We start from the raw sequence: 54,493 nt of genomic DNA on the forward strand, positions 1-54,493 counted from the left end.
CGGACCAAGCCGCACGTGAACGTCGGCACGATCGGTCACGTTGACCACGGCAAGACCACGCTGACGGCAGCGATCACGACGGTGCTGACCAAGAAGTTTGGCGGCGAAGCGAAGGCATACGACCAGATCGACGCGGCGCCGGAAGAAAAGGCACGTGGTATCACGATCAACACGGCACACGTCGAGTACGAAACGGCTAACCGCCACTACGCACACGTCGACTGCCCGGGCCACGCTGACTATGTGAAGAACATGATCACGGGCGCAGCGCAGATGGACGGCGCGATCCTGGTGTGCTCGGCAGCAGACGGCCCGATGCCGCAAACGCGTGAGCACATCCTGCTGGCGCGTCAGGTTGGCGTTCCGTACATCATCGTGTTCCTGAACAAGTGCGACATGGTGGACGACGCTGAGCTGCTGGAGCTCGTGGAGATGGAAGTTCGCGAACTTCTGTCGAAGTACGACTTCCCGGGCGACGACACGCCGATCATCAAGGGTTCGGCCAAGCTGGCGCTGGAAGGCGACACGGGCGAGCTGGGCGAAGTGGCGATCATGAACCTGGCCGACGCGCTGGACACGTACATCCCGACGCCGGAGCGCGCAGTTGACGGTGCGTTCCTGATGCCGGTGGAAGACGTGTTCTCGATCTCGGGTCGCGGCACGGTGGTGACGGGTCGCGTTGAGCGCGGCGTGGTGAAGGTCGGCGAAGAAATCGAAATCGTCGGTATCAAGCCGACGGTGAAGACGACGTGCACGGGCGTGGAAATGTTCCGCAAGCTGCTCGACCAGGGTCAGGCCGGCGACAACGTGGGTATCCTGCTGCGCGGCACGAAGCGTGAAGACGTGGAGCGTGGCCAGGTTCTGGCGAAGCCGGGTTCGATCAACCCGCACACGCATTTCACGGCAGAAGTGTACGTGCTGAGCAAGGACGAAGGCGGCCGCCACACGCCGTTCTTCAACAACTATCGTCCGCAGTTCTACTTCCGTACGACGGACGTGACGGGCTCGATCGAGTTGCCGAAGGACAAGGAAATGGTCATGCCGGGCGACAACGTGTCGATCACGGTGAAGCTGATCAACCCGATCGCGATGGAAGAAGGTCTGCGCTTCGCAATCCGCGAAGGCGGCCGTACGGTCGGCGCAGGTGTGGTTGCTAAGATTCTCGAGTAAAATCGAGGGTTGAACTTGCAGTAAGTGGTGCCCGGAGCCGGGCGCCAACCCACAGTGGGTGCCCGGCTCTACGTTCTTTTACTATCTGGCGGCGCAATACCGCCTCGCTCTTTCCAAGGAATTGTCATGCAGAACCAGAAAATCCGCATTCGCCTGAAGGCTTTCGACTATCGCCTGATCGATCAATCGGCAGCTGAAATCGTCGACACGGCAAAGCGGACTGGCGCAATCGTTCGTGGTCCGGTGCCCCTGCCGACCCGCATTCAACGTTTCGACATCCTGCGTTCGCCGCACGTCAACAAGACGTCGCGCGATCAGCTCGAAATCCGTACGCACCAACGTCTGATGGACATCGTCGACCCGACGGACAAGACCGTTGACGCACTGATGAAGCTGGACCTGCCGGCTGGCGTGGACGTGGAAATCAAGCTCCAATAAGGCTCCCAGCGGTTGTCTGGCATGCCAGACAACGCTAAGTCATTGATTGCTTGCAGAAAACGAAAAGCCTCGCTATAATAGTGGGCTTTTCGCGCATTTGCGCAAAAAAGTCGGTGTCCAGCAGCGTGATTTCGCGCCTGAAACGGCACCGGCATTTTGTAAATTAGCCCCGACCAATCGCAGTCGGGAATGGAGAAAACGATGAGCCTTGGACTCGTAGGTCGCAAGGTTGGCATGACCCGTATCTTCACGGCAGAAGGGGATTCGATTCCCGTTACCGTGCTGGACGTGTCCGACAACCGCGTGACGCAGATCAAGACTGTTGAAACCGACGGCTATACCGCCGTGCAGGTTGCATTCGGTACGCGCCGTGCATCGCGTGTGACGAAGCCGTTGGCCGGTCATCTCGCCAAAGCCGGTGTTCAAGCCGGTGAAATCCTCAAAGAATTCCAGATCGATGCTGCCAAGGCTGCCGAGTTGTCGAACGGCACCGTGGTCGGTCCCGACCTGTTCGAAGTAGGCCAGAAGGTCGACGTGCAAGGCGTGTCGATCGGTAAGGGCTACGCCGGTACTATCAAGCGTTACAACTTCGCATCCGGCCGTGCATCGCACGGTAACTCGCGCTCGCACAACGTGCCGGGTTCGATCGGTATGGCGCAGGATCCGGGTCGTGTTTTCCCGGGTAAGCGCATGACCGGTCACATGGGTGACGATACGGTAACCGTGCAAAACCTCGAAATCGCTCGTATCGACGCTGACCGCAAGCTGTTGCTGGTCAAGGGCGCCGTTCCGGGTGCGAAGGGTGGCAAGGTATTCGTTACGCCGGCCGTGAAGACGCGTGCCGTGAAAGGAGCGAAATAATGGAACTTAAGCTCCTGAATGCCAATGGTCAGGAAGGTGCAGGCGTTAGCGCGTCGGACGTAGTGTTCGGTCGCGATTACAACGAAGCCCTGATTCACCAGGTCGTGGTGGCGTATCAAGCGAATGCCCGTAGCGGTAACCGCGCGCAGAAGGACCGTGAGCAAGTCAAGCACACGACCAAGAAGCCGTGGCGCCAGAAGGGTACGGGCCGCGCCCGTGCCGGTATGTCGTCGAGCCCGTTGTGGCGCGGCGGTGGCCGGATCTTCCCGAATTCGCCGGAAGAAAACTTTTCGCACAAGGTCAACAAGAAGATGCATCGCGCAGGTCTCTGCTCGATCTTCTCGCAGCTGGCCCGCGAAGGCCGCATCTCGGTGGTCGACGAGCTGACGCTCGAAGCGCCGAAGACGAAGCTGCTGGCCGAAAAATTCAAGGCGATGGGTCTCGACTCCGTGCTGGTGATTACCGACACGGTTGACGAAAACCTGTACCTCGCGTCGCGCAACCTCGCCCATGTGGCAGTTGTCGAGCCGCGTTACGCCGACCCGCTGTCGCTGATCTACTTCAAGAAGATCCTGATCACGAAGGCTGCGGTCGCCCAGATCGAGGAGTTGCTGTCATGAGCGAGATTCGCAAGAACGATCATCGTTTGATGCAGGTCCTGCTCGCGCCGGTGATCTCCGAAAAGGCGACGCTGGTGGCCGACAAGAACGAGCAAGTTGTGTTCGAAGTCGCGCCCGATGCCACGAAGCAGGAAGTGAAAGCTGCAGTCGAGCTGCTGTTCAAGGTGGAAGTCAATTCCGTCAACGTGCTGGTCTCGAAGGGCAAAGCCAAGCGCTTTGGCCGCTTCATGGGCAAGCGCAAGGACGTGAAGAAGGCGTACGTCTGCCTGAAGCCCGGCCAGGAAATCAACTTTGAAGCGGAGGCCAAGTAATCATGGCAATCGTTAAAGTTAAGCCGACTTCGCCGGGTCGCCGTGCGATGGTCAAAGTGGTCAACAAGGATCTGCATAAGGGCAAGCCGTTCGCACCGCTGCTCGATTCGCAATCCACGACCGCCGGCCGTAACAACAACGGCCACATCACCACGCGCCATAAGGGTGGTGGTCATAAGCATCACTACCGTGTCGTTGATTTCCGTCGCAACAAGGACGGCATTCCGGCAAAGGTCGAGCGTCTTGAGTACGATCCGAACCGTAGCGCGAACATCGCGCTGGTTCTGTACGCAGACGGCGAGCGCAAGTACATCATCGCTCCGAAGGGTTTGACGGTTGGTCAGCAACTGATGTCGGGTTCGGAAGCTCCGATCCGCTCGGGTAACACGCTGCCGATCCGCAATATCCCGGTCGGTACGACGATTCACTGCATCGAAATGTTGCCGGGCAAGGGCGCGCAAATGGCGCGTTCGGCTGGCACGTCGGCGATGTTGCTGGCTCGTGAAGGCATCTACGCACAGGTCCGCCTGCGCTCGGGTGAAATCCGCCGCGTTCACGTTGAATGCCGCGCGACGATTGGTGAAGTTGGCAACGAAGAGCATAGCCTCCGTCAAATCGGTAAGGCTGGCGCGAATCGCTGGCGCGGTATCCGCCCGACGGTGCGTGGCGTTGCAATGAACCCGGTCGATCACCCGCACGGCGGTGGTGAAGGCAAGACGGCTGCAGGTCGCGATCCGGTGAGCCCGTGGGGCACGCCTGCTAAGGGTTATCGCACCCGCAGCAACAAGCGCACGACGAGCATGATCGTCCAGCGCCGTCACAAGCGTTAAGGAGTAGGCAATGGCACGTTCTGTAAAAAAAGGTCCGTTCTGCGACGCCCATTTGCTGAAGAAAGTTGAGTCGGCAGCCGCTGCGCGTGACAAGAAGCCGATCAAAACTTGGTCGCGTCGTTCGACGATTCTGCCGGATTTCATCGGTTTGACGATTGCTGTGCACAACGGCCGTCAACACGTTCCGGTGTACATCTCGGAAAACATGGTCGGCCACAAGCTTGGCGAGTTTGCATTGACCCGGACGTTCAAGGGTCACGCAGCCGACAAGAAGGCTAAGAAATAAGGGGCTCATGATGGAAGTGAAAGCAATTCATCGCGGTGCCCGCATCTCGGCGCAGAAAACGCGCCTTGTGGCTGACCAGATCCGCGGTTTGCCGGTCGACAAGGCGCTGAACGTTCTGACGTTCTCGCCGAAGAAGGCTGCGGGAATCGTGAAAAAGGTCGTCCTGTCGGCGATCGCGAATGCGGAGCATAACGAAGGCGCCGATATCGACGAGCTCAAGGTAACGAGCATCATGGTCGACAAGGCTGCATCGCTCAAGCGTTTCACTGCGCGCGCTAAAGGCCGCGGTAACCGCATCGAGAAGCAATCCTGTCACATCACTGTGACGGTCGGGAATTAAGGGGTCATACGATGGGACAGAAAATTCATCCGACTGGCTTCCGTTTGGCCGTCAGCCGCAATTGGGCGTCGCGTTGGTACGCGAACAACAACAATTTCGCGGCGATGTTGCAGGAAGACATCGGTGTTCGTGAATACCTGAAGAAGAAGCTGAAAAACGCTTCGGTTGGTCGCGTCGTTATCGAGCGTCCGGCGAAAAACGCGCGCATCACGATTTATAGCTCGCGTCCGGGTGTCGTCATCGGTAAGAAGGGCGAGGATATCGAACTGTTGAAGTCGGAATTGCAACGCCGCATGGGCGTTCCGGTCCACGTCAACATCGAAGAAATCCGCAAGCCGGAAACCGATGCGCAACTGATCGCGGATTCGATCACGCAACAACTCGAGCGCCGGATTATGTTCCGCCGCGCGATGAAGCGTGCGATGCAAAACGCAATGCGTCTGGGTGCTCAAGGCATCAAGATCATGAGCGCTGGCCGCCTGAACGGTATCGAAATCGCTCGTACGGAATGGTATCGCGAAGGTCGCGTGCCCCTTCATACGCTGCGTGCTGATATCGACTACGCAACTTCGGAAGCGAAGACGACGTACGGCATCATTGGCGTGAAGGTGTGGGTCTACAAGGGCGATACGCTCGGCCGCAATGACGCACCGGTGGTTGAAGAAGTCGCCGAAGAAAAGCGTCCGCGCCGCAACGCACGTCCGGGTGGCGATCGCCGTCCGCGTCGTGATGGTGAGGGTGGTGGCCCGGCAGGTGCACGCCGTGGCGCTCCTCGTCGTGCTGGCGGTGCCGGCGGCGACGGGAAGACTGGAGAATAACGATGCTGCAACCGAAACGCAGAAAGTATCGCAAAGAGCAGAAGGGTCGTAACACCGGTATCGCTACCCGCGGCAACGCGGTGTCGTTCGGTGAATTCGGCCTGAAGGCTATCGGTCGTGGTCGCTTGACCGCGCGCCAGATTGAAGCGGCACGTCGTGCAATGACGCGTCACATCAAGCGTGGTGGCCGCATCTGGATCCGCATCTTCCCGGACAAGCCGATCTCGCACAAGCCGGCTGAAGTACGTATGGGTAACGGTAAAGGTAACCCTGAGTACTACGTCGCAGAGATTCAACCGGGCAAGATGCTGTACGAAATGGACGGCGTAACCGAAGAACTGGCACGCGAAGCGTTCCGTCTGGCTGCAGCTAAGCTGCCGCTTAAGACGACGTTTATCGTGCGTCAGCTCGGCGCCTAAGGAGCAAATGATGAAGGCTTCCGAACTTCACCAGAAAGATCAGGCCGCGCTCAACAAGGAGCTGTCGGACCTGTTGAAGGCGCAATTCGGCCTGCGCATGCAACTCGCGACCCAGCAGCTCACGAACACGAGCCAGCTGAAGAAGGTTCGTCGCGACATCGCACGTGTGCGGACCGTCCTGACTGAGAAGGCGAACCAGAAATGAACGATAGCGTAAAAACCTCGCTCAAGCGGACGCTGGTCGGCAAGGTCGTCAGCAACAAGATGGACAAGACGGTCACCGTGCTGGTTGAGCACCGCGTGAAGCACCCGATCTACGGCAAGTACGTTGTGCGTTCGAAGAAGTACCACGCGCACGACGATGCGAACACGTACAACGAGGGTGACCTCGTTGAAATCCAGGAAACGCGTCCGATTTCGAAGACGAAAGCTTGGGTTGTGGCTCGCCTGGTCGAGGCTGCTCGCGTCATCTGACGCCGCAAAGTTGTAGAAGTAATTGAAATCGCAGTAAGTTTCGCTTGCAAGACCGGGATTATATGATATGATCTCGGTCTTCCCTCTTTTATGGGAGCCCCGTCGCGGGCGAAGTTGGTGGGGGAAGCGGTTCGGGCGCCAGTCTGTACCGAAGGATTCACCGGATTGCGATGGCGGGTTTCGTTTGCCGTCGCTGCTGTTCATACCCAAGCAGCCGATTGGCTGACGGGACCAAGACTGACCGGGTACGCCATGGTGGTGTGACCGGATTAAGTTGGGAAAGATAAACCATGATCCAGACCGAAACTCGGCTTGAAGTGGCCGACAACACCGGTGCGCGTGAAGTCATGTGCATCAAGGTTCTCGGCGGCTCGAAGCGTCGTTATGCCAGCATTGGCGACATCATCAAGGTGACCGTCAAAGAAGCAACGCCGCGCGGGCGCGTGAAGAAAGGCGAAATTTACAACGCCGTGGTGGTTCGCACCGCCAAGGGCGTGCGCCGTCAGGACGGCTCGCTGATCAAGTTCGACGGCAATGCTGCAGTGCTGTTGAATGCCAAGCTCGAACCTATTGGCACCCGTATTTTCGGGCCTGTTACGCGCGAGTTGCGCAGCGAACGATTCATGAAGATCGTTTCGTTGGCACCTGAAGTGCTGTAAGGAGTCGCGATGAACAAGATTCGCAAAGGTGACGAAGTTATCGTCATCACCGGCAAAGACAAAGGCAAGCGCGGCGTCGTGCTGTCCGTTGGCGAAGGCAAAGTGATTGTCGAGGGTATCAACCTCGTCAAGAAGCACGTCAAGCCGAACCCGATGAAGGGTACGACGGGCGGTGTGGAAGCCAAGACGATGCCGCTGCAAATTTCGAACGTCGCATTGGTCGACGCGAATGGCAAGGCGTCGCGTGTAGGCATCAAGGTCGAAGGAGACAAGAAAGTCCGTTTCCTTAAGACGACCGGTGCTGAGCTGAGCGCCTGACGCTGCGGAGTAAAAAAATGGCTCGTTTGCAAGAGTTTTACAAAGAGAAGGTTGTACCCGGCCTCATCGAGAAGTTCGGTTACAAGTCCGTGATGGAAGTGCCGCGCATCACCAAGATCACCCTGAACATGGGCCTTGGCGAAGCGGTTGCTGACAAGAAGATCATCGAGAACGCCGTTGGCGACCTGACGAAGATCGCAGGCCAGAAGCCGGTGATCACGAAGGCACGCAAGGCAATCGCTGGCTTCAAGATCCGTCAGGGCTATCCGATCGGTGCCATGGTCACGTTGCGTGGTCAGGCAATGTACGAATTTCTGGACCGTTTCGTGACGGTTGCGCTCCCGCGTGTGCGCGACTTCCGTGGCGTGTCGGGTCGTGCGTTCGATGGTCGCGGCAACTACAACATCGGTGTGAAAGAGCAGATCATTTTCCCCGAAATCGACTACGACAAGATCGACGCACTGCGTGGGCTGAACATCAGCATCACGACAACTGCGAAGACCGACGACGAAGCAAAGGCTCTGCTCGCCAGCTTCAAGTTCCCGTTCAGAAACTGAGGTTACCGTGGCTAAACTGGCACTGATCGAACGTGAAAAGAAGCGTGCTCGCCTGGCCGCTAAGTACGCTCCCAAGCGTGCTGAGCTGAAAGCGATCATCGGCGATATGAGCAAGTCGGACGAAGAGCATTACGCAGCACGTCTGGAACTGCAACAACTGCCGCGCAACTCTAACCCGACCCGCAAGCGCAATCGTTGCGCAATTACCGGTCGCCCGCGTGGCACGTTCCGTAAATTCGGGCTGGCGCGTAACAAGATTCGCGAAATCGCGTTCCGCGGCGAGATCCCTGGCCTGACCAAGGCGAGCTGGTAATAGGAGAAACGTAAATGAGCATGAGTGATCCTATCGCCGATATGCTGACTCGCATCCGCAATGCGCAGATGGTTGAGAAAGTTTCGGTGACAATGCCCTCGTCGAAAGTCAAGGTTGCGATTGCGCAGGTCCTGAAGGACGAAGGCTATATCGATGATTTCGCAGTGAAGTCCGAAGGTGCGAAGTCTGAATTGAACATCGTGTTGAAGTACTACGCTGGCCGTCCGGTGATCGAGCGCATTGAACGCGTTTCGAAGCCTGGTCTGCGTGTGTACCGCGGCCGTAACGACATCCCCGTGGTCATGAATGGCCTCGGCGTGGCAATCGTGTCGACGCCGAAGGGCGTGATGACGGACCGCAAGGCGCGCGCTACGGGCGTTGGCGGCGAAGTCATCTGCTACGTCGCTTAAGGCCGAAAGGAGAGAAACATGTCTCGAGTAGGTAAAAGCCCGATCGCGCTGCAAGGCGCAGAAGTGGCCCTGAGCGACGAACGCATTACCGTCAAGGGCCCGCTGGGTACGATTTCGCAGGCTGCAAACAGCCTGGTGAAGGTGGTGAACGACAACGGTACGCTGAAGTTCGAGCCGGTGGACGAAAGCCGCGAAGCGAATGCGATGTCGGGCACGATGCGCGCACTGGTTGCGAACATGGTGAACGGCGTGACGAAGGGTTTCGAGCGCAAGCTGACGCTGGTTGGCGTCGGTTACCGCGCACAGGCGCAAGGCGACAAGCTGAACCTGTCGCTGGGTTTCTCGCACCCCGTGGTGCACCAGATGCCGGAAGGCGTCAAGGCTGAAACCCCGACGCAAACCGAAATCGTGATCAAGGGGATCAATAAGCAACAAGTTGGCCAGGTCGCTGCAGAAGTGCGCGGCTATCGCCCGCCGGAGCCCTATAAGGGCAAGGGTGTGCGTTACGCCAATGAGGTTGTGATCCTCAAAGAAACGAAGAAGAAGTAAGGGTGCGCAATCATGGATAAGACTCAATCTCGCCTGCGCCGCGCTCGTCAGACGCGTATCAAGATCGCTGAGCTGCAGGTCGCGCGTCTCGCCGTGCATCGCACGAACACGCACATCTATGCGCAAGTGTTCTCGCCGTGCGGCACTAAGGTGCTCGCCAGCGCGTCGACGCTCGAAGCCGAAGTGCGTGCGCAACTGGCTGATCAGACTGGCAAGGGCGGCAACGTCGCTGCTGCGACCCTGATCGGTAAGCGCATTGCAGAAAAGGCTAAGGCTGCCGGCATCGAATCCGTCGCCTTCGACCGTTCGGGTTTCCGTTACCACGGCCGCGTGAAAGCGCTGGCTGATGCGGCGCGCGAAGCCGGACTCAAGTTCTAAGGGAAGAATTCGTCATGGCAAAGATGCAAGCGAAAGTTCAGGCTGACGAACGCGACGACGGCCTGCGCGAAAAGATGATTTCGGTCAACCGTGTGACCAAGGTTGTGAAGGGCGGCCGGATTCTCGGTTTTGCCGCACTGACCGTGGTTGGCGACGGTGATGGCCGCGTCGGTATGGGCAAGGGCAAGGCGAAGGAAGTGCCGGTCGCTGTTCAGAAGGCGATGGAACAGGCTCGCCGCAACATGTTCAAGGTGCCGCTTAAGAACGGTACCCTGCAACACGAAGTGCACGGTAAGCACGGCGCATCGATGGTCCTCCTGGCTCCGGCCAAGGACGGTACCGGTGTGATCGCTGGCGGCCCGATGCGCGCAGTGTTCGACGTGATGGGCGTGCAGAACGTTGTGGCCAAGAGCCACGGTTCGACGAACCCGTACAACCTCGTTCGTGCAACGCTCGACGGTCTGCGCAAGCAGTCGACGCCGGGTGATATCGCGGCGAAGCGCGGCAAGTCCGTCGAAGATATTCTGGGCTAAGGTGGACACCATGTCTGATAAAACTGTCAAGGTCCAGCTCGTCAAGAGCCTGATCGGCACCCGTGAAACGCACCGTGCAACGGTGCGTGGCCTGGGTCTGCGCCGACTCAATTCGGTTAGCGAGTTGCAGGACACGCCGGCTGTGCGCGGCATGATCAACAAGGTTTCGTACCTCGTTAAGGTCATCGGCTAAGCGGCTGACCAGGACTCAAGGAGTTGATAATGGAATTGAATAACCTGAAGCCGGCTGAAGGCTCGAAGCACGCTAAGCGTCGCGTCGGCCGTGGTATCGGCTCCGGTCTGGGCAAGACTGCTGGCCGTGGTCACAAGGGTCAGAAGTCGCGTTCGGGCGGCTTTCACAAGGTTGGCTTCGAAGGCGGTCAAATGCCGCTGCAACGTCGCCTGCCGAAGCGTGGCTTCACCTCGCTGACGAAGGAATTCGTCGGTGAAGTGCGTCTCTCGGATCTGGAAAAGCTGCCGGTCGACGAAATCGATCTGTTGGCTCTGAAGCAAGCCGGCCTGCTCGGCGAGCTGATCACGAGCGCCAAGATCATCGCGACGGGCGAGCTTAAGCGCAAGATCGTTGTGAAGGGTCTGGGTGCGACGAAGGGTGCGCGCGCTGCTATTGAAGCAGCCGGCGGCTCTTTTGCCGAGTAACGCGCAAGTTATTTGCCGTCACTAGCATTTGCATCGGAGAAGGTACTTGGCTAACAGTCCGAGTCTCGCAAAACCCGGTCGCAGCGCGGCGAAGTTTGGCGATCTGCGTCGGCGTGCAGTGTTCCTGCTGCTGGCGTTGATCGTCTACCGTATCGGCGCGCACATTCCGGTGCCGGGTATTGACCCGGACCAACTGGCAAAGTTGTTCCAAAGCCAGTCGGGCGGCATCCTTGGCATGTTCAACATGTTCTCGGGTGGTGCACTTTCGCGGTTCACGATTTTTGCGCTGGGGATCATGCCGTACATTTCGGCGTCGATCATCATGCAGTTGCTGGCGATTGTCTCGCCGCAGCTGGAAGCGCTGAAAAAGGAAGGGCAGGCTGGACAACGGAAGATTACGCAGTACACGCGTGTCTTTACGGTTCTGCTGGCGACGTTCCAGGCGTTCGGCATCGCCGTCGCGCTGGAAAATCAGCCGGGCCTGGTGATCGATCCGGGGATGGTGTTTCGGTTGACGACGGTCGTGACGCTGGTGACCGGCACGATGTTCCTGATGTGGCTGGGTGAGCAGATCACGGAACGTGGGCTCGGTAACGGTATCTCGATCATCATTTTCGGCGGTATTGCGGCCGGCTTCCCGAACGCAATCGGTGGTCTTTTCGAACTGGTGCGAACCGGCTCGATGAGCATCATCTCGGCGATTATCGTGGTCGCGCTGATTGCTGCAGTGACGTATCTGGTTGTGTTCATCGAACGTGGCCAGCGCAAGATTCTTGTGAACTACGCCAAGCGGCAAGTCGGTAACAAGATTTACGGCGGCCAGTCTTCGCATCTGCCGCTGAAGTTGAATATGTCGGGTGTGATTCCGCCGATCTTTGCATCGTCGATCATTCTCTTCCCGGCAACCATCCTGAACTGGTTTAGTTCGGGGTCGCGTACCAGCTGGTTCGCAGACACGTTGCACAATGTGGCCGAAGCTCTCAAGCCCGGTCAACCCGTGTACGTGTTGCTGTACGCGTTGGCGATCGTTTTCTTCTGCTTCTTCTACACCGCACTGGTGTTCAACAGCAGGGAAACGGCCGACAACCTGAAAAAGAGTGGCGCTTTCGTCCCGGGCATCCGTCCGGGCGATCAAACCGCGCGATATATCGACCGTATCCTGACGCGTCTGACGCTGGCTGGTGCGATCTACATCGTGTTTGTTTGTCTGCTGCCTGAATTTTTGGTACTGCGCTGGAACGTGCCGTTTTATTTTGGTGGAACGTCGCTGCTGATCATTGTCGTCGTCACAATGGATTTCATGGCGCAGGTGCAGTCGTACGTTATGTCGCAACAGTATGAATCGCTGCTGAAGAAAGCTAACTTCAAAGGCGGCGGCGTCCCGATGCGTTGAAAGGACTTATGGCCAAAGACGATGTTATCCAGATGCAGGGTGAAGTCATCGAAAACCTGCCTAACGCTACCTTTAGGGTGAAGCTGGAAAACGGCCATGTCGTATTGGGACACATATCCGGCAAGATGAGGATGCATTACATCCGAATCCTGCCGGGCGACAAGGTGACGGTTGAATTGACGCCTTACGATCTGTCGCGTGCGCGGATCGTGTTCCGGGCGAAGTGATTTGAAAAAAGGGTAATATCATGAAAGTGATGGCATCGGTTAAGCGCATTTGCCGCAATTGCAAGATCATCAAGCGCAAAGGCGTTGTGCGCGTGATTTGCAGCTCTGATCCGCGCCACAAACAGCGTCAAGGCTGAACGCCGCGCTTTTTGCTGCGCTTTTTGTTTGAGGAAAAACAATGGCTCGTATCGCAGGGGTTAACATCCCGAATCACCAGCATACCGAAATCGGCCTGACGGCAATTTACGGTATCGGCCGCACGCGCTCGCGCGACATTTGCGTCGCTGCTGGTGTGGCATTTTCGAAGAAGGTCAAGGACCTGAACGACGCAGACCTCGAAAAGCTGCGTGAAGAAGTCGGCAAGTTCATCGTTGAAGGCGATCTTCGCCGTGAAACGACGATGAACATCAAGCGCCTGATGGATCTCGGCTGCTATCGTGGCGTGCGTCATCGTAAGGGCTTGCCCCTGCGTGGCCAACGCACGCGTACGAATGCCCGTACGCGCAAGGGTCCGCGTCGTGCAGCGCAATCGCTGAAGAAGTAAGCGGAACTGACAGTTACAGGAAAACGTAATGGCTAAGGCTTCGAACAACTCCGCGGCGCAACGCGTTCGCAAGAAGGTCAAGAAGAACGTCGCCGAGGGCGTGGTTCACGTTCACGCGTCGTTCAACAACACCATCATCACGATCACCGATCGTCAAGGCAATGCACTTGCCTGGGCAACGTCGGGTGGTCAGGGCTTCAAGGGTTCGCGTAAATCGACCCCGTTTGCAGCCCAGGTGGCAGCCGAATCGGCTGGCCGCGTGGCGATGGAATACGGCGTGAAGAACCTCGAAGTGCGGATCAAGGGCCCTGGCCCTGGCCGTGAGTCCGCGGTGCGCGCGTTGCATGGTCTTGGCATCAAGATCACCGCGATCTCCGACGTGACGCCGGTACCGCACAACGGCTGCCGTCCGCCGAAGCGTCGTCGTATCTAAGACGCTTGTTTCGCTAGCGCCTGTTGCCGCCGGGTTATGTGCCGGCGACGACGGGCTGCTTGCGTTATTGAATTGACTAAGCCCACCGTTCGACCCAAAGGGTTCGGACTAGCGTGAACGAGAGTTCGCGTGATTAATCATAGAAGGAATCAACGTGGCACGTTATATCGGCCCTAAGGCCAAGCTGTCCCGCCGTGAAGGCACTGACCTCTTCCTGAAGAGCGCCCGTCGTTCGCTCGCTGACAAGTGCAAACTTGACAGCAAGCCTGGCCAACATGGCCGCACGTCGGGTGCACGTACGTCCGACTACGGTACGCAGCTGCGCGAAAAGCAAAAAGTGAAGCGCATCTATGGTGTTCTCGAGCGCCAGTTCCGCCGTTACTTCGCTGAAGCCGACCGCCTGAAGGGCAACACGGGTGAAAACCTGCTGCAATTGCTCGAATCGCGTCTCGACAACGTCGTGTATCGCATGGGCTTCGGCTCGACGCGCGCTGAAGCGCGTCAGCTCGTGAGCCACAAGGCGATCACGGTGAATGGCGTTGTGTCGAACATCCCGTCGATGCAAGTGAAGGCAGGCGACGTCGTCGCAGTGCGCGAACAAAAGAAGAAGCAGGCGCGTATTCTCGAAGCGCTGTCGCTGGCTGAGCAAGGCGGTCTGCCGAGCTGGGTCGCTGTCGATTCGAAGAAGTTCGAAGGCACGTTCAAGAGCAAGCCGGAACGCAGCGACATCGCTGGCGATATCAACGAAAGCCTGATCGTCGAATTGTATTCGCGGTAATCGGATTAACGGCCGGGGCACCCCGATTGCGATACGCAAGGGGGCGTCTCGGCTGTTTATTTTCAGGTTGTTACCGGTCAGCCTTATCGGTGTAACGAGCCGAGGGTATTGAAAAGGAAAACCTATGCAAACCAGTTTGTTGAAGCCCAAGATCATCGCAGTTGAATCGCTTGGCGAAAGCCACGCGAAAGTGGTCATGGAACCGTTTGAACGCGGTTATGGCCACACCTTGGGTAACGCGCTTCGGCGCGTGCTGTTGTCGTCGATGGTGGGCTACGCGCCGACCGAAGTGACGATCGCAGGCGTCGTACATGAGTATTCGACGCTCGACGGTGTGCAAGAGGACGTGGTCAACCTGTTGTTGAACCTGAAGGGCGTGGTGTTCAAGCTGCATAACCGTGACGAAGTGACGGTTACGCTGCGCAAGGAAGGCGAAGGCGTTGTCACCGCTGGCGACATCGAACTCGCGCACGATTGCGAAGTGATCAATCCGGATCACGTGATTGCGCATCTGTCGAAGGGCGGCAAGCTCGACGTGCAGATCAAGGTCGAAAAGGGCCGTGGTTATGTGCCGGGCAATGTGCGTCGTTACGGCGAAGAATCGGCCAAGATCATCGGCCGTATCGTGCTCGACGCGTCGTTCTCGCCGGTTCGCCGCGTGAGCTACGCCGTTGAAAGCGCACGCGTCGAACAGCGTACCGACCTCGACAAGCTCGTGATGAACATCGAAACCAACGGTGTGATCTCGCCGGAAGAAGCGATCCGTCAATCGGCGCGTATTCTGGTTGATCAACTGTCGGTGTTCGCTGCACTGGAAGGCACCGAAGCAACGGCTGAAGCGCCGTCGCGTGCGCCGCAGATCGATCCGATCCTGCTGCGTCCGGTTGATGATCTCGAACTGACGGTTCGTTCCGCGAACTGCCTGAAGGCCGAGAACATTTACTACATCGGCGACCTGATCCAGCGCACGGAAAACGAGTTGCTCAAGACCCCGAATCTGGGTCGCAAGTCGTTGAACGAAATCAAGGAAGTATTGGCGTCGCGTGGTTTGACGCTCGGCATGAAGCTCGAAAACTGGCCGCCGGCAGGTTTGGACAAGTAAGTCGAGAAGTAATCCCGGGACAGAACCCGTCGCTGCACTGGCAAAGACGCGGATTTTCCTTTAAAATCCGCGTCTTGTCTTTTTTCACTACCGGCCCGTGCCCTCGCAAACCTTCCGGTTTCGCCGAGCGCGATAGAAGAGCTGGACCAAAACTTTGAATCAAAGGAATTAACATGCGTCACCGTCATGGTCTGCGGAAACTGAACCGCACGAGCAGCCACCGTCTGGCAATGCTCCGTAACATGTCCAACTCGTTGATCGAGCACGAAGTCATCAAGACGACGCTGCCGAAGGCGAAAGAACTCCGTAAAGTCGTCGAGCCGCTGATCACGCTCGGCAAGAAGCCGTCGCTGGCAAATCGTCGTCTGGCGTTCAACCGCCTGCGCGATCGTGACTCGGTCACGAAGCTGTTCGAAGTCCTCGGCCCGCGTTACGCTACCCGTCCGGGCGGCTACCTGCGCGTTCTGAAGTTCGGTTTCCGCGTCGGCGACAACGCACCGATGGCGCTGGTCGAATTGCTGGACCGTCCGGAAGTCGAAGAAGTTGAAGTGCAAGAAGCTGAGTAAGCTTTTTAGCATCGAGAAAAGCCAGGCACCAAGCCTGGCTTTTTTGTTTTTTGCGGCGAATTCCACGGTGGCTTGTCGGTTGCGGCGGCCAAATGCCGCATGCTGGCAGGAGCAGCGTCTGCGGCATCGCAAGGCTAGGTGATAGGATATCGGCACTTGAACCGTGCCTGTCCGGAGCCTTTGTGAGCGTGAATGTAACCTTGATTCTGACAACGGTACCGGATGCCACTGTTGCTCAGAAGCTCGCTGCTGATGCATTGGCCGCGCGGCTATGTGCGTGCGTCACGCAGTTGGGGACGGTGCAGTCCAGTTACCATTGGCAGGGCACGATCGAAGCGTCGCAGGAGATTCAGTTACTGTTCAAGACGAGCAACGCACGCGCGCTGGAACTCGAGCAGTACATTCAGGCGCACCATCCCTACGACACGCCGGAAATCCTCTCGTGGCAAGCTACAGCTTCTGCCGCGTATGGGCAGTGGCTCACAGCTGAAACCCAACGTCCTCTCCATGTTTAACGGTTCTACCCAAGTTGCGCGCAATGCGCTGCGCACGTTCATTTTTCTGCTTGGCTGTCTGGTTGCGGCGCAGTTCGGCACGCTTGCCCGTGCTGCGGACGACTTCCTCGATCCCGCCGTCGCCTTCAAATTCAGCGCGACCGAGAAGCCCGGCGAAGTCGACGTCACCTACAAGATCGCGGACGGGTACTACATGTACCGCGAACGTTTCTCCTTCGCGACCCGCAACGGTGTTACGACGATTGGCGAGCCGCAATTGCCGGCTGGCCACGTCAAGTTCGATCAGACCTTCAACAAGAACGTCGAAACCTACCGAAATGAACTGACGATCCGTATCCCGGTGAAGCAGGCGGCAGGGCCATTTGATCTCGCTGTTACGTCTCAGGGCTGTGCCGATGCCGGCATCTGCTACCCGCCGATGGAGCGCGTGTATCACGTGAGCGGTGAGGCGCTGCAGCCGGCCGGCAGCAACGCGGCAGCGGCCGCCACGCAGCAATCCGCAGCTGGCGCGTCGTGGTATGAGCGCGCCACCAGCGCCGACTATGCGCAATCGCTACTGCAAGGCGGCGGTTTCTTCGCCATCATCGGGCTCTATTTCGTGGCTGGCGTCGTGCTTAGTCTGCTGCCGTGCTCGTATCCGATGATTCCGATCCTGTCCGCGATCATCATCGGCGAAGGCGCGCGAGTGACGCGTGCCCGTGGTTTTGCGTTGTCGCTGGCATACGTGATCGGCATGGCGCTCGTGTACACGGCGCTTGGCATTGCTGCGGCGTTGGTTGGGCAGAGCCTCGGCGCGTGGCTACAGAACCCGTGGGTGCTCGGTACCTTCGGGGTATTGCTGACGGCTTTTGCGTTGACCCTGATCGCGGGCTTCGACATCGCGTTGCCGCAGCGCTGGCAGGACGGCGTCTCGCGAGCATCGAGCGGGCGTTCCGGCGGCAAGTTTGCCGCAGTGGCCGTCATGGGCGCGCTGTCCGCGCTAGTGGTCGGCGCCTGCATGACCGCGCCGCTATTTGCGGTGCTGGCGTTTATCGCGCATACGGGCGACGCATTGCTCGGCGGTGCGGCGCTGTTCTCGATGGGACTCGGACTCGGCGTGCCGCTCCTGATCATCGGCCTCGGCGCCGGCACATTGCTGCCGCGCGCCGGCGCATGGATGAATGGCGTCAAAGTGTTTTTCGGCGTGGTGCTGCTTGCCGCTGCTCTGTGGATCGTCTGGCCAGTGCTCGGTGCGTCCGCGGCAATGCTGCTAAGCGCGCTGTGGTTGTTGATTGCTGCCGCCGGACTCGGTCTTTTCTCAACCCAGGCAGCGGGCGTTAGCATCTGGCGCCGGCTTGGCCGAGGTATCGGCGCGGCGCTCGCAATCTGGGCTGCGGTGTTGCTGGTTGGTCTCGCTGCAGGCTCGTCCGATCCGCTGCGTCCACTAGCTGTGCTGGCCGCGCGTGGCGGTGGCGAGGGCAAGGTGTCAGGCGGCTCCAATGCGTCGAATAGCGCCTCACAGGACAATCTGACGTTCGCATCAGTGCGTTCCTCGGCCGAGCTGGACGAGGCCGTCAAAACGGCTGCGCAGCCCGCTATGCTCGATTTTTACGCAGACTGGTGCGTGAGTTGCAAGGAGATGGAGAAGTTTACGTTTAGCGATCCACGCGTCCAGGCGAAGTTGAAGCAGATGAACCTGCTGCGTGCCGACGTCACCGCGAATAACGCCGACGATCAGATGCTGCTCAAGCGTTTCAGCCTGTTTGGGCCGCCGGGCATCATCTTCTTCGATCAGGGCGGCAAGGAAGTGTTGCGCGTCGTCGGATACGAGTCCGCTGACAAGTTCTTGCGCAGCCTCGATCGTGTGAGTGCGCCCGGCGCCTAGGCGGCGCGGTTTGCCCGTGCGGGCCTGCATAAAAAACGGAGGCGTGACTGAAAAGTCCGCCTCCGTTTCTTTTTAAGCATTCAGACTGGCGCCGCCCAGCGGGGCGGCATACCGGATCAGATCACTTCTGCGCGCGCAAAATCCGCGCGGCATCCAGCGCGAAATAGGTCAGCACGCCATCCGCGCCGGCCCGCTTGAATGCCAGCAGCGATTCCATCATCGCTTTGTCGTGATCGAGCCAGCCGTTCTGCGCGGCGGCTTTCAACATCGCGTATTCGCCGCTGACCTGATACACGTAAGTCGGGAACTTGAACTCGTCCTTCACCCGCCGCACGATGTCCAGATACGGCATGCCCGGCTTGACCATCACCATGTCCGCGCCTTCCTCGATGTCCGCTTGCACTTCGCGCAGCGCTTCATTCGAATTGGCCGGGTCGATCTGGTAGGTCATCTTGTTGCCCTTGCCGAGGTTCGTCGCGGAACCGACGGCATCACGGAACGGGCCGTAAAACGCCGACGCGAACTTGGCCGCGTAAGCCATGATCCTCGTGTGGATATAGCCTTCGCTCTCGAGCATTTCGCGGATCGCGCCGATGCGGCCGTCCATCATGTCGGAGGGCGCGACGATATCGACGCCCGCTTCAGCTTGCGCGCGGGCCTGGTCCACGAGGATCTCGACGGTTTCGTCGTTGATCACATAACCGGCTTCGTCGAGCACGCCGTCCTGGCCGTGGCTCGTGTACGGATCAAGCGCGACGTCGGTCAGCACGCCCAGCTCGGGGAAATTCTTTTTCAGTTCGCGGACCGCGCGCGGGATCAAGCCGGCGGGATTAGTCGCTTCGCGGCCATCGGGCGTCTTCAAGGAAGGCTCGATAGCCGGGAAGAGCGACAGCACCGGCACGCCCAACTCGACGCATTGCTCGGCCACGCCCATCAGCAGATCCACCGACACACGCTCGACGCCCGGCATCGACGGCACGGCTTGCCGTACGTTGGTGCCTTCGACGACAAACACGGGATAGATCAGGTCGTTCGTGGTGAGGATGTTTTCTCGCATCAGACGGCGCGAGAAGTCGTCACGGCGCATGCGGCGCGGACGGTAGTGCGGGTAGAAGCTCATAAACGAATCGAAGAAACGTGGATGTGTGGAGTGGACAAGTAGCGCCTGCCTCCGCTCCCGGAAACTTTTCGAGACAATGGTATATCATACCGATCGAGCAAGGCGCCCTGCGCTGACCTCCCCGCTTCTCCTCCCTGAGCGGGTGCCTGTCGTTTTTTCGATTAGGCTGTTTGACCCGCCGTTAAAGCGGCGGGTTTTTTTATGGGCGGCCGGAAAGGCGCTTTTTCGCTGGCGGAACACGCCTCGCGGTTACTGCGGCGCGTCGGCTTCGCCTTTTGCGTTGGGGATCAGCCAGCTTTCGATCAGTTCGTGCGCTTCGTCGATGCCGACGCGTTTAAGCGCAGAGAAGAGCTGCGCAGTCAATTCGCCCTGGTAACCGGCGGTACGATATTCGGCCAAACCTTTCTGCGTCGCGCGCAAAGCGTTGACGCTTTCCTGGCGCGTCAATTTGTCGCACTTGGTCAGTAGCGTGTGGATCGGCTTGCCGGTTGGCGCGAACCACTCAATCATGCGCCGGTCCAGATCCGTCAACGGGCGGCGCGAATCCATCATCAGGATCATGCCGCGCAGTTGCGAACGCGATTGCAGGTAGGTGGAGAGCAGCGCTTCCCAGTGCGCCTTGGCGGCGCCCGGCACTTCCGCATAACCGTAACCCGGCAGGTCGACCAGGTGCGCGGTCGGCTCGTCGGCCTTGCCCACCGAGAAATAATTGATGTGCTGCGTGCGGCCAGGTGTCTTACTGGCGAAGGCGAGGCGCTTCTGATTGCACAGAATGTTGATGGCCGTGGACTTGCCCGCATTCGAGCGGCCCGCAAAGCAGATCTCGGGCTGCGCAGTGGCCGGCAGATCACGTAAGTGATTGACGGTCGTGAAAAAGCGGGATTGGTGGAGCAGGAAGGACATGATCAGGCCAGGATTCGAGACGCCGGGGAACCCGGTAGTGGGGACGGGTCAAGCCCGACTGGCGTCTTAGCGATTAGCGAGTTATTGTACAATACGATGGTTTACTGAAAACCTGAGGGGGCCAGCCAGCGTGCCTTGGCGGCTCTTAGCGGTCACTCAGTCGCTGTCGTATCTTGCAAAACCTCTAAAATCCCACAAGACGAGACAGGGTGTGCGAATGAATCGACTGTGCAAGAGTCTGATGGTGCTTCAAGTAGCAGCGGGTCTTTCAGGTTTGGCAATTCAGGCACGAGCAGCAGATCCGGCAAAGCCGGACGTCAATCGGGGGCAGGCAATCGCAGTGCAGGTTTGCGCGTCGTGTCACGGTGCAGACGGCAACAGTGCTGGTGGTGCCTATCCGAAGCTGGCGGGTCAACACCCCGAGTATCTCGTCAAGCAGTTGAAGGATTTCAAGACGCAGCCAGGCGCCAAGCAACCCGCGCGCAACAATGCGATCATGGCCGGCATGGCTGCGGCGTTGTCCGATCAGGACATGGTCAATGTGGCTGCCTATTTTTCGACGCAGACCCCGAAGCCAGGCTACGCGCATAACAAAGATACCGTTGCGCTCGGTCAGAAGATTTATCGCGGTGGGATTGCCGATAAGGGCGTGCCGGCCTGCGCGAGCTGCCACGGGCCGACCGGTCAGGGGATTCCGTCCCAGTATCCGCGGCTGTCGGGGCAGTGGGCCGAATACACGGTGGCGCAGTTGACCGCGTTCACACAAGGCCCGGGGGCACGTAACAACAATGAGGCGATGCATGCAGTCGCGTCGCGTCTGTCGGACAGCGAGATCAAGGCTGTAGCCGATTACATCGCGGGCTTGCACTAGGAAGTCCGCACGCAAGTGCAACCGGCCCGGCGAGGCCGGTACAAAACAAGAAAAGGGTGAGGGCGTCGTGTCTACGACAGCCCTTCACCCTTTTTTGCTGTTCAGTCGGAGTATGAATGAGCGTCACCACGTCGGGTTTGCAGTCGAAGTCGGGCAATCGCATCGCGCGCAGCATCATCGAGGTCTTGAGCTCGATGCGTTTCGCGATTGCGCTGCTCGTGATTCTGTCGATCGCCAGCATCATCGGCACCGTCCTCACGCAGGACGATCCTTATCCCAACTACGTCAATCAGTTCGGCCCGTTCTGGGCGGACATCTTCCGCTCGCTGAGCCTGTACACGGTGTACAGCTCGTGGTGGTTCATGCTGATTCTTGGTTTCCTGATGGTGTCGGTGTCGCTGTGCGTGATCCGCAATGCGCCAAAGATGCTCGCGGACGCGAAGAGCTGGAAGGACAAGGTTCGCGAAGGCAGCTTGCGCGCGTTCCATCACAAGGGCGAGTTCGCGGTGCATGGCACGCGTGCGCAGACCGCGGCGGTGCTTGCCAAACTCTCGGCGAGACTCGGCTACAAGTTCGTCACGCGTGAGTCGGACGGCGCCACGCTGATCGCCGCCAAGCGCGGCGCACTGACCAAGTTCGGCTACATCTCCGCGCATATCGCGATCGTGGTGATCTGTCTGGGCGGCCTGCTCGACAGCAATCTGCCGATCAAGCTGCAGATGTGGCTGTTCAACAAGTCGCCGATCAGTGCCAACACCGTGATCAACGACATTGGGCCGGAACATCGTCTGTCGCAATCGAACCCGACGTTCCGCGGCTACGCGTGGGTGCCGGAAGGGCAGCATGTGTCGACGGCGATTCTGAACCAGCCGAACGGCTCGCTGATCCAGGACTTGCCGTTCTCAATCGAGCTGAACAAGTTCATCGTCGACTATTACTCCACGGGCATGCCGAAGCTGTTCGCGAGCGACATTGTCGTGGTCGATCATCAGACGGGCGCGCGCGTGCCGGCTCGCGTCGAAGTGAACAAGCCGTTCACTTACGACGGCGTGTCGATCTATCAGTCGAGCTTCCAGGACGGCGGTTCGCAGATGCAGATGACCGCGTACCCGATGTCCGGCGCGAGTGCTAAAACCGCGCCGTTCGGCGGCACGATCGGCGGCAATGCGCCGCTGAGCACGGCCACGCCGCTGGCTGACGGCCAGACCGTCGAATTCACCGATTTCCGTGCAATTAACGTCGAAAACGTCTCGAACGGCAGCGGTCAGACCGATGCCCGTGGCGTCGCCGCGCATCGCACGTTGAAGGAGGCGTTCGACGAGCGCCTCGGCTCCGGCGCCAAGACTTCGAAGCCACTTGATCTGCATAACGTCGGCCCGTCGGTGCAATACAAGGTGCGTGACAAGGACGGGCAGGCGCGCGAGTACAACAACTACATGCTGCCGGTGGACGTCGCGGGCGAAAAAATGTTCCTCGCCGGCATGCGCCTGAATCCGGACGATCCTTTCCGCTACCTGCGTATTCCCGCCGATACCGGCGGCACCGTCAAGGAATGGATGAACCTGCGCGCCACGCTTGAAAACCCGGCCATGCGCGCAGCCGCCGCCCATCGTTTCGCACTGCGCTCGGTACCAGGTTCGAATACCGAACTGCAACAGCATCTGGAAGAAAGCGCGTTGCGTGTCCTGACCCTGTTTGCCGGTGCGGATAGCAGCATCAAGATGCCGAACGGCCAGATGGTCGGCGGCTTCCAGGCCGTCGCCGGATTCATCGACCATTCCGTGCCGAAGGCCGAGCAGGAAAAGGCCGCGGGCCTGCTGCTGCGCATGCTGGAAGGCGCAACGTGGGACCTGTGGCAACTGTCGCGCGAGCAGCTGGGCGAGCCGGATGCCGTGGCCAACGCGGACACCAGCCGCTTCATCCAGAGCTCGATCAACGCGATATCCGACAGCTTTTTGTATGGATCGCCGGTCTACTTGCAGCTTGACTCATTCAAGCAGGTGCAAGCTTCGGTATTTCAGTTGACGCGCGCGCCGGGCAAAAAAGTCGTGTATCTTGGCAGCCTGCTCCTCGTGTTGGGCATCTTTTCGATGTTCTACGTCCGCGAACGGCGCCTCTGGTTCTGGCTCAAAGATACCAATCACGGCACGAATGTCGTGATGGCGATGTCGAGCGCACGCAAAACGCTCGATTTCGAGAAGGAGTTCGTCCAAACGCGCGACGCCGTCGGCGCCGCGTTGGGCGCGAAGCTCACCGAAGCACCCGACGCCTCCGGCAATGCCGGCGCGCCGTCCGCACGCTCACAAGATTCGACCCGGTAAGATCATGGACTTGACTCAGGTTTCCTCATCCTCCTCACCCTCGCGGCCGCAGAAGACGTTCGCGAATGAGGCACTCAACGTCGCGCAGTATGACGAGCGGCCGTTTCTGAAACGGCTTGGCATCGTCGACTGGCTGTTCGCCGCCCTGATGGTCGCGGGTGCCGGGTTCGCGCTGATGCGCTATTACCCGTTCATGAATTACTACGACAAACTGGTGCTGTGCTGCGCAGTGCCGGTATTTGTCGTGCTGGGCTGGCGCTGGAAGCCGGTGCGCCCGCTGATGGTGGGCATCGCCGCGCTCTCGCTCCTGGCGATCCAGATCTATCACGGCGATCTCAGCCGCGCGGATAACGCGTTTTTCCTCAAGTATTTCCTGTCGAGCCAGTCCGCGATTCTGTGGATGAGCGCGCTCTTCGTGTTCGCCACCGTGTTTTACTGGATCGGCCTGCTGTCGCGTTCGCCGACGGGCGCCGCAATCGGTTCGAAAATGACGTGGGCCGCCGTGGTGATGGGCTTCGTCGGTTTGATGGTGCGCTGGTACGAGTCGTATCTGATCGGCGCGGACGTCGGTCATATTCCAATCTCGAACCTGTACGAAGTGTTCGTACTGTTCAGCCTGATCACGGCGTTGTTCTATCTGTACTACGAGCAGCACTACAACACGCGTGCGCTCGGCGCCTTCGTCCTGCTGGTGATCAGCGCGGCGGTCGGCTTCCTGATGTGGTACTCGGTTGCACGTGACGCACAGCAGATTCAGCCGCTCGTACCGGCGCTGCAAAGCTGGTGGATGAAGATTCACGTACCGGCCAACTTTATCGGTTACGGCAGCTTCGCGCTGTCGGCCATGGTCGGCGTCGCGTACCTGGCCAAGGAACGCGGTGTGCTGGCAGACCGTCTGCCGCCGCTCGACGTGCTCGACGACCTGATGTACAAGTCGATCGCCGTCGGCTTCGCGTTCTTCACGATCGCGACGATCCTCGGCGCGCTGTGGGCTGCTGAAGCATGGGGCGGCTACTGGAGCTGGGACCCGAAGGAAACGTGGGCCCTGATCGTGTGGCTGAACTACGCGGCCTGGCTCCATATGCGCCTGATGAAGGGCCTGCGCGGCGCGGTGGCGGCATGGTGGGCGCTGACCGGCCTGCTGGTGACGACCTTCGCGTTCCTCGGCGTCAACATGTTCCTGTCGGGGCTGCATAGCTACGGCAAGCTGTAAGATCCGCCGTTCTGATCCGACCAAGAACCGCCGCGTGTTTCGCACCGGCGGTTTTTTTACGTCTGGTGGAATATTTGCTGCATCCAGGGTGTTCGTTCAAGCAGTACCTAAGGATGGCTGGGCGAGTGGCGAAACGAGTCGATCATCAATATGGCCCCGTAAGATAGACAAGCGATGGGCCGGCAAGGAGCAGCACGATGTGGATCAAGCGAAGCGATAGAACTCAACTCATCGGCGATGACATCGCGCGTAGCGAAATCACGCCGCAGCGCGTCTTCGAGAATCGGCGGCGCGTTTTGCAGGCTGCGGGCGCATTGGCGCTCGGCAGTCTGGTCGGCGTGAATGGCGAAGCGCTGGCGGCGTATTCGTCGCCGGATCCGAAGGCGCAGAAGCTCGCTGCGAAGACCAATGCGAAGTTCGTCGCGCTCGACAAGATCACGCCGTACAAGGACATCACCACGTACAACAACTACTACGAGTTCGGCACCGACAAGGCGGATCCCGCGCAAAACGCCGGCACGCTGCGGCCGCGTCCGTGGAAGGTGAGCGTCGAGGGCGAGATCAAAAACCCGAAGGTGTACGACATCGACGAATTGCTGAAGCTCGCGCCGCTCGAGGAGCGCGTGTACCGTTTGCGCTGTGTCGAGGGCTGGTCGATGGTGATTCCGTGGATCGGCGTGCCGCTCTCGGAGTTGATCAAGCGCGTGCAGCCGACCGGCAATGCGAAGTACGTGCAATTCATCACGCTGGCCGACCCGTCGCAAATGCCCGGCCTGTCGACACCGGTACTCGACTGGCCCTACACCGAAGGCCTGCGCATGGACGAAGCGATGAATCCGCTGACGCTGCTGACGATGGGCCTTTACGGTCAGGTGCTGCCGAATCAGAATGGCGCGCCGATCCGGGTGGTGGTGCCGTGGAAATACGGCTTCAAGAGCGCGAAGTCGCTGGTGAAGATCCGCTTCCTCGACAAGCAGCCGCCGACCAGCTGGAATACGTATGCGTCAAACGAATACGGTTTCTATTCGAACGTGAATCCGAACGTGGATCACCCACGGTGGAGCCAGGCTACCGAACGGCGCATCGGCGAAGACGGTTTCTTCACGCCCAAGCGCAAGACGTTGATGTTCAACGGCTACGGCGACCAGGTTGCGTCGCTGTATCAAGGCATGGACCTGAAGAAGAATTTTTGAGCGATGTGAGCATGGCTTCCGATACGCAACCTGTTACTCGAACCGAACGTGGAGCGCCGCGAGCCGCGCAGGCGTCGGCCGCGGTCGCTGCAAAGCGTCCCGCAAGCGGTGCGCGCTGGATCGTGCCGGTCAAGATCGCGGTATTTGTCGCGGCGTGGTATCCGCTCGCGCGCATCGTGCTGTTCGGCATGACTGATCGGCTGGGTGCGAATCCGATCGAGTTCATTACGCGCTCGACCGGGCTGTGGACCCTCGTTTTTCTTTGCATCACGCTGGCCGTGACGCCGTTGCGCCGACTGACCGGCATGCCCGCATTGCTCCGTTTTCGCCGGATGCTGGGCCTTTACGCCTTCTTCTACGCGACGCTCCATTTCACCACTTACCTGTGGTTCGACAAGTGGTTCGACGTTGCCGCGATTCTCAAGGACATCGGCAAGCGGCCGTTCATTACCGTAGGCTTCGCCGCGTTTGTGCTGCTGATCGCGTTGGCGGTGACGTCGCCGCGCGTGATGGTACGCAAACTTGGGCGCCGCTGGCAGACCTTGCATCGCGCGATCTATGTGATCGGCGGACTCGCGATCCTGCACTTCTGGTGGATGAAGGCAGGCAAGCACGATCTGGTTTTGCCGAAGATTTACGGCGCGGTCATGGTCGCGTTGTTGGGATGGCGTCTGATCGTATGGCTGCGCGAGCGGAGGATAAAGACGCGCTGACCACCGGATACAGCGCGCAATTGAAAAAAAGGCGATGCCGCAATGGCATCGCCTTTTTCTATTTTGCTTTGGCGCTGACGTTTACGCCGGCAGAATCGTTTCGCCCGCGAACAGCTGCTTGACCTCTTCACGGGTGCGAACGACATACGCCTGTGTACCATCCACCATCACCTCGGCCGCACGCGGACGAGTGTTGTAGTTGGAGCTCATCACGAAGCCGTAGGCGCCAGCCGAGCGAATTGCCAGCAGATCGCCTGGTTCGACGGCGAGCAGACGCTCACGACCCAGCCAGTCGCCGCTTTCGCAAACCGGGCCGACCACGTCGTACACGTGCGAGGACACGTCGCGCTCAACCACGGCTTCGATCGCGTGATAGGCCTCGTACATCGCAGGGCGGGCGAGATCGGTCATCGCCGCGTCGACGATGGCGAAGTTCTTTTCCGCGCCCGGCTTCAGAAACTCGACGCGCGTGAGCAGCACACCTGCATTGCCGACCAGCGAACGGCCCGGCTCGAAATACACTTCGCGGTGCCCGTGGCCGCGCGCTTCGATGCGATCCAGCACGGTGCGCACGAACTCGCCGATTTCGGGCGGGGTTTCGTCGGCATACGTAATACCGAGACCACCGCCGACGTCGATGTGGCGAATCTTCACACCGTCCTGTTCGATCTGCTCAACCAGTTCGAGAACCTTGTCGACCGCATCCAGATAGGGTGCGACCTCGGTGATCTGCGAGCCGATATGGCAGTCGATGCCAACCACCTCGAGGTGCGTCATTGCCGCGGCGGCCTGATACGTTGCGCGCGCATCGTCGAACGCGACGCCGAACTTGTTCGACTTCAGGCCGGTGGAAATATACGGATGTGTTTTTGCGTCGACGTCCGGATTCACGCGCAGCGAGACGGGCGCTTTCTTGCCCATTTCCGCGGCAACCGCATTCAGGCGATCGAGCTCGGGAATCGACTCGACGTTGAAGCACTTGACGCCGGCCGCGAGGGCCTGGCGCATCTCGTCCGCATGCTTGCCGACGCCGGAAAACACGGTGTTTTCCGCTTTGCCGCCCGCAGCCAGCACGCGTGCCAGTTCGCCGCCCGACACGATGTCGAAGCCCGCGCCAAGACGCGCGAATACGTTCAGCACCGCGAGATTGCTATTGGCCTTGACGGCGACGTGCACGGTCGCGCGGCGGCCGGCGCAAGCGCCTGCATAGGCATTCCACGCTTCGGTGAGCGCGGCGCGCGAATAGACGTACAGCGGCGTGCCGAACTGCTCGGCGAGTGAGACGGCGGACACGCCCTCGGCGTGCAGCACGCCGTCGACGTAGTCAAATGCGGATCGAGTCATGCGAAAGTCTTATTGAACGGGAGTGGCGGCGGAAGCAGGTTGCACAGGCGTAGCAGCGGAGGCGCCAGATGCGGGCGGCGCGGCAAGTTCGGTTTCCGGCGACAGCGAGAGCGGCGCGCCCGAGGTATCCGGTATCTCACCGGTCGGGGCGGTGCTTTGCGTACCCGGTTTCACGTCACCCGATGACGGCGCTTGCGTGCGATCGACCGGCTTGGCCGGTAGCGGCGGCACGGTGGGCAAATAGAGCGAACCTCGTTGTCCGCAGCCGGCAAGTGCACAACCTGCGAGAATGGCTAAACCCGCTACAATCGCGCGGCCGGGCGCCGCCGCGCGCATCCGAGATACGACTCGCATGACTGTCCCTGTATAAATAATCGATGGAGTTTAGCATGTCCGATAGTGATTACCTGACCCGCGCGGAAGCCGCGCTAGCCGCCATCGAACGCGCGCTCGACGACACGGAAGCCGACATCGAACTCGAGCGCAGCGGCAATGTCCTGACCCTCGAATTCGAGAACCGCTCGAAGATCATCGTCAATCTGCAGCCGCCCATGAGCGAGATCTGGATCGCCGCGAAAGCGGGCGGTTTTCACTTCCGTTTCGTCGACGGTGAGTGGCGCGACACCCGCAGCGGCACGGAGTTTTTCGCCGCGCTGTCGGAGTATGCAACGCAGCAGGCTGGCGAGCCGGTTCACTTCGAGGCGTAAACGTCTCGGTTGAAGGGCCATACGGGCACGGTAACAATGGTCTGAAGCGGCGCAGAAATAACCGTCGGCACGGCCGTTGAATCGGCGCCCCAAACGAAACCGCCGCGCATCGAGCGCGGCGGTTTTTTTTCGACTGGTCCAGGTCAGACGTGTCTTCAGTGCCCGCGGAACAGATTCATGATGTCCTGCTTTTCCTGTTCGCCGACCTGTTCGGGTGCTGCCGCTGAGGCGCCGCTCGCATCGGCATCCAGCGCTGCCTGACTGATGCCGACCGTGGCGACGAAACCATGCCCCGGCGTGAAGTCTTCGAAATACAGTTCCGAACCCAGTTCGGTCACGCCGTCGGGCATCGGCATCTTGTATTCCGGCACGCCTTTGAGCGCGCGCGCCATGTAGTCGATCCACACCGGCAACGCGAGGCCGCCGCCGGTTTCCCGGTCGCCGAGGCTGCGCGGATTATCGTAGCCGATCCATGCGATGGCGGTGAGCGTGTGCTGATAGCCGGCGAACCAGGCATCGCGTGAATCGTTGGTCGTGCCGGTTTTGCCGCCGAGATCGGTACGCTTGAGCACGTTGGTCTTCGCGCCCGTGCCACGTTGCGCGACACTTTGCAGCAGGCTGTTCATCACATACGCATTGCGTGGTTCGATTGCGTGCGGTGCACTCTGCTCGGCCACCAGCGGCTGTGCGTGCGCTACGACGATGCCACGCTGATCGGTGACTTCAGCGATCAGATACGGATTGACGCGATAGCCGCCGTTAGCGAACACCGAGAACGCGCCGGCCATCTGCAGGGGCGTGACGAGCCCGGCACCGAGCGCCATAGGCAGATAGGCCGGGTGACGATCCGCGTCGAAGCCGAAACGCGTGATGTATTGCTGCGCGTACTTGGTGCCGATCTGGTTCAGGATGCGAATCGACACAAGGTTCTTTGATTTCTGCAGCGCGGTGCGCATGGTCATCGGACCGTCGAAACCGCCGCCGTAGTTCTTCGGTTCCCACGCCTGGCCACCCGTCTCCGCAGCGCTGAAAAAGAGCGGCGCATCATTGATCACCGTGGCCGGTCCGAGCCCCTTTTCGAGCGAAGCCGAGTAAATGAAAGGCTTGAAGCTGGAGCCCGGTTGACGCCATGCCTGGGTCACGTGGTTGAACTTGTTTTTGTTGAAGTCGAAACCGCCGACCAGCGCGCGAATCGCGCCGTCTTGCGGCACCACCGAAACGAATGCGCCTTCCACTTGCGGCAGTTGCGTGATCGACCAGTTGCCGTCGTCGTCCTTCACGAGGCGAATGATCGCGCCGGGCCGCACACGCTGATTCGGCTGCGCGCGCGGGCCGAGCGCGAACTGCGCGAAGCGCAGCCCGTCGCCCTGAATGGTCGCGGTGTTGCCGTCGATGAAGGTGGCCTGCACCTGCTTCGGGCTCGCCGACGTCACCACCGCAGCGATGATTTCGCCGTTGTCGGGATGCTCGAGCAGCGCGTCGTCGATGGCCTGTTCGCGGTCGTCCGCATCCGACGGCAAATCGATGAACGCTTCCGGGCCGCGATAGCCGTGGCGCCGTTCGTAGTCCATCAGACCCTTGCGCAGCGCCCGGTAAGCGACGTCCTGATCAGCCGAGTCGATGGTGGTCACGACGTTCAGGCCGCGCGTGTACGCTTCCTCGCGGTACTGCGCGTACATCATCTGCCGCACCATTTCCGCGACGTATTCGGCGTGCACGCTGAACTCCTTGCCCGCGCCCTTGACGACGAGCGGCTGCTTGCTTGCCTCGTCGTACTGCTCCTGGGTGATGTAGTGCAATTCGTACATGCGCTGCAGGATGTACTCCTGGCGGACCTTCGCGCGCTTCGGATTGACCACCGGGTTATACGCGGACGGCGCCTTCGGCAGGCCCGCCAGCATGGCGGATTCCGCCAGAGTCAGATCCTTCAGATCCTTCCCGAAGTACACCCGCGCCGCGCTTGCGAAGCCATATGCGCGCTGACCGAGATAGATCTGATTCATGTACACCTCGAGAATCTGATCTTTCGTCAGCTTCGACTCGATCTTGTAGGCGAGCAACATCTCGTAGATCTTGCGTGTGTAGGTCTTCTCACTCGAAAGGAAGAAGTTGCGCGCCACCTGCATGGTGATCGTGCTCGCGCCTTGCGTGGCGTGGCCATTGGTCAGTGCGACGAAGCCGGCTCGCGCGATGCCCGTGAGGTCGACGCCGCCGTGATCGTAGAAACGTGCGTCTTCGATTGCCAGTACGGCTTTCTTCAGACTGTCGGGCACGTCCTGGATGTGGACGACGTCGCGCCGTTCTTCACCGAACTCACCGATCAGCACGTGGTCGGCCGTGTAGATGCGCAAGGGCACCTTCGGCCGGTAGTCGGTTAGCGCGTCCAGAGACGGCAGGTTTGGCGTTGCCACCACCAGCGCATAGCCAAGCACCAGCAGCACGCATAGGATGCCGGCAACAATCAGACCCACAAAGCCCATGATGAGCTTGAGCCACAAAGGGCGTTTGCGCTTCTGCGGCGCAGGCGGCGGGGACGTAGGAGACGTGGATTGCATATGGACACCAAAAAACAGTCCCGCGATTATAGCCGCCTCGCTTTTCAGCTTTCGGCATGCTTACTGACAGTTCTTGACAAGTCGGTGCGCCGCGCAGGGATGACTTCACTGTAGACGCTTTGATGGCGTACGGGGCGCGCGTCGCGCAACGTTAGCCATTTGGCTGAGTGTCGCGCCGCGGCGCGGCTACGCACAATCTCTCCTTGCTACTCGCGTTCGAATGGTTCGTCGCGTGAGTTTGAAGGAGGGCGTGATGACGTTCAAAAGTTCGTGGCTTCAGGATGTGCGCCTCGGGGCGCAGCGTTTTGCTGCGGGGATCGATGTGGGGTCCCAGGCGGTGCGTCTGGTCGTGTTGAGTCAGCATTCGCGCACACGTGCCGCGCTGCATATCGAATATGCGAGCACGGTGCCGCTTGGCGCCGGGGCGATGGCCGGCACGGAGATCGCCGACCGCCACGCGGTGGCGCGCGCATTGCGTGACGCATTCGCGGGTCTGCCGCGCGCGTGTGCGCCGCATGCCTTGCGCTGCGCGATGGCGCTGCCCGCCTCGGCCACGCTAACCACCACCGTGCCCCTCACCCGGCTCGCCGAGTTGTGCGGCTGCGCTGAAGACTGCGGGCATGAACTCGCTGAACTCGAACCGGCGGTGATGAGCGAAGTCGAGCGCATCGCGGGCCTCGAGAGGCACGCACTGGCTGTCGACTGGTTCGTCGACGAGACACGTTCGCCGGTTCGTTCCGTGACGATCGCCGCAACCGCCCGTCAGCACCTCGAAGCGCGTATCGAATGCGCGGCGAGCGCCGGCATCTCGCTCACCGCGATTGACGGCGAGCCGCACGCAGCCTTGCGCGCAATGCGCTACGCGGCGAGCCACGAACTCGACCCGCACGAACCCTACGCCGCACTCTGGATCGGTACGGACGGCGTCTACGGCTGGCGCATTGTCGACGACTGCCTGGTCGGCGAAATGCGTTACCCCGCGCCCGAACACGCGGATCTCGCCGATGCGTTGCGCGATCTGGTTCGGGGCCCGGTACTGGACTGCGCGTTGTTGAGCGGCGAGGTCGACCTGCTTGACGGCGTGGGTTTCTCGATCGCGGATATTGCCGATGTACTGGGCTGCACTGTGCTGCCGTTCGAATGTGCGGCGCTTGGTGACTTTGCCCGTCAACTGCACGACCCGCTGTTGCAAGAGCCCGCGGCGGCGGTGGCTTTCGGGCTGGCATTGCGCGGGGTGCTCGAATGACGCGTGAACCGCGCTCCGGTTTGGATCTGCCGTATCCGAACACGCGGGCCTCCGCGCGTGGCGTGCGCTTCGCACGGTTGTGGCTCGGCGGCTTCAATCTGCTGCCGTACAGGCAACGCAATGCGCGGCTCGCGCGCCGGCGATGTCTGCTCGAATGGGTTGCCGCGGCGTTTGCCGGTCTTGCGGCCGTGCTCGCGGTAGTTGGGTGGCAGGCGTTCGAAAAGGCGCGGCTCGATGCGCAGCGCGCGTCGATCGAGCAATCGCTCACGCAACTGGCCACGCCGCTTGCGGAACACAGCCGGTTACTGCGGGCGCAAGAAGAGCAACGTCGAGGCGCGGCGCGTGCGATGAGCTTGTCCGAGCCGCTTACGTATTTGCGCGACCTGCTGGACGCGTTGAGTTTCGAACCGGGCGACGGTGTGGTGCTACAGCAGTTGCGCCAGCGCGAACACGAGACGGAGTTGCTCGCGACCTCGCGCGGACATATCGCGTCAGCCGAGTGGCTCAAACGCTTGAGCGCGATCCGTGGCGTGCACGGCGCGGAGATGAGCGACCTGCATCGCTCGGCGTCCCGCAGCGCTGCTGTCGCGGCGGCTGGCGCGAGCGGCCCGATCGAATTCGGAGCGCATCTGCACTGGGGTGATCCGCCGAAGAAAAACGCTCCAGCCGTCCGGCCTGCGGCGCAACGTCCCATGAAGTCTGAACAATCTGGAGGTGCGAAATGAGTACGACTTTTGCCGGCTTCGGCGGCGCGTCGAGCGCGCGGTTTTCTTTTTCACAGTGGATCAAACATGCTCGTTTGCCGCTCGCGGCCTGGAGCAGTCGGCGCCGGTGGGTGGTCGCGTTGCTGATCGCGGCGGTTGTATTCGGCCTGGGCTCCCATGGTTGGGTGGTGGCCGATCTCGGCGGAGTCGAGGCGAGCCGTACGGCACTGGAGGCGGCCACACGGCATCTCGTGGATGCGCGCCGCGCGTTGGCGCAATTGCCTGCGTTGCGCCGGGAAGTTGCCGCGAGGCCAGGCGTGCAGGTGTCTGGATTGTCGTGGACTTCCGCGGACGATGTTCGAATCGTGTCCGAACTGGCGGTGCAGAATGGCGTCTCGTTGCTCTCGCTGGAGCCGGGCGTCGCTAACGGCTCGGGTGCCGAAAGCATGCGTCCTGTACAGATCACCGCGCACACCGATTTCGTTCACCTGATGGCGTTCTTGCGCGGCCTGTCGGACCTGCCGGTGCTGATTGTTCCCGTCGACGTGACGGTCAACCGCGATGCCGCGTCGTTAGCGGTAAAGGCAACGCTGCATGTATTCGGTGCGCTGAGGCCGGTGCCGTCAACTACGGCTGCCGACGCATTTGCCGACGAGAGTCTCGATTCGGAGGACGAAGAAAATATCGTCTTCTTCGATCCGTTCGCTCTCATTCAGATGCGCGCGGCCGGCGAACCGCAGACTGACGCTTCTCAACTTCGCCTGGCCGGCTTGCTGCACGATCGCATACGCGGACTCGCCTTGCTCGAGACGCCGGATGGCGCGACCACGGCCGTGGCAGGACAGCAACTCGGCACCGAACGCGTCACGCGGCTCGACGCGCTCAGCATCACGTTGGCTAATGGTGGTGCGACGCGCACGCTGGCGTTGGCGGAGGCGTCCTGATGAGACTGATGAAGTCGCCCGGTCTGGCTGTGCCGCGCGTTGGCGGTCGTGGCAATTCTGACTTTGGCGTGCGTCACGGGCTGCTCGCGCCAACGCGTGGAGGTGCGTTTTGCGGTTCGTTATGCGCTCCGCTTCGCGGCCTTTTTAGCGGCCTCGTCGCCGGTGTGGCGATAGGTGCGGGCGTCGCGCACGCTTCGACCTCGCCGCCGCCGCTGCCGTCCTACATGCCGCTCGACGACGCTTTGACGCCGGTCTCTGCGCGATACGACGTGCCGCCGCTGCCGCGCGGCGTCGTCGGCGAAGTGCCCAACCCGTTTCGCGACGAATCCGCCGGCGAACCGGGCCTATCGCGAGCGGCGGCAACCGCCGGGATCGAAGATGCCGACGACGTGGCCGGCGCAGCAAACGCGAGCGCAGACGCGAACGCAAACCTGAACGCAAACGTGGACCTGGACGGCTCGGTGCCGCTAAGCAGGCAATCCGCAGCGTCGGCGCGCGATGTTGCCACCGGAACCGCGATGCTCGAAGGGCCGCCGGTCCCGTTGCCGCCGCTTGCGCGTCTGAGCAACTCACCGAAAACGCCTGCAGACGCCAGACTCGCCGCCGACGACAAACCGATCTCGCTCAACTTCCAGCGCGCCGAACTTGGCGCGGTACTCAACGCGTTCGCCCAGTTCACCGGACTGAACATTGTCGCGAGCGAGAGAGTGCGAGGCGCCGTTTCGCTGCGACTCGACAAGGTGCCGTGGCGCACTGCGTTCGATACTTTGCTAGACGTCAACGGCCTGGCAATGGAGCGCCACGGCAACGTGATCTGGGTCGCGCCGATTGCCGAACTGGCTGCGCGTGAACGACAGCGTTTCGAAGCGCATGCGAGAGTCGCGGATCTTGAGCCGCTCGCCAGCCGCACGTTCGAGTTGCACTACGCGCGCGCCGAGGACGTGCGGCGTCTGCTGACCGGTGCCGGCAACCAGCGCGTGCTGTCCAAACGGGGCGCCGCGACCGCCGATCCGCGCACCAATCTGCTGTTCGTCACCGACCTCGAAGCACGTCTCGCGCAAATCACGGCCTTGCTTGCGTCCGTCGACCGGCCAACCCGCCAGGTGTTAATCGAAGCGCGTATCGTCGAGGGCGAGCATGGATTTTCGCGCAATCTCGGTGTGCGGCTTGCCATGGCGGCCACCAGTGCCGACGGCGCGGCCCGGGGTTTGACGGGCGGCAAGGACGGGACCGTCTACGACCTGTCGGCGCGGCCGATTTCCGGTTTTGACGCCGCCACCGCGGGGCTGACCTTGTTCGCAGCCGGGGCGACGCGGCTCCTGAACATCGAATTGAGCGCGCTGGAGGCCGACGGGCGCGGCGAAATCGTCTCGAGCCCGCGGGTCGTGACGGCGGACCGGATGAAAGCGGTCGTCGAGCAGGGCACCGAGCTGCCCTATCAGGCGAAAGTCGGGCAGGGTGTGTCGGGCGTGCAGTTTCGCCGCGCCACGCTCAAACTGGAGGTCGAGCCGCAAATCATGCCGGACGGCAGAGTGGTGCTGGACCTTGATGTCGCGAAAGATAGCGTCGGCGAGCAGACCGACGCCGGCCCCGCGATCAACACCAAACATGTGCAAACGCGCGTCGAAGTCGAAGATGGTGGTACGGTGTCGATCGGCGGAATTTATGCAACCGACGACCGGGACGATGTGACGCGGGTGCCGGTCCTGGGCAAAATACCTGTTTTAGGTGCGCTTTTTCGCCATCGGGCCCATCGCGACCAGCGCAGTGAACTGGCAGTTTTCATCACGCCGCGCGTTGTTCAGACAAATTAGGGTCACGCTGCCGCCGCTCTCCAGCGGCGGCTTGCAGGCTCGACAAGGCGGCCGCTTTGCCAGTAAGCTGCGGCACGAACCATACCGGATTAGCCAGAGGACACCGTTGCAAGCGCGGGATGCACACGCCAATGTATTTTTCGTAGGGCTCATGGGGGCAGGCAAAACCACCGTGGGCCGGGCCATTGCGCGCCGTCTCGATCGCCCGTTCTTCGATTCCGATCATGAAATCGAGGCGCGCACGGGCGCGCGCATCCCGGTGATCTTCGAACTGGAAGGCGAAGCGGGCTTTCGCGATCGCGAGGCACACGTGATTTCCGAACTGACCGGGCGCGAAAATATCGTGCTGGCCACGGGCGGCGGCGCGGTGCTGCGGCCGGAAAACCGCGAAGCGCTGCAAAATCGGGGCGTGGTGATCTATTTGCGCGCCAATCCGCATGATTTGTGGCTGCGCACCCGGCGCGACAAGAATCGCCCGCTTTTGCAGACCGAAGACCCCAAAGCGCGCCTCGAAGCGCTCTACGAAGTACGCGATCCGCTATACCGGGAATGCGCGCACTTTGTGATCGAAACCGGCCGGCCTTCAGTCAACGGACTCGTCAACATGGTTCTGATGCAGCTCGAGATGGCCGGCGTCGCCAAACATCCTGCGCCATAATGGGCCATATGATTACCGTCAATGTCGAACTGGGCGAGCGCGCCTACCCCATCCATATCGGTGCCGATCTGATCGGCCAGACCGCGTTGTTCGCGCCGCATATCGCCGGCAGTTCGGTCACGATCGTCACGAACACCACTGTCGATCCGCTCTATGGCGACACGTTGCGCGCGGCGCTCGCGCCGCTCGGCAAGCAGGTGTCCACGGTCGTTTTGCCGGACGGCGAAGCGTACAAGAACCTCGAAACACTGAACCTGATTTTCGACGCGCTGCTGGGCTCGCGCGCCGATCGCAAGACCACGCTGATCGCTCTGGGCGGCGGCGTGATCGGTGACATGACGGGGTTTGCCGCGGCTTGCTACATGCGCGGCGTGCCGTTCATCCAGGTGCCGACCACCTTGCTGTCGCAAGTCGATTCGTCGGTGGGCGGCAAGACCGGCATCAATCACCCGCTCGGCAAGAACATGATCGGCGCGTTCTACCAGCCTCAGGCCGTGATCGCCGATATCGGCGCGCTGCGCACGCTGCCGGCGCGTGAACTGGCGGCGGGCGTTGCCGAGGTGATCAAGACCGGTGCGATTGCCGACGCTGGCTTCTTTAGCTGGATCGAGGCGAACATCGAGTCGCTCAATCGCCGCGAACCCGAGGCGCTGGCCGAGGCGGTCAAGCGCTCGTGCGAGATCAAGGCGTCGGTCGTGGCGCAGGACGAACGCGAAGGTGGCCTGCGCGCAATCCTCAATTTCGGCCACACCTTCGGCCATGCGATCGAAGCCGGACTCGGCTACGGCGAATGGCTGCACGGCGAAGCGGTTGGCTGTGGGATGGTGATGGCGGCCGACCTGTCGGTGCGCATGGGTTATCTCGACGATGCCGCGCGCAAGCGTCTGGTCGACGTGATCGTGGCAGCGCATTTGCCGACCCGCGCGCCCGCGCTCGGCGATTCGCGTTACGTCGAATTGATGCAGGTCGACAAGAAGGCCGAAGCCGGCGCGATCAAATTCATTCTGCTGAAGCGTTTCGGTGAGACGCTCATCACCCAGGCGCCTGACGCCGAGGTGCACGCTACGCTGGCCGCCGCTGTCTAGACCGATTCGGCGGGAGGGCTGGCAGTTAGGCGACACGCACCAGCGTCACGAGGCGCCGCCCATGTTTCGGAGATTCCGGTGACTGACAGGCGCAGCGACGATGTAAAGCATGACCCGGCAGGCACGCCCGTGAGCGGAGTGCCATCGCAGGAAGCACTCGAAGCGCATCTCGCGCCGTATGCGGCGCATTCAACCCAGTCGCGCGGGCGCCGCTATCCCGAAGCCGCGCCGAGCGCGCGCACCGAGTTCCAGCGCGATCGCGACCGCATCGTCCACTCGACGGCATTTCGCCGGCTCGAGTACAAGACTCAGGTGTTCGTGAATCACGAGGGCGACCTGTTTCGCACGCGCCTCACGCACAGTCTTGAAGTCGCGCAAATCGCCCGTTCGGTCGCCCGCAATCTGCGCGTCAACGAAGACCTCGTCGAAGCTATTTCGCTTGCACACGATCTCGGTCACACGCCCTTCGGCCATGCAGGCCAGGACGCGCTGAACGAATGCATGCGCGAATATGGCGGCTTCGAACACAACCTGCAAAGCCTCGCTGTGGTCGACGATCTGGAAGAGCACTACGGCGCGTTCAACGGTCTGAACCTCTGCTTCGAAACGCGGGAAGGCATTCTCAAGCACTGCTCGCGCGAGAACGCACGGCGGCTTGGCGCGCTGGGCGAACGTTTTCTGGAGGGGCGGCAGCCTTCGATAGAAGCGCAGATCGCCAACGTCGCCGATGAGATCGCATACAACAATCACGATGTCGACGACGGCTTGCGCTCAGGGCTGCTCACCGTGGAGCAACTCGCCGAAGTGGAGTTGTGGCAGACACACTACGCGGCGGCGCGTGGTGACTTCCCGCAGATCGAAGGGCGCCGGCTGATCCACGAGACCGTGCGCCGCATCATCAATACCCTGATCGTCGACCTGATCGACACCACCTCGCTCAATCTGGCAAGGCTTGCGCCCGCCTCGCTGGACGCGGTGCGCGCAGCGCCGCCGCTGGTCGCGCATAGCGAGGCGATCGCCGCGCAGGCCGCGGTGCTCAAGCGTTTTCTGTTCAAGAACCTGTACCGCCACTATCGCGTCATGCGCATGGCCAACAAGGCGCGCCGCGTCGTGACCGGCCTGTTCGACGCGTTCACGGAAGATCCGCGGCTCCTGCCGCCTGGCTATCAATCCACGGACGCATCGCAGCAACCGCGTCTGATTGCCCACTACATCGCGGGTATGACGGATCGATATGCGGTAAAGGAGTATCAGCGGCTGTTCGTGATCGACGACAACTGATCGGCCTGAGGCCGATCCCGCCGTTCAGCGCAACCCTCCGGGTACAACCCGCCTAGCGTAGCCGCGACGCCAGCAGCGCGCCCGCAATCAGCGCAACGCCGCCGACGATCGCAATCGTCTGCCACGGGTTTTCACGCACGTAATCGTCGGCGTCGGCGATCGCGACTTCGGCCCGTTCGCGCATGGCTTCGCGGGTATCGTTCAGGCGGACACGCGCGGCGTCGAGCTGTTTGCGCAGTTTGCCGCGCAGCGCCACGGCGTCGGCCTGGGTACCGTCTGCCAGGGTGGATTCGAGTTCCGACATCAACGTGCGCAGTTCGCCGGCGATATCTTCGGCCGCATGGCGGCTATGGCGGGCAATACGCCGGGCACGGCGGCTGGTCGTGGTCCAGGATTCGCCGAGGGCGTCTCGTGTGTTCGGAAGTGCTGTCATGGTCGCTCCATCGATGAGGGTGAAATGGTCCCTCGCTGTCACGGCAGCTACAGGTTGCTGCCGTGTGGGGGAAAAACCACTGGGACGCAACTTTGGTGCCCAACTCACAGCCCCGATGGACCACAGCGCGGACCACGATTCCTCAGCAGATATTGCACGAGCCGACCCGATAGCGGGTCAAATTTACAAACGCTTACGCCTGCTCGCCATAGGAGCTACGCAGATCGCGAACGGCCGCAGCGTGCGAAAAAGGAAAACGCAGGAAAACGCCGTCGTCGGATCCATTGGATATTTGACGGCGTTGTCCAAGCCACGAAAATTCGACTACCCTAATTCAACGGCCCCAATTTCTTGACGCGTTAGAAACGGTAACCGATGTTGACGTAGGAAACGATCGGGTTCAGCTTGATCTTGGTTTGCGATTGCACGTTCAGCGTACCGACCGGGGTGTTGGCGGCGGTGCTCAGCTTGGCGGTCGTGCTGAGCGGCAGGTACGAAATCGACACGCCCGCGAACCAGTGCTGGTTGAACGCATAGGTGAAACCCGCATTAAACACCGGCTCCCACGAACTATCCGTGGACACGCTGGTCGGACCATGCAGTACACCCGCTTCGAATGCGCCATTGGTGATCTTGGCGTCGGTGAACCAGATACGGCTCACACCAATGCCGAGATACGGGCGGAACGAGGCGGTGGGGGCGTTGAAGTAGTACTTGAATAGCAGAGTCGGGCTCCACTGTTTCGCCTGACCGAGCTTGCCGAATTGTTCGAGGCTGCCCGTGCCGTTCAGGTCGAACGAAGGCGGGACGCCAATAACGAATTCGGTAGCGATGTGATCAGTGACGAAGTAGCCAGCTGTGAAGCCGAGCGTATCGGCGGAACTGAGTGATGCGCCGGTGTTAGGTTCGGTGATGTTGGTCGGGCTGCCACCTATGCTTGTCACGCTCAACGGTTGGCTGCTCGATTGAGGCGCTAGATGGAACCAGCCTGTCGTGACGTAAAAGCTTCCGGCCGATTGCGCGTGTGCTGCCGTCATGCAGGCGAGCGCCGCGATCCCCGTTACGGCCTGTTTTAATTTCATATGTGCTCCTCCAGAAAAGGCTCGCTCATTATGACTACAACGTTTGAAACAAACCATACGCGGCGGTTAGAGCTTTCTCCCTAGGCCCCGCGCGGTTTCCGGCTTAGCCGCGCTGCGCCGAACCCCGGGCGCGCGCGGTTCCTTGGACCTTCGGGTATGTACCAACGCGACTATTGGATACTCCAGCATGGCACGGCTTGCACGTCTCTATGTCCCTGACCAGCCGCAGCACGTCATCCTCCGTGGACTCGATCAGCAGCCTGCATTTGTCGACGACCAGGACTACGAGCTCTTCATCGACTGCTTGAAAGCGGCTTCACGCGACCATCACTTGTCCATCCACGCGTATGCGTTGATGCCCGGCGCTGTGCAACTGCTCGTCACGCCGACTGAAGAGTCGAGCCTGCCGAAAGCGATGCAGGCGGTGGGGCGCCGCTACGTTGCGCACTTCAACCGGCGCTACGCGCGCCGCGGCACCTTGTGGGAGGGGCGCTACCGCGCCACGGTGATCGAAGGCGAGCGCTACTTCCTGCTCGCGAGCCGGGTCGTCGAGATGTGCCCGGTGCGCACCGGGCTCGTAAGCGTGCCTGAGGACTACCGCTGGTCGAGCTACCGTCACCATATCGGTCTGACGTTGGACAGCCTGATTACCGATCACCCGCTGTACTGGTCGCTCGGCAACACGCCGTTCGAGCGACAGCGCGCCTACCGCGAGTTGTGCGAGCAGCCGCTCGACGAACGCGAAGCCAGTCAGCTCCAGCAGGCCACCCTGAAAGGCTGGGTTTTGGGCAGCGATACCTACCGCGAATGGGCGGCGCGGGCCGCCAACCGGCGCGTTTCGCCGCTGCCGCGCGGCCGGCCGCGCAAGGTCCGCGAAACGCCGCAGACGCAATAAAGCGTTTCGCATCAAGGGGCTGTATCGAAACGGCATCTTCGCATGCCGTTTTCTTTTGCACCGTTTTGATGTGGCACCAATAAAAAATGGCCGCAATGCACCAATCTGATAATTGGGGTTCAATCATCACGTTTTATTTGCTATTCCATTGATTCGTCGCGTATATTCCGAATTCCGGCGCTTTTCGATACGCGAGGCAACAAGCGTACTGAGTCGCCGACGTGGTTGCGGTGCGAACTGCGGCAATAGAAAAACGGTTTAACGGCCTGTCCGGCCCCTCACAGACGGTGTCCCCATGAACGACCACCAGCAACCGGTTCACCCGGTTCCCGCCGCGCAGGGTCTGTACGACCCGCAAAACGAACATGACGCCTGCGGCGTCGGCTTCGTCGCTCACATCAAGGGCAAGAAAAGCCACGAGATCATCGAGCAGGGCCTGAAGATTCTCGAGAACCTCGACCACCGGGGCGCCGTGGGCGCCGATCCGCTGATGGGCGATGGCGCGGGCATCCTGATCCAGATCCCGGACGGTTTCTATCGTGAGGAAATGGCCAAACAGGGCGTCGTGCTGCCCCCGAACGGCGAATACGGCGTCGGCATGGTCTTCCTGCCGAAGGAACACGCCTCGCGTCTCGCCTGCGAACAGGAGCTGGAGCGCACGGTGAAGGCCGAAGGCCAGGTCGTGCTGGGCTGGCGCGACGTGCCGGTCGACCACACCATGCCGATTTCGCCCACCGTCAAGGCGAGCGAGCCGCTGATCCGCCAGATCTTCATTGGCCGCGGCAAGGACATCATGGTGACCGACGCGCTCGAGCGGAAGCTGTACGTGATCCGCAAGACCGCGAGCCATCGCATCCAGGCGCTCAAGCTTCAACACGGCAAGGAATACTTCGTGCCGTCATGCTCGGCGCGCACGGTCGTCTACAAGGGCCTGCTGCTGGCCGGTCAGGTCGGCGTGTACTACCGCGACCTGCAGGACGAGCGCACGGTGTCGGCGCTGGCGCTGGTGCACCAACGCTTCTCGACCAACACGTTCCCGGCGTGGGAACTGGCTCACCCGTACCGCATGATCGCCCACAACGGCGAAATCAACACGGTGAAGGGCAACGTCAACTGGCTGAACGCGCGCACCGGCGCGATCGCCTCGCACGTGCTCGGCGACGACCTGCCGAAGCTGTGGCCGCTGATCTACCCGGGCCAATCGGATACCGCCTCGTTCGACAACTGTCTCGAACTGCTGGTGATGGCCGGCTACCCGCTCGTCCACGCCGTGATGATGATGATCCCGGAAGCCTGGGAACAGCACACGCTGATGGACGACAACCGCCGCGCGTTCTACGAATACCACGCCGCGATGATGGAGCCGTGGGACGGCCCCGCCGCGATCGCCTTTACCGACGGCCGTCAGATCGGCGCCACGCTCGACCGTAACGGCCTGCGTCCGGCGCGTTACATCGTCACCGACGACGACCTCGTGATCATGGCGTCCGAAGCGGGCACGCTGCCGATCCCCGAGTCGAAGATCGTCAAGAAGTGGCGTCTGCAGCCGGGCAAGATGTTCCTGATCGACATGGAGCACGGCCGCATCATCGACGACAAGGAACTGAAGGACAACCTCGCGAACGCCAAGCCGTACAAGAGCTGGATCGATGCGGTCCGGATCAAGCTCGACGAAATCGAGGCGAAGGCCGAAGACGTCGCGACGGAGCGCCGTGAAGCCGCCGCCTTGCTGGATCGCCAGCAGGCTTTCGGCTACACCCAGGAAGACCTCAAGTTCCTGATGGCGCCGATGGCGCAAGCCGGCGAAGAAGCCGTCGGTTCGATGGGCAACGACTCGCCGCTGGCGGTCATGTCCAACAAGAACAAGACGCTCTATCACTACTTCAAGCAGTTGTTCGCGCAAGTCACGAACCCGCCGATCGACCCCATCCGTGAAAACATGGTGATGTCGCTGGTGTCGTTCGTCGGTCCGAAGCCGAACCTGCTGGACACGAACAACATCAACCCGCCGATGCGTCTCGAAGTGTCGCAGCCGGTGCTCGACTTCAAGGACATTGCCAAGATCCGCGCGATCGATCAGTACACGGGCGGCAAATTCAGCTCGTACGAGCTGAACATCTGCTATCCGGTGGCCTGGGGCAAGGAAGGTATCGAAGCGCGTCTGGCGTCGCTGTGCGCGGAAGCTGTCGATGCGGTGAAGTCCGGCTACAACATGCTGATCGTGTCGGACCGCAAGACTGACCGCGACAACGTTGCGATCCCGGCACTGCTGGCTACCGCCGCGATCCACACGCACCTCGTCCAGCACGGTCTGCGCACGAGCGCGGGTCTGGTCGTGGAAACCGGCTCGGCGCGTGAAACGCACCACTTCGCGCTGCTCGCGGGCTACGGCGCGGAAGCCGTGCACCCGTACCTCGCGATGGAAACGCTCAGCCAGCTCGCAGCCGGCCTGAAGGGCGATCTGTCGGCGGAAAAAGCGGTCTACAACTTCACCAAGGCGGTCGGCAAGGGCCTGATGAAGGTCATGTCGAAGATGGGCATTTCGACGTACATGTCCTACACCGGCGCGCAGATTTTCGAAGCGGTCGGCCTGGCTGAAGACCTGGTGGTGAAGTACTTCAAGGGCACGTCGTCGAAGGTTGGCGGCATTGGCCTGTTCGACGTCGCGGAAGAAGCGATCCGCCTGCACCGCGACGCGTTCGGCGACAACCCGGTGCTCGCGAACATGCTCGACGCGGGTGGCGAGTACGCCTATCGCGTGCGCGGCGAAGAACATATGTGGACGCCGGATGCGATCGCCAAGCTGCAACACTCGGCGCGCAGCAACTCGTACCAGACGTACAAGGAATACGCGCATCTGATCAACGATCAGACGAAGCGCCACATGACGTTCCGCGGCCTGTTCGAGTTCAAGCTCGATCCGGCCAAGGCCATCCCGCTCGACGAAGTCGAATCGGCGAAGGAAATCGTCAAGCGTTTTGCTACCGGCGCCATGTCGCTGGGCTCGATCAGCACGGAAGCCCACGCCACGCTGGCGGTCGCGATGAACCGCATCGGCGGCAAGTCGAACACCGGCGAAGGCGGCGAGGACGTGAACCGTTATCGCAACGAACTGCGCGGCATTCCGATCAAGAACGGCGACACCATGAAGTCGGTGATCGGCGACGAAGTGATCGTCGACATCCCGCTGAAGGACGGCGATTCGCTGCGCTCGAAGATCAAGCAGGTGGCGTCGGGCCGGTTCGGCGTGACGGCGGAATACCTCGCGTCGGCCGATCAGATCCAGATCAAGATGGCGCAAGGCGCGAAGCCGGGCGAAGGCGGTCAGCTGCCGGGCCACAAGGTGTCGGAATACATCGGCAAGCTGCGTTACTCGGTGCCGGGCGTCGGCCTGATTTCGCCGCCGCCGCACCACGACATCTACTCGATCGAAGATCTGGCGCAACTGATTCACGACCTGAAGAACGCCAACTCGGCGGCCAGCGTGTCGGTGAAGCTGGTGTCGGAATCGGGCGTGGGCACGGTGGCCGCGGGTGTCGCCAAGGCCAAGGCCGATCACGTCGTGATCGCCGGCCATGACGGTGGCACGGGTGCCTCGCCGCTGTCGTCGGTGAAGCATGCCGGCACGCCGTGGGAACTGGGTCTGGCCGAAACGCAGCAGACGCTGGTGCTGAACCAGCTGCGCGGCCGTATCCGCGTGCAGGCAGACGGTCAGATGAAGACCGGCCGCGACGTCGTGATCGGCGCGCTGCTCGGCGCGGACGAATTCGGCTTCGCGACGGCGCCGCTCGTCGTGGAAGGCTGCATCATGATGCGTAAGTGCCACCTGAACACCTGCCCGGTCGGCGTCGCGACGCAAGATCCGGTGCTGCGTGCGAAGTTCCAGGGGCAGCCGGAGCATGTCGTGAACTTCTTCTTCTTTGTTGCGGAAGAGGCGCGCGAACTGATGGCGCAACTGGGCATCCGCAAGTTCGACGACCTGATCGGCCACGCCGAACTGCTCGACATGAAGAAGGGCATCGAGCACTGGAAGGCGAAGGGACTCGACTTCTCGCGCGTGTTTTATCAACCGCCCGTGGCGGTCGAAGTGGCGCGCAAGCACGTGGACGTGCAGGACCACGGCCTCGACAAGGCACTCGACCACACGCTGATCGAGAAGTCGAAGGCCGCGATCGAGAAGGGCGAGCACGTCTCGTTCATCCAGCCGGTGCGCAACGTGAACCGTACGGTCGGCGCGATGCTGTCCGGCACGATCGCGAAGAAGTACGGCCACGACGGCCTGCCTGACGACACCATTCACATCCAGTTGAAGGGCACCGCGGGTCAGAGCTTCGGCGCATTCCTCGCGCGCGGCGTCACGCTGGACCTGGTCGGCGACGGTAACGACTACGTCGGCAAGGGGCTCTCGGGTGGCCGCATCATCATCCGTCCGACGAATGATTTCCGCGGCAAGTCGGAAGAAAACATCATCTGCGGCAACACGGTGATGTACGGCGCGATCGAAGGCGAAGCCTTCTTCCGCGGCGTCGCCGGCGAGCGTTTCTGCGTGCGTAACTCGGGCGCGACCGCGATTGTCGAAGGCACGGGCGACCACGGTTGCGAATACATGACGGGTGGCACGGTGGTGGTGCTCGGCGAAACGGGCCGTAACTTCGCGGCCGGCATGTCGGGCGGTATCGCCTACGTGTTCGATCCGGACAACACGTTCGCGGGCAAGTGCAACAAGTCGATGGTCGCGCTCGAGCCGGTTCTGCAACAGGCCGAACAGGAACGCACGGTCGACAAGAGCCTGTGGCACAGCGGCACGACCGACGAAGCGCTGCTCAAGGGGCTCATCGAACGTCACTTCCAGTTCACGGGTTCGCCGCGTGCAAAGGCGCTGCTCGAAAACTGGGATGCGTCGCGCCGTCAGTTCGTGAAGGTGTTCCCGACCGAATACAAGCGCGCGCTGGGCGAGATGGCCGCGAAGAAGGCGAACAAGGAAGTGCTCGCCGCCTGACTTGTCGCATAGCCGCTTCGCTGGTCACCAGCACAGAAGACGTCACAACTAGCCGTACCCGCCGCCGCTCGATGACTCGACGCGCGGCGGGTGTAGATCACCTCACCTGATACAGATAGAGAAGAGAACCACATGGGCAAGGCAACCGGTTTTCTCGAGTTCGAGCGCCGCCACGAGGCGTACGAAGCTCCGCTCACGCGCGTGAAGCACTACAAGGAATTCGTCGCGGCACTGACCGACGACGAAGCGAAGATTCAAGGCGCGCGTTGCATGGACTGCGGTATTCCGTTCTGCAACAACGGCTGCCCGGTGAACAACATCATCCCGGACTTCAACGACCTGGTGTTCCATCAGGACTGGAAGAGCGCGATTGAAGTGTTGCACTCCACGAACAACTTCCCCGAGTTCACGGGCCGCATCTGCCCGGCGCCGTGTGAAGCAGCCTGCACGCTCGGTATCAACGACGACGCGGTGGGCATCAAGTCGATCGAACACGCGATCATCGACAAAGCGTGGGCAGAAGGCTGGGTTGCACCGCTGCCGCCGAAGCACAAGAGCGGCAAGAAGGTCGCCGTGGTCGGGTCCGGCCCCGCTGGTTTGGCCGTCGCGCAGCAACTCGCGCGCGCGGGGCACGATGTCACCGTGTTCGAAAAGAACGACCGCATCGGCGGCTTGCTGCGTTACGGCATTCCCGACTTCAAGCTGGAAAAGTGGCTGATCGACCGCCGCATGCGTCAGATGGAAGCCGAAGGTGTGACGTTCCGCGCCAACGTGTTCGTTGGCCGTGCAGATTCGCTGCCGGCGTACATCGGCAACACGGCGAAGGAAACCATCACGCCGGCCGAACTGAAGGAACAGTTCGACGCGGTGGTGATCGCGGGTGGTTCGGAAACGCCGCGCGATCTGCCGGTGCCGGGCCGCGAGCTGGAAGGCATTCACTACGCGATGGAATTCCTGCCGCAGCAGAACAAGGTCAACGCCGGTGACAAGGTCGCGAACCAGCTGCTCGCCAAGGGCAAGCACGTGGTCGTGATCGGTGGCGGCGATACGGGTTCGGACTGCGTCGGTACGTCGAACCGTCATGGCGCGAAGAGCGTCACGCAATTCGAACTGCTGCCGCAACCGCCGGAAGAAGAGAACAAGCCGCTCGTGTGGCCGTACTGGCCGATCAAGCTGCGCACGTCGTCCTCGCACGACGAAGGCTGCTCGCGCGATTGGGCGGTCGCCACCAAGCGTCTCGAAGGCAAGAACGGCAAGGTCGAGAAGCTGATCGCCGCACGCGTCGAATGGAAGGACGGCAAGATGCAGGAAGTGCCGAACTCGGAATTCGAAATGAAGGCCGATCTGGTGCTGCTGGCCATGGGCTTCACGCAGCCGGTGTCGCCGGTGCTCGAAGCGTTCGGCGTCGACAAGGATGCGCGCGGCAACGTGCGGGCGTCGACCGAAGGCGACAAGGCGTATTACACGTCGGTGGACAAGGTTTTCACCGCCGGCGATATGCGGCGTGGCCAATCGCTGGTGGTATGGGCGATTCGCGAAGGCCGTCAGTGCGCACGTTCGGTCGATGCATTCCTGATGGGTCATTCGGAACTGCCGCGCTAACGTAACGTCTCCAGCCGGTTTCCGCCTGATGGCGTGGAAATCGGCGAATGCTTGCAGGACGAGGTGGAGACGACAAAGCGGTACCTAAGCCGTACCCCAAAGCGGTAAAAAAACAAAGCCGGGCACCTGAGAGGGTGACCCGGCTTTTCCGTTTTTGCGACGCCTGGTGCGTTTCCTGATGTTCGCTGAGCTGCTCTTTGTCTACGCGTCGGGGCGTGAGCGATATCCCGCCTCAGGTCGCGGTCATTTCCGATACCGGTTCAACGTCAGCCCGTCGAGGTCGATCTCCGGCTTGCGCTGCGTAATCAGATCGGCGACCACCCGGCCCGAACCCATCGACATCGCCCATCCCGTCGAGCCATGTCCGACGTTTAGCCAGAGATTGTCCACGCCGGACGGACCGAGCAACGGCGCGCCGTCGGGTGTCATGGGCCGGCGGCCTACCCAGAAATGCGCGGAGGTCGGATTGGCTGCGTGCGGAAACCAGTCGCTGAGTACTTTCATCAGCGTCTGCAAAGCCTGTTCGCGCAGGGTTGTCTGGCGATTGCCGAGTTCCGCCGTGCCGGCCACGCGCAGGTTGTTGCCAAAGCGCGTGATCGCCGTTTTCAGCGATTCGTCCATCAGTGCCGCCAGCGGGGCTTTTTCTTCGTCGGTGATGGGCAACGTTGCCGAGTAGCCTTTGACCGGGTAGAGCGGCACCTTCACGCCGAGCGGCGCGAGCAGCGCCGCACTGTCGACGCCTAGCGCCACCACCACGGCATCCGCTTGCAAAGTCTCGCTGCCACGTTCGCTCTCGAGACGCACCGCGTGAATCGCACCGCCTCGCACGTCGAGCGAGCGTACGCGGGTATCGAAGCGAAACAGCACGCCGTTGCGCTCGCAGATCGCCCGCAGTTCGCGGGTGAAGCGGGCGCAATCGCCGGCTTCGTCGTTGGGGAGATAGAGGCCGGAAAGCGGCGTTTGACGCGCCCAGCGCAAACCCGGTTCGATCTCGGCACACTGCGCCGCGCTGACTTCACGATACGCGATGCCGGCGTCGCGCAGGACCGCGAGAGCCGGCTGCGCGAGTTCGACGTCATATTCGCTGCGGAACAACTGCAGATAGCCCTGGCTGCGGCCATAGTCGAACGGATGACGGGCGCGGAATTCGTGCAGACACTCCCGGCTGTAATAGGCGATGCGTTGCATGCGCTGCTTGTTGACGCGAAAGCGCTCGAGGTCGCATTCGCGCAGCCAGCGCATGATCCAGCGCCATTGGGCCGGATCCAGCGTAGGGCGGAAGATGAGCGGCGAGGCCGGCTTGAACAGATACTTGAAGATCTTGGCCGGCATGCCGGGCGCGGCCCATGGCGTCACATAACCTGGTGCAATCACGCCGGCGTTGCCAAAACTGGTGGAGAGCGCGACGTCCGGCTCGCGCTCGATCACGGTGACGTCGCAGCCTTGCTGGCGCAGATAAAACGCGGTGGCGACGCCGATCACGCCGCCGCCCAGAACAATCGTTTTCATGTGGTTGTACGGCGGTTTCAGGCGGCAGGACGAGCCGCGCCGAGTACTTTGCCCTTGGTTTCCGGCAGACACACTGCGGCCACGATTACCAGCAGATAGCCTGACCCGGCGACGATGCCCATCGCCTTCACCAGCGTCATGGTTTGCGACAGTGTACCGACCAGGATCGGAAAGAACGAGCCGAGACCGCGGCCCAGGTTGTAGCAGAAGCCTTGCCCCGAGCCGCGGATCGAATTCGGATACAACTCGGACAAGTAGGCGCCCACGCCCGCGAAAATCCCTTGCACGACGATGCCGAGCGGGAAGCCGAGTGCGAGCATCATGCCGTCGGTGATCGGCAGCATCGTGTAGACCATGCCAAGCACGAACGAGCCGATTGCGAACAGCACGAACGACGCACGCCGGCCGATCTTGTCGCACAGAATCGCGCCGACGATATAACCGGTGAACGAGCCGACGATCAGCACGATCAGATAGCCGCTCGTGTTGAAGACCGACAGATGGCGCACGGTTTTCAGATAGGTCGGAAGCCAGGTCGTGATCGCGTAATAGCCGCCGAGCATGCCGGTGCACAGCACGCTGCCGAGCAAGGTCGTTTTGAGGTGAGGGAAGGAGAAGATCTGCAGGAAGTGCGAGGTATCGAAGCCGCTTTCGCGAGCGCGGCGCGTTTCGAGAAAGATCTCCGGATCGCTGACATTGCGGCGGATGTAGAAGATCCACAGCGCGGGCAGCAGCCCGATCCAGAAGCAGGCGCGCCATGCGTACTGTTCCGACAGCAGCGCGAAGAACGCCCAATAGATGATGGCCGCCGCGGCCCAGCCGAACGACCAGCTGCTCTGCACGGTGCCCACGGCTTTCGCGCGATGCTGAGGTGAACGGATGGTTTCGGCCATCATGATCGTCACGACCGACCATTCACCGCCGAAGCCGATGCCTTGCAGCGTGCGGGTGGTCAGCAGTTGCCAGAACGAGTGGGTGAAGCCCGACAGGCAGGTAAAGATCGCGAAGGTGGCGATGGTCCACTGGAGGACGCGCACGCGTCCATAGCGGTCGGCGAGAATGCCGGCGAGCCAGCCGCCGATTGCGGACGAAATCAGCGAACTGGTCGCGATCATGCCGGCTTCGCTTTTGGTCATGCCCCATGTCGCGATCAGCGTCGGAATGAGGAATGAGTAGATCATGAAATCAAACGCATCGACTGCGTAGCCGCCGAAGCCGGCATACAGGGTGCGGCGTTCGCGCTGTGTCAGTTCGGTGAACCATTGGAGAGAGGGCATGTTTTTTTGTTGTCTCCAGGTGGTTTTTGCCTTCCGGCGGCTTGATCGTGGTTTTTTTGTATTCTAAGGCGACGAGGCGGGCGCGGCCAGTTATGGTCAAAAATGGCAAGCGGGTAAGGATCTCCATTCCGGTTCCTTACGAACTACTACTATGTAACCAAAAAATTATTCGGCGCCGTTAAACTGCGCCGGCAGCGCTCGAGTTGCGCCTACCCTTCTCACGTCCGCGCTCGCCACTTCGCTACCTCGCCACGTCCAATGCCCGCAACCGCAAAAACCTGCTCGCCATTCCGCCGCTCAGCGAGCATGCCCTTGCGAGCAGATCAATCGCGCCGCGCTTTCCTGAGATCGTCGGCAAGTGTGCTGCTGCTCTCCGGTATGGGTAGCACGCTGCTGTCGGCCTGCGGGGGCGGAAACCTGGACACCGATCAGCCGGCAACGCCGCGCCTCGCCTCGGTGAGCAATTTTCGCGACGTGGCGGGTGCGGCCGCCGGCTATCCCACGGTCGACGGCAAGCAGATGCGCCGTGGCGCGTTCTATCGCTCGAACGCGCTGACTCTCGGCCCTGCTGACACGGCCGCCCTCGATAAACTCGGTATCGCCACCGTCTACGATCTGCGCACGCCCGGCGAAATAGCGCGCACTGCGGATATCCTGCCGAGCGGCGCGACATCGCAGGCGCTCGACGTGCTCGGGATCAGCGACTTCGTCACGCCGGCATTCGATACGGCGGCCGCCGCCGTCGCCTTCATGGAAGCCCAGGCGCGCGCCTATGTCACCGGCGCGGCCCAACGCATCGGTTATGGCGAACTTCTGACGCGGCTCGCCAATGGCGCCGGCCCGCAGGTATTTCATTCCAGCGCGGGTAAGGATCGGGCCGGCTGGGTCGCGGCACTCCTGCTCAGCATCGCCAACGTGCCGATCGACGTGATCACGCAGGACTATCTGCTGAGCAACGTCTATCTGGCCCAATCGATCCAGCTGCAGACCGCCACGTTGCGCGCGCAGAATGGCGACGCGGTGGCCGCGACCGAGTCGCCCCTGTTAAACGTGCAGGAAAATTATCTGCAAGCAGGGTTCGATCAGGTGCAGGCGAGCTACGGCACGATGGCGAGCTATCTCACGCAAGGACTTGGTCTGTCGCAAGCCACGATCGACATGCTGCACGACCGCCTCGTCGGCTGACTCGCGCTTGGCCGACCGGGTATCGAGCGGAGCATGCCGGCGGGACAGACGAAAAAAAGTCCGCCCCATGTAACCAGGCGGACAGAGAAGGGCGGCATCGAGGTTGCCGGAGGCGACTATAAGGCCACAATCCTCGCGCAAGCCTGTTCCGTAAGGGCGCGTAAGTGCTCACCCTCGCGAAGCCCGCTCAGCCCTTCCCGGCCTTCCTCATGACTGTGCCGGCGCAAGCGGCAATTCGATCCGTACTTCCAGGCCGCCGTGCGCGTGATTGCGCACCTGGCAGCGCCCGCCGCGATCGTGTGCGAGCCGTGCGACGATCGCGAGACCCAGGCCGCAATGACCTTCGCCGCCGCGCGCGGCGTCGAGCCGCACGAACGGTTTCATCGCCGCGGCGATACGGTCGTCGGGAATGCCCGGGCCGTGGTCGCGCACGCTAATCACCCAATGCCGGTCATTGCGCGCCGTGGCGATATCCACCGGCGGCGAGCCGTGCTCGAGCGCGTTGTCGACGAGATTCGTGACCAGCCGGTCGAGCAAGGTGCGCGGCAGCGCGAACGACGAACCGGCGCGCAGATCGAGCGTGAACAGCGGGGTCTCGGTGCTGTCGCTGGCGGAAAACTGTTCGCGCAGGAATTCGTCGACTTCGACCGGCGGCCCCGCGTCGGCGGACTGGCCGGCAAACTCCAGAAACTGCTGCACGATATTGGTCAGCGAGTCGACGTCGCGGATCAGTCCGGCCCGCTCGTTTTCCGCGACCAGTACGCTCGCGCGCAACTTGAGCCGCGTGAGCGGCGCTTTCAGGTCGTGCGCGACGCCGGCCAGCATCACCGCCTGGTCGTCGCCGGCCTCGTTCAGGCGCCGCATCATGTCGTTGAAGGAGCCGATCAGATCGCGCAATTCGCGCGGGCCTTGCACGGTCACGGGCTCCGGCCGGCCGCCTGAACCGAACGCGCGGGCGGCGTCGGCCACGCGCGACAGCGGCCGCTGCATCTGCCAGACCGCGAACAGCGACAGGATCAGCGCGGCCGCCAGCATCGAGACGGATTCGATCAGGAAGCGCGGGCGCGGCGGCACGTCCACCGGCACGACGACCCAGTTCGACTTGCCGGGGAACAGCACCCATAGCTGTGGCGGATGCAGGTCGTCGACGGCGATCTGCGTGCCGGGCGGCAGGTTCTCGCGCAAATGCCGGCTCAATTCGACCAGCGGATGAGCCGTGGGCGGGCGCAGATGGACGCTCGACGGCATGTTCCAGGTGGGCACGAGATGCACACGCATGGCGGGCGCGAGCGCGGCGCCCTTCATCGGCTCGCCGTTGATGGCCTGCAGCACCAGCAGAATGCCGCGCGCGAAGCCGTCGATTTCGTGGCGCGGCGGCTGCATCACCACCAGCACGAACCAGCCGGCCTGAATCGCGAACAACACCGCTGTCGACAGCAACGCCATTCTGCCGAACAGTGTGTTCAGCGGGTTTCTCATGCGCTTGAGGCAGCCTCGTCGGCGAACGGCGTGCCGTCGGCGTCGGGCACGAACACATAGCCTTTGCCGCGCACCGTCTGCACGTAGCAGGGATTGGACGGGTCGTCTTCAATCACGCGGCGCAGGCGCCAGATCGGCACGTCGAGGCTGCGGTCGCGAAACGCGAGATTGTCACGATGCACGAGATCGTGAATCAGCACGCGCGACAGCACCTTGTAAGGATTGTTGACAAAGATCTTTAGCAGCGCGAACTCACTGTCGCGCAGCGGCAGCCTGGTGTCGTCGCGTGACAGCGAGCGGGTGGCGAAGTCGAGTTCGAACGGCCCGAAGCGATACGGCTTGCGCGCTTCCGGCGCGCTCGTGGTGGACGGCCCGCGGCGGCGCAGCACCGTATGGATGCGCGCGAGCAGCTCACGCGGGTCGAACGGCTTGGTCAGATAGTCGTCCGCGCCGAGCGAAAGCCCGACGATCCGGTCGGCCACCGTGCCGCGCGCCGTCACGAAGATCACCGGAATGTCGTCGCCGGCGGCGCGCAGGGCGGTGAGCGCGCGCAGGCCGTCGGTGTTCGGCATCATGATGTCGAGCACGACGACTGACGGCCGCTCACGTTCGAGCCGGCGTTGCAGATGGGTGCCGTCGTGCAGCACGGACGCGTCGAAGCCGTTCGTCTGCAGAAACTTGCAAAGCAGATCGCGTACGACCGGATCGTCGTCGACGATAAGGACCTGTGGATTCATGGCGAAATTCTAGACTGGCACGCGCGACGCGCGATCGACTGTTTTCTTACCAATGCTTACGCAAGCTCGCGCGATCTTTGCCGATTCGCGCGTCAGTCCCGCCAGCAAAGGCTCACCGCATATTTCAGGGCTGCATATCTGGCAATAGATGAGTCGTGCACCGGCAATGTGCAGCGCGGCACGGCAGTCATTTCGCATCGCTCAGATTCCACCGATGAAAGCATTCGCCCCTAATTGCTACGGCTCGCAAGGGGTCGCAA

General features: G+C 61.4%; 60 protein-coding genes. 49 read left to right on the plus strand and 11 right to left on the minus strand.

Annotation, left to right across the window (positions count from 1 at the left end; genetic code table 11):
* The 32 genes from tuf to dsbD form a co-directional block, all read left to right on the plus strand.
* A partial coding sequence (gene tuf, locus BCY88_RS16275; protein WP_007750620.1) for an elongation factor Tu occupies positions 1-1,170 on the plus strand: 1,170 nt, incomplete at its 5' end.
* 126 nt (positions 1,171-1,296) lie between these two features.
* Positions 1,297-1,608, plus strand: coding sequence for a 30S ribosomal protein S10 (rpsJ, locus tag BCY88_RS16280; RefSeq protein WP_006998489.1), 312 nt, complete (start codon positions 1,297-1,299; stop codon positions 1,606-1,608).
* Positions 1,609-1,809: 201 nt separating this feature from the next.
* Positions 1,810-2,469 (plus strand): 50S ribosomal protein L3, encoded by a 660-nt coding sequence (gene rplC, locus BCY88_RS16285; protein ID WP_007180137.1) that lies wholly within the window; start codon positions 1,810-1,812, stop codon positions 2,467-2,469.
* The gene (gene rplD / locus BCY88_RS16290) at positions 2,469-3,089 is read left to right on the plus strand and encodes a 50S ribosomal protein L4 (protein ID WP_007180136.1); all 621 of its coding nucleotides are present in this window, start codon (positions 2,469-2,471) and stop codon (positions 3,087-3,089) included. The genes rplC and rplD overlap by 1 nt, the downstream gene beginning before the upstream one ends.
* On the plus strand, positions 3,086-3,400 hold the full coding sequence (gene rplW / locus BCY88_RS16295; RefSeq protein ID WP_007180135.1) for a 50S ribosomal protein L23: 315 nt from the start codon (positions 3,086-3,088) through the stop codon (positions 3,398-3,400). Before rplD ends, rplW begins: the two co-directional genes overlap by 4 nt.
* Before the next feature lie 2 nt (positions 3,401-3,402).
* Complete coding sequence (gene rplB, locus BCY88_RS16300; RefSeq protein ID WP_074281988.1) at positions 3,403-4,230, plus strand: 50S ribosomal protein L2; 828 nt, start codon at positions 3,403-3,405, stop codon at positions 4,228-4,230.
* Between the two features lie 10 nt (positions 4,231-4,240).
* Positions 4,241-4,516, plus strand: coding sequence for a 30S ribosomal protein S19 (gene rpsS / locus BCY88_RS16305; protein WP_054036552.1), 276 nt, complete (start codon positions 4,241-4,243; stop codon positions 4,514-4,516).
* 7 nt (positions 4,517-4,523) lie between these two features.
* Positions 4,524-4,856, plus strand: coding sequence for a 50S ribosomal protein L22 (gene rplV, locus BCY88_RS16310; RefSeq protein WP_197070230.1), 333 nt, complete (start codon positions 4,524-4,526; stop codon positions 4,854-4,856).
* An 11-nt stretch (positions 4,857-4,867) separates the two neighbouring features.
* Positions 4,868-5,674, plus strand: a complete 807-nt coding sequence (gene rpsC / locus BCY88_RS16315; protein WP_020070582.1) for a 30S ribosomal protein S3 — start codon at positions 4,868-4,870, stop codon at positions 5,672-5,674.
* A 2-nt stretch (positions 5,675-5,676) separates the two neighbouring features.
* Positions 5,677-6,093, plus strand: a complete 417-nt coding sequence (rplP, locus tag BCY88_RS16320) for a 50S ribosomal protein L16 (protein ID WP_007180131.1) — start codon at positions 5,677-5,679, stop codon at positions 6,091-6,093.
* Positions 6,094-6,103: 10 nt separating this feature from the next.
* Positions 6,104-6,298 (plus strand): 50S ribosomal protein L29, encoded by a 195-nt coding sequence (gene rpmC / locus BCY88_RS16325; RefSeq protein ID WP_007180130.1) that lies wholly within the window; start codon positions 6,104-6,106, stop codon positions 6,296-6,298.
* A complete protein-coding gene (gene rpsQ / locus BCY88_RS16330; RefSeq protein WP_007180129.1) occupies positions 6,295-6,567 on the plus strand; it encodes a 30S ribosomal protein S17 in 273 nt (90 codons plus the stop codon). The genes rpmC and rpsQ overlap by 4 nt, the downstream gene beginning before the upstream one ends.
* Positions 6,568-6,857: 290 nt before the next feature.
* Positions 6,858-7,226, plus strand: a complete 369-nt coding sequence (rplN, locus tag BCY88_RS16335) for a 50S ribosomal protein L14 (protein ID WP_006052212.1) — start codon at positions 6,858-6,860, stop codon at positions 7,224-7,226.
* A gap of 9 nt (positions 7,227-7,235) precedes the next feature.
* Positions 7,236-7,544, plus strand: coding sequence for a 50S ribosomal protein L24 (rplX, locus tag BCY88_RS16340; protein WP_006052213.1), 309 nt, complete (start codon positions 7,236-7,238; stop codon positions 7,542-7,544).
* Positions 7,545-7,561: 17 nt separating this feature from the next.
* A complete protein-coding gene (gene rplE / locus BCY88_RS16345) occupies positions 7,562-8,101 on the plus strand; it encodes a 50S ribosomal protein L5 (protein WP_006052214.1) in 540 nt (179 codons plus the stop codon).
* 7 nt (positions 8,102-8,108) lie between these two features.
* Positions 8,109-8,414 carry a 30S ribosomal protein S14 gene (gene rpsN / locus BCY88_RS16350; RefSeq protein ID WP_006052215.1) on the plus strand — a complete coding sequence of 102 codons (306 nt, stop codon included), beginning with the start codon at positions 8,109-8,111 and terminating at the stop codon, positions 8,412-8,414.
* A 14-nt stretch (positions 8,415-8,428) separates the two neighbouring features.
* Complete coding sequence (gene rpsH, locus BCY88_RS16355) at positions 8,429-8,824, plus strand: 30S ribosomal protein S8 (protein WP_006052216.1); 396 nt, start codon at positions 8,429-8,431, stop codon at positions 8,822-8,824.
* Between the two features lie 18 nt (positions 8,825-8,842).
* Positions 8,843-9,373: a 50S ribosomal protein L6 gene (rplF, locus tag BCY88_RS16360; RefSeq protein ID WP_028199570.1), complete on the plus strand. Its 531-nt coding sequence runs from the start codon at positions 8,843-8,845 to the stop codon at positions 9,371-9,373.
* Positions 9,374-9,385: 12 nt separating this feature from the next.
* Complete coding sequence (gene rplR, locus BCY88_RS16365; RefSeq protein ID WP_006052218.1) at positions 9,386-9,751, plus strand: 50S ribosomal protein L18; 366 nt, start codon at positions 9,386-9,388, stop codon at positions 9,749-9,751.
* A 14-nt stretch (positions 9,752-9,765) separates the two neighbouring features.
* The gene (rpsE, locus tag BCY88_RS16370; protein ID WP_006052219.1) at positions 9,766-10,284 is read left to right on the plus strand and encodes a 30S ribosomal protein S5; all 519 of its coding nucleotides are present in this window, start codon (positions 9,766-9,768) and stop codon (positions 10,282-10,284) included.
* 10 nt (positions 10,285-10,294) lie between these two features.
* Positions 10,295-10,477 carry a 50S ribosomal protein L30 gene (gene rpmD, locus BCY88_RS16375; RefSeq protein ID WP_028199571.1) on the plus strand — a complete coding sequence of 61 codons (183 nt, stop codon included), beginning with the start codon at positions 10,295-10,297 and terminating at the stop codon, positions 10,475-10,477.
* 29 nt (positions 10,478-10,506) lie between these two features.
* Complete coding sequence (gene rplO / locus BCY88_RS16380; protein ID WP_120345285.1) at positions 10,507-10,941, plus strand: 50S ribosomal protein L15; 435 nt, start codon at positions 10,507-10,509, stop codon at positions 10,939-10,941.
* A gap of 46 nt (positions 10,942-10,987) precedes the next feature.
* Positions 10,988-12,334 (plus strand): preprotein translocase subunit SecY, encoded by a 1,347-nt coding sequence (secY, locus tag BCY88_RS16385; RefSeq protein WP_028199573.1) that lies wholly within the window; start codon positions 10,988-10,990, stop codon positions 12,332-12,334.
* Positions 12,335-12,342: 8 nt separating this feature from the next.
* Positions 12,343-12,561, plus strand: a complete 219-nt coding sequence (infA, locus tag BCY88_RS16390; RefSeq protein WP_004521905.1) for a translation initiation factor IF-1 — start codon at positions 12,343-12,345, stop codon at positions 12,559-12,561.
* Positions 12,562-12,581: 20 nt separating this feature from the next.
* Positions 12,582-12,698, plus strand: a complete 117-nt coding sequence (gene rpmJ / locus BCY88_RS16395) for a 50S ribosomal protein L36 (RefSeq protein ID WP_004199844.1) — start codon at positions 12,582-12,584, stop codon at positions 12,696-12,698.
* 41 nt (positions 12,699-12,739) lie between these two features.
* The gene (rpsM, locus tag BCY88_RS16400; protein WP_006052223.1) at positions 12,740-13,105 is read left to right on the plus strand and encodes a 30S ribosomal protein S13; all 366 of its coding nucleotides are present in this window, start codon (positions 12,740-12,742) and stop codon (positions 13,103-13,105) included.
* 28 nt (positions 13,106-13,133) lie between these two features.
* A complete protein-coding gene (rpsK, locus tag BCY88_RS16405; RefSeq protein ID WP_006052224.1) occupies positions 13,134-13,538 on the plus strand; it encodes a 30S ribosomal protein S11 in 405 nt (134 codons plus the stop codon).
* Between the two features lie 154 nt (positions 13,539-13,692).
* Complete coding sequence (gene rpsD, locus BCY88_RS16410; protein ID WP_027800372.1) at positions 13,693-14,316, plus strand: 30S ribosomal protein S4; 624 nt, start codon at positions 13,693-13,695, stop codon at positions 14,314-14,316.
* 124 nt (positions 14,317-14,440) lie between these two features.
* On the plus strand, positions 14,441-15,418 hold the full coding sequence (locus BCY88_RS16415) for a DNA-directed RNA polymerase subunit alpha (RefSeq protein ID WP_028199575.1): 978 nt from the start codon (positions 14,441-14,443) through the stop codon (positions 15,416-15,418).
* Between the two features lie 173 nt (positions 15,419-15,591).
* Positions 15,592-15,984, plus strand: a complete 393-nt coding sequence (gene rplQ / locus BCY88_RS16420) for a 50S ribosomal protein L17 (protein ID WP_006052227.1) — start codon at positions 15,592-15,594, stop codon at positions 15,982-15,984.
* A 182-nt stretch (positions 15,985-16,166) separates the two neighbouring features.
* Positions 16,167-16,499 (plus strand): divalent-cation tolerance protein CutA, encoded by a 333-nt coding sequence (cutA, locus tag BCY88_RS16425; protein ID WP_120345385.1) that lies wholly within the window; start codon positions 16,167-16,169, stop codon positions 16,497-16,499.
* Positions 16,492-18,363 (plus strand): protein-disulfide reductase DsbD, encoded by a 1,872-nt coding sequence (dsbD, locus tag BCY88_RS16430; RefSeq protein ID WP_120345286.1) that lies wholly within the window; start codon positions 16,492-16,494, stop codon positions 18,361-18,363. The genes cutA and dsbD overlap by 8 nt, the downstream gene beginning before the upstream one ends.
* Positions 18,364-18,484: 121 nt before the next feature.
* Here dsbD and hemB read toward each other — a convergent pair whose 3' ends face one another.
* Complete coding sequence (gene hemB / locus BCY88_RS16435; RefSeq protein WP_120345287.1) at positions 18,485-19,483, minus strand: porphobilinogen synthase; 999 nt, start codon at positions 19,481-19,483, stop codon at positions 18,485-18,487.
* A gap of 249 nt (positions 19,484-19,732) precedes the next feature.
* Complete coding sequence (yihA, locus tag BCY88_RS16440; RefSeq protein WP_120345288.1) at positions 19,733-20,386, minus strand: ribosome biogenesis GTP-binding protein YihA/YsxC; 654 nt, start codon at positions 20,384-20,386, stop codon at positions 19,733-19,735.
* A gap of 217 nt (positions 20,387-20,603) precedes the next feature.
* Between yihA and BCY88_RS16445 the strand changes: the two genes are divergently transcribed.
* The 5 genes from BCY88_RS16445 (at position 20,604) to msrQ (ending at position 26,697) form a co-directional block, all read left to right on the plus strand.
* Positions 20,604-21,257 carry a c-type cytochrome gene (locus BCY88_RS16445; RefSeq protein ID WP_120345289.1) on the plus strand — a complete coding sequence of 218 codons (654 nt, stop codon included), beginning with the start codon at positions 20,604-20,606 and terminating at the stop codon, positions 21,255-21,257.
* A 116-nt stretch (positions 21,258-21,373) separates the two neighbouring features.
* Positions 21,374-23,578: a cytochrome c biogenesis protein ResB gene (locus BCY88_RS16450; RefSeq protein ID WP_120345290.1), complete on the plus strand. Its 2,205-nt coding sequence runs from the start codon at positions 21,374-21,376 to the stop codon at positions 23,576-23,578.
* Between the two features lie 4 nt (positions 23,579-23,582).
* Positions 23,583-24,791 carry a c-type cytochrome biogenesis protein CcsB gene (gene ccsB, locus BCY88_RS16455; RefSeq protein WP_120345386.1) on the plus strand — a complete coding sequence of 403 codons (1,209 nt, stop codon included), beginning with the start codon at positions 23,583-23,585 and terminating at the stop codon, positions 24,789-24,791.
* Positions 24,792-24,988: 197 nt separating this feature from the next.
* On the plus strand, positions 24,989-25,984 hold the full coding sequence (gene msrP, locus BCY88_RS16460) for a protein-methionine-sulfoxide reductase catalytic subunit MsrP (RefSeq protein ID WP_120345291.1): 996 nt from the start codon (positions 24,989-24,991) through the stop codon (positions 25,982-25,984).
* Positions 25,985-25,995: 11 nt separating this feature from the next.
* Positions 25,996-26,697: a protein-methionine-sulfoxide reductase heme-binding subunit MsrQ gene (gene msrQ / locus BCY88_RS16465; protein WP_183081383.1), complete on the plus strand. Its 702-nt coding sequence runs from the start codon at positions 25,996-25,998 to the stop codon at positions 26,695-26,697.
* 81 nt (positions 26,698-26,778) lie between these two features.
* Here the strand turns inward: msrQ and lysA are convergent, their stop codons facing one another.
* Together lysA and lptM are read right to left on the minus strand one after the other, a co-directional pair.
* Complete coding sequence (gene lysA, locus BCY88_RS16470) at positions 26,779-28,041, minus strand: diaminopimelate decarboxylase (protein ID WP_120345292.1); 1,263 nt, start codon at positions 28,039-28,041, stop codon at positions 26,779-26,781.
* A gap of 9 nt (positions 28,042-28,050) precedes the next feature.
* Complete coding sequence (gene lptM, locus BCY88_RS16475; protein ID WP_120345293.1) at positions 28,051-28,395, minus strand: LPS translocon maturation chaperone LptM; 345 nt, start codon at positions 28,393-28,395, stop codon at positions 28,051-28,053.
* Between the two features lie 35 nt (positions 28,396-28,430).
* On the opposite strand from lptM, the gene cyaY reads away from it, so the two are divergent.
* Positions 28,431-28,748 (plus strand): iron donor protein CyaY, encoded by a 318-nt coding sequence (gene cyaY / locus BCY88_RS16480; RefSeq protein WP_046567577.1) that lies wholly within the window; start codon positions 28,431-28,433, stop codon positions 28,746-28,748.
* Positions 28,749-28,903: 155 nt separating this feature from the next.
* On the opposite strand, the gene BCY88_RS16485 is transcribed toward cyaY, so the two are convergent.
* A complete protein-coding gene (locus BCY88_RS16485) occupies positions 28,904-31,303 on the minus strand; it encodes a penicillin-binding protein 1A (protein WP_120345294.1) in 2,400 nt (799 codons plus the stop codon).
* Positions 31,304-31,556: 253 nt separating this feature from the next.
* Between BCY88_RS16485 and pilM the strand changes: the two genes are divergently transcribed.
* The 7 genes from pilM to BCY88_RS16520 all read left to right on the plus strand — a co-directional run bounded on the left by pilM (position 31,557) and on the right by BCY88_RS16520 (position 39,035).
* Positions 31,557-32,549 carry a type IV pilus biogenesis protein PilM gene (pilM, locus tag BCY88_RS16490; protein WP_120345388.1) on the plus strand — a complete coding sequence of 331 codons (993 nt, stop codon included), beginning with the start codon at positions 31,557-31,559 and terminating at the stop codon, positions 32,547-32,549.
* Positions 32,546-33,274: a fimbrial assembly protein gene (locus tag BCY88_RS16495; RefSeq protein WP_120345295.1), complete on the plus strand. Its 729-nt coding sequence runs from the start codon at positions 32,546-32,548 to the stop codon at positions 33,272-33,274. Before pilM ends, BCY88_RS16495 begins: the two co-directional genes overlap by 4 nt.
* A complete protein-coding gene (locus BCY88_RS16500) occupies positions 33,271-34,197 on the plus strand; it encodes a hypothetical protein (RefSeq protein ID WP_120345296.1) in 927 nt (308 codons plus the stop codon). Before BCY88_RS16495 ends, BCY88_RS16500 begins: the two co-directional genes overlap by 4 nt.
* Positions 34,197-36,011 (plus strand): type IV pilus secretin PilQ, encoded by a 1,815-nt coding sequence (locus tag BCY88_RS16505; RefSeq protein ID WP_404935697.1) that lies wholly within the window; start codon positions 34,197-34,199, stop codon positions 36,009-36,011. Before BCY88_RS16500 ends, BCY88_RS16505 begins: the two co-directional genes overlap by 1 nt.
* Positions 36,012-36,117: 106 nt before the next feature.
* On the plus strand, positions 36,118-36,669 hold the full coding sequence (locus BCY88_RS16510; RefSeq protein ID WP_120345297.1) for a shikimate kinase: 552 nt from the start codon (positions 36,118-36,120) through the stop codon (positions 36,667-36,669).
* Between the two features lie 8 nt (positions 36,670-36,677).
* Positions 36,678-37,754 (plus strand): 3-dehydroquinate synthase, encoded by a 1,077-nt coding sequence (gene aroB, locus BCY88_RS16515; RefSeq protein WP_120345390.1) that lies wholly within the window; start codon positions 36,678-36,680, stop codon positions 37,752-37,754.
* Positions 37,755-37,832: 78 nt separating this feature from the next.
* Entirely contained in the window at positions 37,833-39,035 is a 1,203-nt protein-coding gene (locus tag BCY88_RS16520; RefSeq protein WP_120345298.1) for a deoxyguanosinetriphosphate triphosphohydrolase, read from the plus strand.
* A 52-nt stretch (positions 39,036-39,087) separates the two neighbouring features.
* Here BCY88_RS16520 and BCY88_RS16525 read toward each other — a convergent pair whose 3' ends face one another.
* Both BCY88_RS16525 and BCY88_RS16530 read right to left on the minus strand, forming a co-directional pair.
* Positions 39,088-39,468 carry an ElaB/YgaM/YqjD family protein gene (locus tag BCY88_RS16525; protein ID WP_120345299.1) on the minus strand — a complete coding sequence of 127 codons (381 nt, stop codon included), beginning with the start codon at positions 39,466-39,468 and terminating at the stop codon, positions 39,088-39,090.
* Between the two features lie 359 nt (positions 39,469-39,827).
* Positions 39,828-40,550, minus strand: a complete 723-nt coding sequence (locus BCY88_RS16530; RefSeq protein WP_120345300.1) for an OmpW/AlkL family protein — start codon at positions 40,548-40,550, stop codon at positions 39,828-39,830.
* Between the two features lie 187 nt (positions 40,551-40,737).
* Here BCY88_RS16530 and BCY88_RS16535 point away from each other — a divergent pair, with 187 nt between their 5' ends.
* The 3 genes from BCY88_RS16535 to BCY88_RS16545 all read left to right on the plus strand — a co-directional run bounded on the left by BCY88_RS16535 (position 40,738) and on the right by BCY88_RS16545 (position 48,046).
* On the plus strand, positions 40,738-41,445 hold the full coding sequence (locus BCY88_RS16535) for a transposase (protein ID WP_120345301.1): 708 nt from the start codon (positions 40,738-40,740) through the stop codon (positions 41,443-41,445).
* A 295-nt stretch (positions 41,446-41,740) separates the two neighbouring features.
* Positions 41,741-46,444: a glutamate synthase-related protein gene (locus BCY88_RS16540; protein ID WP_120345302.1), complete on the plus strand. Its 4,704-nt coding sequence runs from the start codon at positions 41,741-41,743 to the stop codon at positions 46,442-46,444.
* A 132-nt stretch (positions 46,445-46,576) separates the two neighbouring features.
* A complete protein-coding gene (locus BCY88_RS16545) occupies positions 46,577-48,046 on the plus strand; it encodes a glutamate synthase subunit beta (protein ID WP_120345303.1) in 1,470 nt (489 codons plus the stop codon).
* A 243-nt stretch (positions 48,047-48,289) separates the two neighbouring features.
* Here BCY88_RS16545 and BCY88_RS16550 read toward each other — a convergent pair whose 3' ends face one another.
* Positions 48,290-49,555, minus strand: coding sequence for a D-amino acid dehydrogenase (locus BCY88_RS16550; protein ID WP_120345304.1), 1,266 nt, complete (start codon positions 49,553-49,555; stop codon positions 48,290-48,292).
* A gap of 17 nt (positions 49,556-49,572) precedes the next feature.
* Complete coding sequence (locus tag BCY88_RS16555; RefSeq protein WP_120345305.1) at positions 49,573-50,832, minus strand: MFS transporter; 1,260 nt, start codon at positions 50,830-50,832, stop codon at positions 49,573-49,575.
* Between the two features lie 258 nt (positions 50,833-51,090).
* Between BCY88_RS16555 and BCY88_RS16560 the strand changes: the two genes are divergently transcribed.
* The gene (locus BCY88_RS16560; RefSeq protein WP_120345306.1) at positions 51,091-52,017 is read left to right on the plus strand and encodes a tyrosine-protein phosphatase; all 927 of its coding nucleotides are present in this window, start codon (positions 51,091-51,093) and stop codon (positions 52,015-52,017) included.
* A 207-nt stretch (positions 52,018-52,224) separates the two neighbouring features.
* On the opposite strand, the gene BCY88_RS16565 is transcribed toward BCY88_RS16560, so the two are convergent.
* Both BCY88_RS16565 and BCY88_RS16570 read right to left on the minus strand, forming a co-directional pair.
* Positions 52,225-53,496 carry an ATP-binding protein gene (locus BCY88_RS16565; RefSeq protein WP_120345307.1) on the minus strand — a complete coding sequence of 424 codons (1,272 nt, stop codon included), beginning with the start codon at positions 53,494-53,496 and terminating at the stop codon, positions 52,225-52,227.
* Positions 53,493-54,233, minus strand: coding sequence for a response regulator (locus tag BCY88_RS16570; RefSeq protein WP_120345308.1), 741 nt, complete (start codon positions 54,231-54,233; stop codon positions 53,493-53,495). Before BCY88_RS16570 ends, BCY88_RS16565 begins: the two co-directional genes overlap by 4 nt.
* Positions 54,234-54,493: the final 260 nt, after the last annotated feature.

Origin of the sequence: Paraburkholderia fungorum, from assembly GCF_003610895.1 — a bacterium.
In the GTDB taxonomy this organism is placed as follows: Bacteria; Pseudomonadota; Gammaproteobacteria; order Burkholderiales; family Burkholderiaceae; genus Paraburkholderia; species Paraburkholderia fungorum_B.

Excerpts from the sequence above, each read along its gene's own strand:
- BCY88_RS16570 (WP_120345308.1), bottom strand. The coding sequence starts at position 54,233 with ATGAATCCACAGGTCCTTATCGTCGACGACGATCCGGTCGTACGCGAT.
- rplD (WP_007180136.1), top strand. The coding sequence starts at position 2,469 with ATGGAACTTAAGCTCCTGAATGCCAATGGTCAGGAAGGTGCAGGCGTT.
- msrQ (WP_183081383.1), top strand. The coding sequence starts at position 25,996 with ATGGCTTCCGATACGCAACCTGTTACTCGAACCGAACGTGGAGCGCCG.
- rpsC (WP_020070582.1), top strand. The coding sequence starts at position 4,868 with ATGGGACAGAAAATTCATCCGACTGGCTTCCGTTTGGCCGTCAGCCGC.
- BCY88_RS16505 (WP_404935697.1), top strand. The coding sequence starts at position 34,197 with ATGAGACTGATGAAGTCGCCCGGTCTGGCTGTGCCGCGCGTTGGCGGT.
- rplX (WP_006052213.1), top strand. The coding sequence starts at position 7,236 with ATGAACAAGATTCGCAAAGGTGACGAAGTTATCGTCATCACCGGCAAA.
- BCY88_RS16485 (WP_120345294.1), bottom strand. The coding sequence starts at position 31,303 with ATGCAATCCACGTCTCCTACGTCCCCGCCGCCTGCGCCGCAGAAGCGC.
- BCY88_RS16555 (WP_120345305.1), bottom strand. The coding sequence starts at position 50,832 with ATGCCCTCTCTCCAATGGTTCACCGAACTGACACAGCGCGAACGCCGC.
- BCY88_RS16450 (WP_120345290.1), top strand. The coding sequence starts at position 21,374 with ATGAGCGTCACCACGTCGGGTTTGCAGTCGAAGTCGGGCAATCGCATC.
- rpsM (WP_006052223.1), top strand. The coding sequence starts at position 12,740 with ATGGCTCGTATCGCAGGGGTTAACATCCCGAATCACCAGCATACCGAA.
- BCY88_RS16545 (WP_120345303.1), top strand. The coding sequence starts at position 46,577 with ATGGGCAAGGCAACCGGTTTTCTCGAGTTCGAGCGCCGCCACGAGGCG.
- BCY88_RS16445 (WP_120345289.1), top strand. The coding sequence starts at position 20,604 with ATGAATCGACTGTGCAAGAGTCTGATGGTGCTTCAAGTAGCAGCGGGT.
- msrP (WP_120345291.1), top strand. The coding sequence starts at position 24,989 with ATGTGGATCAAGCGAAGCGATAGAACTCAACTCATCGGCGATGACATC.
- hemB (WP_120345287.1), bottom strand. The coding sequence starts at position 19,483 with ATGAGCTTCTACCCGCACTACCGTCCGCGCCGCATGCGCCGTGACGAC.
- rplO (WP_120345285.1), top strand. The coding sequence starts at position 10,507 with ATGGAATTGAATAACCTGAAGCCGGCTGAAGGCTCGAAGCACGCTAAG.
- BCY88_RS16565 (WP_120345307.1), bottom strand. The coding sequence starts at position 53,496 with ATGAGAAACCCGCTGAACACACTGTTCGGCAGAATGGCGTTGCTGTCG.
- BCY88_RS16530 (WP_120345300.1), bottom strand. The coding sequence starts at position 40,550 with ATGAAATTAAAACAGGCCGTAACGGGGATCGCGGCGCTCGCCTGCATG.
- rplQ (WP_006052227.1), top strand. The coding sequence starts at position 15,592 with ATGCGTCACCGTCATGGTCTGCGGAAACTGAACCGCACGAGCAGCCAC.
- yihA (WP_120345288.1), bottom strand. The coding sequence starts at position 20,386 with ATGTCCTTCCTGCTCCACCAATCCCGCTTTTTCACGACCGTCAATCAC.
- aroB (WP_120345390.1), top strand. The coding sequence starts at position 36,678 with ATGATTACCGTCAATGTCGAACTGGGCGAGCGCGCCTACCCCATCCAT.
- BCY88_RS16535 (WP_120345301.1), top strand. The coding sequence starts at position 40,738 with ATGGCACGGCTTGCACGTCTCTATGTCCCTGACCAGCCGCAGCACGTC.
- rplB (WP_074281988.1), top strand. The coding sequence starts at position 3,403 with ATGGCAATCGTTAAAGTTAAGCCGACTTCGCCGGGTCGCCGTGCGATG.
- BCY88_RS16500 (WP_120345296.1), top strand. The coding sequence starts at position 33,271 with ATGAGTACGACTTTTGCCGGCTTCGGCGGCGCGTCGAGCGCGCGGTTT.
- lysA (WP_120345292.1), bottom strand. The coding sequence starts at position 28,041 with ATGACTCGATCCGCATTTGACTACGTCGACGGCGTGCTGCACGCCGAG.
- lptM (WP_120345293.1), bottom strand. The coding sequence starts at position 28,395 with ATGCGAGTCGTATCTCGGATGCGCGCGGCGGCGCCCGGCCGCGCGATT.
- rplC (WP_007180137.1), top strand. The coding sequence starts at position 1,810 with ATGAGCCTTGGACTCGTAGGTCGCAAGGTTGGCATGACCCGTATCTTC.
- rplE (WP_006052214.1), top strand. The coding sequence starts at position 7,562 with ATGGCTCGTTTGCAAGAGTTTTACAAAGAGAAGGTTGTACCCGGCCTC.
- rplN (WP_006052212.1), top strand. The coding sequence starts at position 6,858 with ATGATCCAGACCGAAACTCGGCTTGAAGTGGCCGACAACACCGGTGCG.
- rplF (WP_028199570.1), top strand. The coding sequence starts at position 8,843 with ATGTCTCGAGTAGGTAAAAGCCCGATCGCGCTGCAAGGCGCAGAAGTG.
- BCY88_RS16550 (WP_120345304.1), bottom strand. The coding sequence starts at position 49,555 with ATGAAAACGATTGTTCTGGGCGGCGGCGTGATCGGCGTCGCCACCGCG.
- dsbD (WP_120345286.1), top strand. The coding sequence starts at position 16,492 with ATGTTTAACGGTTCTACCCAAGTTGCGCGCAATGCGCTGCGCACGTTC.
- cyaY (WP_046567577.1), top strand. The coding sequence starts at position 28,431 with ATGTCCGATAGTGATTACCTGACCCGCGCGGAAGCCGCGCTAGCCGCC.
- rplW (WP_007180135.1), top strand. The coding sequence starts at position 3,086 with ATGAGCGAGATTCGCAAGAACGATCATCGTTTGATGCAGGTCCTGCTC.
- rplP (WP_007180131.1), top strand. The coding sequence starts at position 5,677 with ATGCTGCAACCGAAACGCAGAAAGTATCGCAAAGAGCAGAAGGGTCGT.
- rpmD (WP_028199571.1), top strand. The coding sequence starts at position 10,295 with ATGTCTGATAAAACTGTCAAGGTCCAGCTCGTCAAGAGCCTGATCGGC.
- ccsB (WP_120345386.1), top strand. The coding sequence starts at position 23,583 with ATGGACTTGACTCAGGTTTCCTCATCCTCCTCACCCTCGCGGCCGCAG.
- rpsQ (WP_007180129.1), top strand. The coding sequence starts at position 6,295 with ATGAACGATAGCGTAAAAACCTCGCTCAAGCGGACGCTGGTCGGCAAG.
- rpsS (WP_054036552.1), top strand. The coding sequence starts at position 4,241 with ATGGCACGTTCTGTAAAAAAAGGTCCGTTCTGCGACGCCCATTTGCTG.
- BCY88_RS16560 (WP_120345306.1), top strand. The coding sequence starts at position 51,091 with ATGCCCGCAACCGCAAAAACCTGCTCGCCATTCCGCCGCTCAGCGAGC.
- rpsE (WP_006052219.1), top strand. The coding sequence starts at position 9,766 with ATGGCAAAGATGCAAGCGAAAGTTCAGGCTGACGAACGCGACGACGGC.
- BCY88_RS16415 (WP_028199575.1), top strand. The coding sequence starts at position 14,441 with ATGCAAACCAGTTTGTTGAAGCCCAAGATCATCGCAGTTGAATCGCTT.
- infA (WP_004521905.1), top strand. The coding sequence starts at position 12,343 with ATGGCCAAAGACGATGTTATCCAGATGCAGGGTGAAGTCATCGAAAAC.
- pilM (WP_120345388.1), top strand. The coding sequence starts at position 31,557 with ATGACGTTCAAAAGTTCGTGGCTTCAGGATGTGCGCCTCGGGGCGCAG.
- rpsH (WP_006052216.1), top strand. The coding sequence starts at position 8,429 with ATGAGCATGAGTGATCCTATCGCCGATATGCTGACTCGCATCCGCAAT.
- rpmC (WP_007180130.1), top strand. The coding sequence starts at position 6,104 with ATGAAGGCTTCCGAACTTCACCAGAAAGATCAGGCCGCGCTCAACAAG.
- rpsK (WP_006052224.1), top strand. The coding sequence starts at position 13,134 with ATGGCTAAGGCTTCGAACAACTCCGCGGCGCAACGCGTTCGCAAGAAG.
- BCY88_RS16495 (WP_120345295.1), top strand. The coding sequence starts at position 32,546 with ATGACGCGTGAACCGCGCTCCGGTTTGGATCTGCCGTATCCGAACACG.
- rpmJ (WP_004199844.1), top strand. The coding sequence starts at position 12,582 with ATGAAAGTGATGGCATCGGTTAAGCGCATTTGCCGCAATTGCAAGATC.
- rplV (WP_197070230.1), top strand. The coding sequence starts at position 4,524 with ATGATGGAAGTGAAAGCAATTCATCGCGGTGCCCGCATCTCGGCGCAG.
- rplR (WP_006052218.1), top strand. The coding sequence starts at position 9,386 with ATGGATAAGACTCAATCTCGCCTGCGCCGCGCTCGTCAGACGCGTATC.
- rpsJ (WP_006998489.1), top strand. The coding sequence starts at position 1,297 with ATGCAGAACCAGAAAATCCGCATTCGCCTGAAGGCTTTCGACTATCGC.
- BCY88_RS16525 (WP_120345299.1), bottom strand. The coding sequence starts at position 39,468 with ATGACAGCACTTCCGAACACACGAGACGCCCTCGGCGAATCCTGGACC.
- BCY88_RS16540 (WP_120345302.1), top strand. The coding sequence starts at position 41,741 with ATGAACGACCACCAGCAACCGGTTCACCCGGTTCCCGCCGCGCAGGGT.